Annotated in this window: 59 protein-coding genes and 1 pseudogene (1 of these 60 only partly in view); 32 read left to right on the top strand and 28 right to left on the bottom strand. The window is 64.3% G+C overall.

The window, feature by feature from the left end; translation table 11 throughout:
- The 7 genes from DN387_RS10045 to DN387_RS10015 form a co-directional block, all read left to right on the top strand.
- A protein-coding gene (locus DN387_RS10045; protein ID WP_043861541.1) for a phosphate ABC transporter substrate-binding protein PstS crosses the window boundary here: on the top strand, window positions 1-103 show its final stretch. 899 nt of this gene lie to the left of the window's left edge; 103 of the gene's 1,002 nt are visible here — the last part of the coding sequence; the start codon falls outside the window, past its left edge; its stop codon occupies window positions 101-103.
- A gap of 138 nt (window positions 104-241) precedes the next feature.
- Entirely contained in the window at window positions 242-2,530 is a 2,289-nt protein-coding gene (locus DN387_RS10040; RefSeq protein ID WP_254506053.1) for an ABC transporter permease subunit, read from the top strand.
- 17 nt (window positions 2,531-2,547) lie between these two features.
- Window positions 2,548-4,218 (top strand): phosphate ABC transporter permease PstA, encoded by a 1,671-nt coding sequence (pstA, locus tag DN387_RS10035; RefSeq protein WP_043861543.1) that lies wholly within the window; start codon window positions 2,548-2,550, stop codon window positions 4,216-4,218.
- Window positions 4,219-4,298: 80 nt separating this feature from the next.
- Window positions 4,299-5,132 carry a phosphate ABC transporter ATP-binding protein PstB gene (gene pstB / locus DN387_RS10030; RefSeq protein ID WP_043861544.1) on the top strand — a complete coding sequence of 278 codons (834 nt, stop codon included), beginning with the start codon at window positions 4,299-4,301 and terminating at the stop codon, window positions 5,130-5,132.
- A gap of 56 nt (window positions 5,133-5,188) precedes the next feature.
- Window positions 5,189-5,953, top strand: a complete 765-nt coding sequence (gene phoU / locus DN387_RS10025; RefSeq protein ID WP_043861545.1) for a phosphate signaling complex protein PhoU — start codon at window positions 5,189-5,191, stop codon at window positions 5,951-5,953.
- Between the two features lie 162 nt (window positions 5,954-6,115).
- The gene (locus DN387_RS10020) at window positions 6,116-7,027 is read left to right on the top strand and encodes a response regulator (protein ID WP_054916462.1); all 912 of its coding nucleotides are present in this window, start codon (window positions 6,116-6,118) and stop codon (window positions 7,025-7,027) included.
- A 185-nt stretch (window positions 7,028-7,212) separates the two neighbouring features.
- A complete protein-coding gene (locus tag DN387_RS10015; protein WP_054916463.1) occupies window positions 7,213-8,109 on the top strand; it encodes a M23 family metallopeptidase in 897 nt (298 codons plus the stop codon).
- Between the two features lie 6 nt (window positions 8,110-8,115).
- Here the strand turns inward: DN387_RS10015 and DN387_RS10010 are convergent, their stop codons facing one another.
- From DN387_RS10010 to phoB, 3 genes are all read right to left on the bottom strand, one after another.
- Window positions 8,116-9,456 (bottom strand): hemolysin family protein, encoded by a 1,341-nt coding sequence (locus DN387_RS10010; protein WP_043861548.1) that lies wholly within the window; start codon window positions 9,454-9,456, stop codon window positions 8,116-8,118.
- Between the two features lie 114 nt (window positions 9,457-9,570).
- Window positions 9,571-10,845 (bottom strand): phosphate regulon sensor histidine kinase PhoR, encoded by a 1,275-nt coding sequence (gene phoR / locus DN387_RS10005; RefSeq protein ID WP_213085772.1) that lies wholly within the window; start codon window positions 10,843-10,845, stop codon window positions 9,571-9,573.
- A gap of 142 nt (window positions 10,846-10,987) precedes the next feature.
- Window positions 10,988-11,677 (bottom strand): phosphate regulon transcriptional regulator PhoB, encoded by a 690-nt coding sequence (gene phoB, locus DN387_RS10000; protein ID WP_028942483.1) that lies wholly within the window; start codon window positions 11,675-11,677, stop codon window positions 10,988-10,990.
- A gap of 147 nt (window positions 11,678-11,824) precedes the next feature.
- Here phoB and DN387_RS09995 point away from each other — a divergent pair, with 147 nt between their 5' ends.
- Window positions 11,825-12,199 (top strand): hypothetical protein, encoded by a 375-nt coding sequence (locus DN387_RS09995; protein WP_043861550.1) that lies wholly within the window; start codon window positions 11,825-11,827, stop codon window positions 12,197-12,199.
- Window positions 12,200-12,231: 32 nt separating this feature from the next.
- Here the strand turns inward: DN387_RS09995 and ubiA are convergent, their stop codons facing one another.
- Both ubiA and DN387_RS09985 read right to left on the bottom strand, forming a co-directional pair.
- Window positions 12,232-13,122 (bottom strand): 4-hydroxybenzoate octaprenyltransferase, encoded by an 891-nt coding sequence (gene ubiA, locus DN387_RS09990; RefSeq protein WP_054916464.1) that lies wholly within the window; start codon window positions 13,120-13,122, stop codon window positions 12,232-12,234.
- Window positions 13,122-13,649 carry a chorismate lyase gene (locus tag DN387_RS09985; protein ID WP_235384226.1) on the bottom strand — a complete coding sequence of 176 codons (528 nt, stop codon included), beginning with the start codon at window positions 13,647-13,649 and terminating at the stop codon, window positions 13,122-13,124. The genes ubiA and DN387_RS09985 overlap by 1 nt, the downstream gene beginning before the upstream one ends.
- Window positions 13,650-13,856: 207 nt before the next feature.
- Here DN387_RS09985 and DN387_RS09980 point away from each other — a divergent pair, with 207 nt between their 5' ends.
- From DN387_RS09980 to DN387_RS09925, 12 genes are all read left to right on the top strand, one after another.
- The gene (locus DN387_RS09980) at window positions 13,857-14,024 is read left to right on the top strand and encodes a rubredoxin (RefSeq protein WP_007954349.1); all 168 of its coding nucleotides are present in this window, start codon (window positions 13,857-13,859) and stop codon (window positions 14,022-14,024) included.
- 30 nt (window positions 14,025-14,054) lie between these two features.
- Window positions 14,055-15,203, top strand: coding sequence for an NAD(P)/FAD-dependent oxidoreductase (locus DN387_RS09975; RefSeq protein WP_054916465.1), 1,149 nt, complete (start codon window positions 14,055-14,057; stop codon window positions 15,201-15,203).
- Between the two features lie 186 nt (window positions 15,204-15,389).
- A complete protein-coding gene (locus tag DN387_RS09970) occupies window positions 15,390-15,665 on the top strand; it encodes an HU family DNA-binding protein (protein WP_008366879.1) in 276 nt (91 codons plus the stop codon).
- Window positions 15,666-15,892: 227 nt separating this feature from the next.
- Window positions 15,893-16,318, top strand: coding sequence for a hypothetical protein (locus DN387_RS09965; RefSeq protein ID WP_054916466.1), 426 nt, complete (start codon window positions 15,893-15,895; stop codon window positions 16,316-16,318).
- Complete coding sequence (locus DN387_RS09960; protein WP_043861554.1) at window positions 16,308-16,520, top strand: hypothetical protein; 213 nt, start codon at window positions 16,308-16,310, stop codon at window positions 16,518-16,520. The genes DN387_RS09965 and DN387_RS09960 overlap by 11 nt, the downstream gene beginning before the upstream one ends.
- Window positions 16,520-16,846 carry a hypothetical protein gene (locus DN387_RS09955; RefSeq protein WP_054916467.1) on the top strand — a complete coding sequence of 109 codons (327 nt, stop codon included), beginning with the start codon at window positions 16,520-16,522 and terminating at the stop codon, window positions 16,844-16,846. The genes DN387_RS09960 and DN387_RS09955 overlap by 1 nt, the downstream gene beginning before the upstream one ends.
- Window positions 16,843-17,199: a hypothetical protein gene (locus DN387_RS09950; protein WP_043861556.1), complete on the top strand. Its 357-nt coding sequence runs from the start codon at window positions 16,843-16,845 to the stop codon at window positions 17,197-17,199. Before DN387_RS09955 ends, DN387_RS09950 begins: the two co-directional genes overlap by 4 nt.
- Window positions 17,196-17,747, top strand: a complete 552-nt coding sequence (locus tag DN387_RS09945; RefSeq protein ID WP_054916468.1) for a hypothetical protein — start codon at window positions 17,196-17,198, stop codon at window positions 17,745-17,747. The genes DN387_RS09950 and DN387_RS09945 overlap by 4 nt, the downstream gene beginning before the upstream one ends.
- Window positions 17,744-18,724, top strand: a complete 981-nt coding sequence (locus DN387_RS09940; protein ID WP_147303848.1) for a sel1 repeat family protein — start codon at window positions 17,744-17,746, stop codon at window positions 18,722-18,724. Before DN387_RS09945 ends, DN387_RS09940 begins: the two co-directional genes overlap by 4 nt.
- On the top strand, window positions 18,715-19,416 hold the full coding sequence (locus DN387_RS09935) for a hypothetical protein (RefSeq protein WP_054916470.1): 702 nt from the start codon (window positions 18,715-18,717) through the stop codon (window positions 19,414-19,416). The genes DN387_RS09940 and DN387_RS09935 overlap by 10 nt, the downstream gene beginning before the upstream one ends.
- Window positions 19,413-20,270 (top strand): hypothetical protein, encoded by an 858-nt coding sequence (locus DN387_RS09930; protein WP_147303847.1) that lies wholly within the window; start codon window positions 19,413-19,415, stop codon window positions 20,268-20,270. Before DN387_RS09935 ends, DN387_RS09930 begins: the two co-directional genes overlap by 4 nt.
- Before the next feature lie 110 nt (window positions 20,271-20,380).
- A complete protein-coding gene (locus DN387_RS09925; protein WP_043861558.1) occupies window positions 20,381-20,758 on the top strand; it encodes a helicase in 378 nt (125 codons plus the stop codon).
- Between the two features lie 24 nt (window positions 20,759-20,782).
- Here DN387_RS09925 and DN387_RS09920 read toward each other — a convergent pair whose 3' ends face one another.
- The 6 genes from DN387_RS09920 to exbB all read right to left on the bottom strand — a co-directional run bounded on the left by DN387_RS09920 (window position 20,783) and on the right by exbB (window position 27,519).
- Window positions 20,783-22,183: an aminoacyl-tRNA deacylase and HDOD domain-containing protein gene (locus tag DN387_RS09920; protein WP_054916472.1), complete on the bottom strand. Its 1,401-nt coding sequence runs from the start codon at window positions 22,181-22,183 to the stop codon at window positions 20,783-20,785.
- Between the two features lie 77 nt (window positions 22,184-22,260).
- Window positions 22,261-24,336: an ATP-dependent DNA helicase RecG gene (gene recG, locus DN387_RS09915; protein ID WP_043861560.1), complete on the bottom strand. Its 2,076-nt coding sequence runs from the start codon at window positions 24,334-24,336 to the stop codon at window positions 22,261-22,263.
- 9 nt (window positions 24,337-24,345) lie between these two features.
- A complete protein-coding gene (locus tag DN387_RS09910; protein WP_054916473.1) occupies window positions 24,346-25,266 on the bottom strand; it encodes a hydrogen peroxide-inducible genes activator in 921 nt (306 codons plus the stop codon).
- A 94-nt stretch (window positions 25,267-25,360) separates the two neighbouring features.
- Window positions 25,361-26,104, bottom strand: coding sequence for an energy transducer TonB (locus DN387_RS09905; RefSeq protein WP_054916474.1), 744 nt, complete (start codon window positions 26,102-26,104; stop codon window positions 25,361-25,363).
- On the bottom strand, window positions 26,101-26,526 hold the full coding sequence (exbD, locus tag DN387_RS09900; RefSeq protein ID WP_043861563.1) for a TonB system transport protein ExbD: 426 nt from the start codon (window positions 26,524-26,526) through the stop codon (window positions 26,101-26,103). Before exbD ends, DN387_RS09905 begins: the two co-directional genes overlap by 4 nt.
- Window positions 26,527-26,529: 3 nt before the next feature.
- Window positions 26,530-27,519, bottom strand: a complete 990-nt coding sequence (gene exbB, locus DN387_RS09895) for a tonB-system energizer ExbB (protein ID WP_054916475.1) — start codon at window positions 27,517-27,519, stop codon at window positions 26,530-26,532.
- A gap of 196 nt (window positions 27,520-27,715) precedes the next feature.
- Between exbB and DN387_RS09890 the strand changes: the two genes are divergently transcribed.
- Entirely contained in the window at window positions 27,716-28,573 is an 858-nt protein-coding gene (locus DN387_RS09890; RefSeq protein ID WP_054916476.1) for an SDR family oxidoreductase, read from the top strand.
- Between the two features lie 12 nt (window positions 28,574-28,585).
- Here DN387_RS09890 and DN387_RS09885 read toward each other — a convergent pair whose 3' ends face one another.
- The 5 genes from DN387_RS09885 to DN387_RS09865 form a co-directional block, all read right to left on the bottom strand.
- Window positions 28,586-29,320, bottom strand: coding sequence for a hypothetical protein (locus DN387_RS09885; protein ID WP_043861566.1), 735 nt, complete (start codon window positions 29,318-29,320; stop codon window positions 28,586-28,588).
- A 57-nt stretch (window positions 29,321-29,377) separates the two neighbouring features.
- On the bottom strand, window positions 29,378-29,758 hold the full coding sequence (locus tag DN387_RS09880) for a RidA family protein (RefSeq protein ID WP_043861567.1): 381 nt from the start codon (window positions 29,756-29,758) through the stop codon (window positions 29,378-29,380).
- 23 nt (window positions 29,759-29,781) lie between these two features.
- The gene (gene spoT, locus DN387_RS09875) at window positions 29,782-31,890 is read right to left on the bottom strand and encodes a bifunctional GTP diphosphokinase/guanosine-3',5'-bis pyrophosphate 3'-pyrophosphohydrolase (protein WP_054916477.1); all 2,109 of its coding nucleotides are present in this window, start codon (window positions 31,888-31,890) and stop codon (window positions 29,782-29,784) included.
- A gap of 60 nt (window positions 31,891-31,950) precedes the next feature.
- A complete protein-coding gene (gene rpoZ / locus DN387_RS09870; RefSeq protein WP_043861569.1) occupies window positions 31,951-32,217 on the bottom strand; it encodes a DNA-directed RNA polymerase subunit omega in 267 nt (88 codons plus the stop codon).
- A gap of 253 nt (window positions 32,218-32,470) precedes the next feature.
- Window positions 32,471-33,361 (bottom strand): LysR family transcriptional regulator, encoded by an 891-nt coding sequence (locus DN387_RS09865; RefSeq protein ID WP_054916676.1) that lies wholly within the window; start codon window positions 33,359-33,361, stop codon window positions 32,471-32,473.
- A gap of 243 nt (window positions 33,362-33,604) precedes the next feature.
- On the opposite strand from DN387_RS09865, the gene DN387_RS09860 reads away from it, so the two are divergent.
- From DN387_RS09860 to DN387_RS09850, 3 genes are all read left to right on the top strand, one after another.
- A complete protein-coding gene (locus tag DN387_RS09860; RefSeq protein ID WP_043861571.1) occupies window positions 33,605-34,987 on the top strand; it encodes a glutamine synthetase family protein in 1,383 nt (460 codons plus the stop codon).
- Window positions 34,988-35,020: 33 nt separating this feature from the next.
- Window positions 35,021-35,791, top strand: coding sequence for a gamma-glutamyl-gamma-aminobutyrate hydrolase family protein (locus DN387_RS09855; RefSeq protein WP_054916675.1), 771 nt, complete (start codon window positions 35,021-35,023; stop codon window positions 35,789-35,791).
- Window positions 35,792-35,897: 106 nt separating this feature from the next.
- Window positions 35,898-37,418 (top strand): APC family permease, encoded by a 1,521-nt coding sequence (locus DN387_RS09850; protein ID WP_043861573.1) that lies wholly within the window; start codon window positions 35,898-35,900, stop codon window positions 37,416-37,418.
- 18 nt (window positions 37,419-37,436) lie between these two features.
- On the opposite strand, the gene gmk is transcribed toward DN387_RS09850, so the two are convergent.
- Both gmk and DN387_RS09840 read right to left on the bottom strand, forming a co-directional pair.
- On the bottom strand, window positions 37,437-38,057 hold the full coding sequence (gmk, locus tag DN387_RS09845) for a guanylate kinase (RefSeq protein WP_043861574.1): 621 nt from the start codon (window positions 38,055-38,057) through the stop codon (window positions 37,437-37,439).
- Between the two features lie 13 nt (window positions 38,058-38,070).
- On the bottom strand, window positions 38,071-38,934 hold the full coding sequence (locus tag DN387_RS09840) for a YicC/YloC family endoribonuclease (RefSeq protein WP_043861575.1): 864 nt from the start codon (window positions 38,932-38,934) through the stop codon (window positions 38,071-38,073).
- Window positions 38,935-39,198: 264 nt separating this feature from the next.
- Between DN387_RS09840 and rph the strand changes: the two genes are divergently transcribed.
- Together rph and DN387_RS09830 are read left to right on the top strand one after the other, a co-directional pair.
- On the top strand, window positions 39,199-39,921 hold the full coding sequence (rph, locus tag DN387_RS09835) for a ribonuclease PH (RefSeq protein ID WP_043861576.1): 723 nt from the start codon (window positions 39,199-39,201) through the stop codon (window positions 39,919-39,921).
- Window positions 39,922-39,933: 12 nt separating this feature from the next.
- Window positions 39,934-40,299: a DUF4870 domain-containing protein gene (locus DN387_RS09830; RefSeq protein WP_043861577.1), complete on the top strand. Its 366-nt coding sequence runs from the start codon at window positions 39,934-39,936 to the stop codon at window positions 40,297-40,299.
- Window positions 40,300-40,431: 132 nt separating this feature from the next.
- Here DN387_RS09830 and DN387_RS09825 read toward each other — a convergent pair whose 3' ends face one another.
- Window positions 40,432-41,211: an exodeoxyribonuclease III gene (locus DN387_RS09825; protein WP_043859862.1), complete on the bottom strand. Its 780-nt coding sequence runs from the start codon at window positions 41,209-41,211 to the stop codon at window positions 40,432-40,434.
- Between the two features lie 80 nt (window positions 41,212-41,291).
- On the opposite strand from DN387_RS09825, the gene pyrE reads away from it, so the two are divergent.
- Complete coding sequence (pyrE, locus tag DN387_RS09820) at window positions 41,292-41,933, top strand: orotate phosphoribosyltransferase (RefSeq protein WP_043859861.1); 642 nt, start codon at window positions 41,292-41,294, stop codon at window positions 41,931-41,933.
- 86 nt (window positions 41,934-42,019) lie between these two features.
- Here pyrE and argB read toward each other — a convergent pair whose 3' ends face one another.
- From argB to coaBC, 5 genes and pseudogenes are all read right to left on the bottom strand, one after another.
- Window positions 42,020-42,925, bottom strand: a complete 906-nt coding sequence (gene argB, locus DN387_RS09815) for an acetylglutamate kinase (protein WP_043859860.1) — start codon at window positions 42,923-42,925, stop codon at window positions 42,020-42,022.
- Window positions 42,926-42,954: 29 nt separating this feature from the next.
- Window positions 42,955-44,325 (bottom strand): annotated as a pseudogene (locus DN387_RS09810) (phosphomannomutase/phosphoglucomutase); the annotation flags it as partial.
- 175 nt (window positions 44,326-44,500) lie between these two features.
- Entirely contained in the window at window positions 44,501-45,214 is a 714-nt protein-coding gene (locus tag DN387_RS09805) for a hypothetical protein (RefSeq protein WP_043859858.1), read from the bottom strand.
- Window positions 45,211-45,666 (bottom strand): dUTP diphosphatase, encoded by a 456-nt coding sequence (gene dut, locus DN387_RS09800; RefSeq protein WP_043859857.1) that lies wholly within the window; start codon window positions 45,664-45,666, stop codon window positions 45,211-45,213. Before dut ends, DN387_RS09805 begins: the two co-directional genes overlap by 4 nt.
- 6 nt (window positions 45,667-45,672) lie before the next feature.
- Window positions 45,673-46,881 (bottom strand): bifunctional phosphopantothenoylcysteine decarboxylase/phosphopantothenate--cysteine ligase CoaBC, encoded by a 1,209-nt coding sequence (gene coaBC, locus DN387_RS09795; protein ID WP_043859856.1) that lies wholly within the window; start codon window positions 46,879-46,881, stop codon window positions 45,673-45,675.
- Between the two features lie 135 nt (window positions 46,882-47,016).
- On the opposite strand from coaBC, the gene radC reads away from it, so the two are divergent.
- Window positions 47,017-47,697: a DNA repair protein RadC gene (radC, locus tag DN387_RS09790; RefSeq protein ID WP_054916674.1), complete on the top strand. Its 681-nt coding sequence runs from the start codon at window positions 47,017-47,019 to the stop codon at window positions 47,695-47,697.
- 21 nt (window positions 47,698-47,718) lie between these two features.
- Here radC and DN387_RS09785 read toward each other — a convergent pair whose 3' ends face one another.
- Window positions 47,719-48,525: a hypothetical protein gene (locus tag DN387_RS09785; protein WP_054916673.1), complete on the bottom strand. Its 807-nt coding sequence runs from the start codon at window positions 48,523-48,525 to the stop codon at window positions 47,719-47,721.
- A gap of 148 nt (window positions 48,526-48,673) precedes the next feature.
- Window positions 48,674-50,263 (bottom strand): ABC transporter substrate-binding protein, encoded by a 1,590-nt coding sequence (locus DN387_RS09780; RefSeq protein WP_054916672.1) that lies wholly within the window; start codon window positions 50,261-50,263, stop codon window positions 48,674-48,676.
- 362 nt (window positions 50,264-50,625) lie between these two features.
- On the opposite strand from DN387_RS09780, the gene rpmB reads away from it, so the two are divergent.
- Both rpmB and rpmG read left to right on the top strand, forming a co-directional pair.
- Window positions 50,626-50,862 (top strand): 50S ribosomal protein L28, encoded by a 237-nt coding sequence (gene rpmB / locus DN387_RS09775; protein WP_043859852.1) that lies wholly within the window; start codon window positions 50,626-50,628, stop codon window positions 50,860-50,862.
- Window positions 50,863-50,873: 11 nt separating this feature from the next.
- Window positions 50,874-51,029: a 50S ribosomal protein L33 gene (gene rpmG, locus DN387_RS09770; protein WP_010225867.1), complete on the top strand. Its 156-nt coding sequence runs from the start codon at window positions 50,874-50,876 to the stop codon at window positions 51,027-51,029.
- Between the two features lie 68 nt (window positions 51,030-51,097).
- Here rpmG and DN387_RS09765 read toward each other — a convergent pair whose 3' ends face one another.
- Both DN387_RS09765 and DN387_RS09760 read right to left on the bottom strand, forming a co-directional pair.
- A complete protein-coding gene (locus DN387_RS09765; protein WP_054916677.1) occupies window positions 51,098-51,301 on the bottom strand; it encodes a hypothetical protein in 204 nt (67 codons plus the stop codon).
- Between the two features lie 135 nt (window positions 51,302-51,436).
- On the bottom strand, window positions 51,437-51,799 hold the full coding sequence (locus DN387_RS09760) for a cupin domain-containing protein (RefSeq protein WP_043859851.1): 363 nt from the start codon (window positions 51,797-51,799) through the stop codon (window positions 51,437-51,439).
- 193 nt (window positions 51,800-51,992) lie between these two features.
- Between DN387_RS09760 and DN387_RS09755 the strand changes: the two genes are divergently transcribed.
- Together DN387_RS09755 and DN387_RS09750 are read left to right on the top strand one after the other, a co-directional pair.
- The gene (locus DN387_RS09755; RefSeq protein ID WP_043859850.1) at window positions 51,993-53,486 is read left to right on the top strand and encodes an aldehyde dehydrogenase; all 1,494 of its coding nucleotides are present in this window, start codon (window positions 51,993-51,995) and stop codon (window positions 53,484-53,486) included.
- Between the two features lie 118 nt (window positions 53,487-53,604).
- Window positions 53,605-54,744 carry an MFS transporter gene (locus tag DN387_RS09750; protein ID WP_043859849.1) on the top strand — a complete coding sequence of 380 codons (1,140 nt, stop codon included), beginning with the start codon at window positions 53,605-53,607 and terminating at the stop codon, window positions 54,742-54,744.
- The last annotated feature ends 132 nt before the right edge of the window (window positions 54,745-54,876 follow it).

Here is a 54,876-nt window from a genome sequence, read left to right as displayed (position 1 = left end):
CGTGGTGAAAGACGGTTACATCCCGCTGCCCGCCAAAGTGGCCGAGAAAGCGCTGGCCGACCTGGGCCTGAACCACGCCGCCAAAGGCGTCGCTGCAAACTGAGTGTGAACGGGCGCGCCCTGCATCTGTGCGGGCCGCGCTGCAAATTGCGAGTCCGCTGCCAGGCATGCCTGAGCGGCGGGCTTTTTTGCGTCACTGCATTGTCATGTTTTTGTCATACGGGACCGCTAGGGTGAGCGCATGAATGATCTGGCCAACTCCACCATGACCCAAAATTCTCCCCCCGTGCGGATTGATTTCAATACGCCCGAGCTGCAACGCAAGCGTCGCCTGCGTGCATTCAAGGACCGCCTGACCCGCTGGTATGTACTGGTGGGCGGGCTCGCCGTGCTGGCGGCGATCACCTTGATCTTCTTCTACCTGGCCTACGTGGTGGTGCCGCTGTTTCAAGGCGCCGAACTGACCACCAAGAAGGCCATGACCCCGGCCTGGCTGACCCAGGACGCCGGCAAGCCGCTGATGATCGCGCTCGAAGAGCAGAACCTGGTCGGCATGCGCGTCTCGGACAAGGGGCAGGCGCTGTTCTTCGACACCAAGACCGGTGCCGAGCTCAAGCGTGTCGACCTGCCGGTACCGGCCGGCACCCAGGTGACCTCGATCGGCGCCGACCAGCCGGGCAACCCGCTGGTGGTGCTGGGCCTGTCCAACGGCCAGGCACTGGTGTTCAGCCACAGCTACAAGATCACCTACCCGGACTACCACAAGACCATCACCCCGGCCATCGACTACCCCTATGGCCAGCAACCGTTCGCCCTCGGCGATTCGGGCCGTGCGCTGGAGCACGTGAGCCTGAACGTCAATGGCGACACCCTGGTGGTGGCCGGCTCCAGCGGTGCGCAGTTGCAGGTACTGCAACTGAGCCGCGAAGAAAACATGATGACCGGCGAAGTCACCAGCGAGCAGAACCACATCGAACTGCCGCAGATGACCGAGGCGGTCAAGGCGATCTTCATCGACCCGCGCCAGCAGTGGTTGTACGTGATCAACGGGCGGGCCCAGGCCGATGTGTTCAGCCTGCGCGACAAGAGCCTCAACGGTCGTTACAAGCTGCTCGACGACGCCGATGCCGAAGTCACCGCCAGCGCCCAGCTGGTGGGCGGCATCTCGCTGATCATCGGTGACTCCAAGGGTGGCCTGGCCCAGTGGTTCATGGCCCGCGACCCGGACGGCGAACAGCGCTTCAAGCAGATCCGTACCTTCCAGATGGGCAAGGCGCCGATCGTGCAGATCGATGCCGAAGAGCGCCGCAAGGGCTTCGTGGCACTGGATGCCAGCGGCAAGCTCGGCGTGTTCCACAGCACCGCGCACCGCACCCTGCTGGTGGAGCCGATGGCCGAAGGCGCCGGCGTGCTGGCACTGTCGCCACGGGCCAACCGCCTGTTCGTCGAAGAGGGCGGCAAGCTGATCCCGGCCAGCCTGCGCAACCCGCACCCGGAAGTGTCCTGGAGTGCGCTGTGGAGCAAGGTCTGGTACGAGAACTACGACGAGCCCAAGTACGTCTGGCAGTCCACCGCGTCGAACACCGACTTCGAGCCCAAGCTGAGCCTGTCGCCACTGACCTTCGGTACGCTCAAGGCCGCGTTCTACGCGATGATCCTGGCCGCACCGCTGGCGATTGCCGCAGCGATCTACACCGCCTACTTCATGGCCCCGGGCATGCGCCGCAAGGTCAAGCCGGTGATCGAGCTGATGGAGGCGATGCCCACGGTGATCCTCGGCTTCTTCGCGGGGCTGTTCCTGGCGCCTTACCTGGAAGGGCATCTGCCCGGTGTGTTCAGCCTGTTCGTGGTGATGCCGTTCGGCATCCTGCTGGCCGGCTTCATCTGGAGCCGCCTGCCGGAGTCGATCCGCCTGCGTGTGCCGGATGGCTGGGAAGCGGCGATCCTGATCCCGGTGATCCTGTTCACCGGCTGGGGTGCGCTGACCCTGAGCCCGTTCCTCGAAACCTGGTTCTTCGGCGGCGACATGCGCCTGTGGATCACCAATGACCTGGGCATCACCTACGACCAGCGCAACGCCCTGGTGGTCGGTATCGCCATGGGCTTTGCGGTCATCCCGAACATCTACTCGATTGCCGAGGACGCCGTGTTCAGCGTGCCGCGCAGCCTGACCCTGGGCTCGCTGGCACTCGGCGCCACGCCGTGGCAGACCCTGACCCGCGTGGTCATCCTGACCGCCAGCCCGGGCATCTTCTCGGCGCTGATGATCGGCATGGGCCGCGCGGTGGGTGAAACCATGATCGTGCTGATGGCCACGGGCAACACCCCGGTCATGGAAATGAACCTGTTCGAAGGTATGCGCACCCTGGCGGCCAACGTCGCGGTGGAGATGCCCGAATCGGAAGTCGGTGGCAGCCACTACCGCGTGCTGTTCCTCGCCGCGCTGGTGCTGCTGATGTTCACCTTCGTGATGAACACCTTGGCCGAGCTGATTCGCCAGCGTCTGCGCAAGAAATACTCGTCGCTTTGATAGAAAGGTAGAGATCCGTGAAAAAGGATTCCCTCAAGAGCTGGTTCAAGAGCGGCGCCCCCGGCGTCTGGATAAGCGGTGGCGCGGTGTCCATCGCGGTGATCATGACCATCGGTCTGCTCTCCGTGATCGCCGTGCGCGGCCTGGCGCACTTCTGGCCGGCCGACCTGATTCAGGCCAGCTACAACGTGCCGGGCCAGGCCAACCACATCGTCATCGGCGAAGTGGTGCAAAAGGAAGAGGTGCCGCTGGCACGCCTCAAGGGGGCCGGCCTGCCGGTACCCGACAACGGCCCGGAGTTCATGACCCGTGAGCTGATCAAGGTCGGCAACCGCGACCTCAACGGCAGTGACTTCACCTGGGTGGTCGGCGACTGGCTGGTGGACCAGCAGAAGCCGGTCGACCTGATCGCCCTGGAGCGCCGCGAGTGGGGCAACTTCTACGGCTACCTGGTCAGCGTCAAGGAAAACGGCAAGGTGGTTGCCGAAGGGCAGGCCGCCTGGAACGAGCTGCAGGCACGCCTCAAGCGTGCTGCCGGCCTGGCCGGCGAGCTGCAGAAGCTCGAGAAGAAGGACATCGGTGCGATCAACCATGGCCTTGAGCGCCTGCGCCTGCAAGCCCGCAAGCTGGAACTGCAAGGCAAGCTGACCCCTGTAGCGCAGGCCGACATGGATGCCGAGCGCGCCGAGCTGAACAACCGCTACAAGGCCATCGAGGACCGCCTGGGCAAGCTGCACCAGGACTTCAGCCGCGACAGCCTGGTGGCCCGTGACGGCAATGGCCGCGAAGTCGAGATCAACCTCGACAAGGTGGTGCACGCCTACCAGCCCAACGCCATGAACAACTTCACCAAGCTGGGCACCTACTTCGCCAAGGTGTGGGAGTTCCTCAGCGACGACCCGCGTGAAGCCAACACCGAGGGCGGGATCTTCCCGGCGATCTTCGGCACCGTGATGATGACCCTGATCATGGCCGTGATCGTCACCCCGTTCGGCGTGCTGGCGGCGGTGTACCTGCGTGAATATGCCCGCCAGGGCCCGGTGACCCGGCTGATCCGCATCGCGGTGAACAACCTGGCCGGCGTGCCGGCGATCGTCTACGGCGTGTTCGGCCTGGGCTTCTTCGTGTACGTGCTGGGCGGCTCGCTCGACCACCTGTTCTTCCCCGAAGCACTGCCGGCGCCGACCCTGGGTACCCCGGGCCTGCTGTGGGCCTCGCTGACCCTGGCGCTGCTGGCGGTACCGGTGGTGATCGTGGCCACCGAAGAAGGCCTGGCGCGGATCCCGCGGACCGTGCGCGAGGGCTCGCTGGCCCTGGGTGCGACCAAGGCCGAGACGCTGTGGAAGATCGTGCTGCCGATGGCCAGCCCGGCGATGATGACCGGCATGATCCTGGCCGTGGCCCGTGCCGCGGGCGAGGTGGCGCCGCTGATGCTGGTGGGTGTGGTGAAGCTGGCGCCGTCGCTGCCGGTGGACGGCAACTACCCGTACCTGCACCTGGACCAGAAGATCATGCATCTGGGCTTCCACATCTACGACGTCGGCTTCCAGAGCCCCAACGTCGAGGCCGCGCGGCCGCTGGTGTACGCCACGGCGCTGCTGCTGGTGATGGTGATCGCCACGCTCAACCTCTCGGCGGTATGGATACGCAACCACCTGCGCGAGAAGTACAAGGCGCTGGACAGCTGATACCCCTTATTGCAAGCGCCGCCCGTGTGTTGTGCCGGGCGGTACGATGAAACGAAATTGATAGCGTATGGAGTCTTACCATGCAGCATGAATCCCACACCCACGGCATCGACATGTCCGCCCTGGGTCGCACCAAGCAGAGCCTGCAGCTGGCCGACGAGACCGTGGCCATCGAAGTGCCGGGCCTGAGCCTGTTCTACGGCGAGAAGCAGGCGCTGTTCGATGTCAGCCTGAACATTCCCAAGCAGCGCGTGACCGCCTTCATCGGCCCCTCGGGCTGCGGCAAGTCGACCCTGCTGCGCACCTTCAACCGCATGAACGACCTGGTCGACGGCTGCCGGGTGGAAGGCGCGATCAACCTCGACGGCAACAACATCTACCGCAAGGGCGAGGACGTGGCCGAGCTGCGCCGCCGCGTGGGCATGGTGTTCCAGAAGCCCAACCCGTTCCCCAAGACCATCTACGAAAACGTGGTGTACGGCCTGCGCATCCAGGGCATCAACAAGAAGCGTGTACTGGATGAAGCCGTGGAGTGGGCACTCAAGGGTGCCGCCCTGTGGGAGGAGGTCAAGGACCGCCTGCACGACTCTGCCCTGGGCCTGTCCGGCGGCCAGCAGCAGCGCCTGGTGATCGCCCGTACCATCGCGGTGGAGCCAGAGGTGCTGCTGCTCGACGAACCGTGCTCGGCGCTGGACCCGATTTCCACGCTCAAGGTCGAAGAGCTGATCTACGAACTCAAGTCCAAGTACACCATCGTCATCGTGACCCACAACATGCAGCAGGCCGCGCGGGTTTCGGACTACACCGCGTTCATGTACATGGGCAAGCTGGTGGAATACGGTGACACCGACACCCTGTTCACCAACCCGGCGAAGAAGCAGACCGAAGACTACATCACCGGTCGGTATGGCTAGGATTCAACGATTGAACGCCGCCTGACAGCACTTACCGGACGCGCCAAGGATTTCTCATGATCGACAAAGACAGCCTTACCCATCACATCTCCCAGCAGTTCAACGCCGAACTTGAAGAGGTTCGCAGCCATCTTCTGGCAATGGGCGGCCTGGTCGAGAAACAGGTCAACGACGCCGTCACCGCGCTGATCGAGGCCGATTCGGGCCTGGCCCAGCAGGTGCGCGAAGTCGATGAGCAGATCAACCAGATGGAACGCAACATCGACGAGGAGTGCGTGCGCATCCTGGCCCGGCGCCAGCCGGCGGCGTCGGACCTGCGCCTGATCATCAGCATCTCCAAGTCGGTGATCGACCTGGAGCGTATCGGCGACGAATCGACCAAGATCGCCCGCCGCGCCATCCAGTTGTGCGAAGAAGGCGAGTCGCCGCGCGGCTACGTGGAGGTGCGTCACATCGGCGACCAGGTACGCAACATGGTGCGCGACGCGCTCGACGCCTTTGCCCGCTTCGATGCCGAGCTGGCGCTGTCGGTGGCGCAGTACGACAAGACCATCGACCGCGAGTACAAGACCGCCCTGCGCGAGCTGGTGACCTACATGATGGAAGACCCGCGCTCGATCTCGCGGGTACTGAGCGTGATCTGGGCGCTGCGTTCGCTGGAGCGCATCGGCGACCACGCGCGCAACATCGCCGAGCTGGTGATCTACCTAGTGCGCGGTACCGACGTGCGTCACCTGGGCCTGAAGCGAATGAAGGAAGAAGTCGAGGGCAACGGCAACGGCGAAAAAGCTAATGTTCCGGGCAAACCTGACGATAAATAGGACTGCCCCGAGAATGAACGCCCGGCCTTGGCCGGGCGTTTTCGTTTGCGGCAGCGCAACAGCACGCACCCGCGAATGATTTGACGGAGCCCCGGCATGAGCGAAGTCTTGGCAAATGGCCATCAGTCAACGTTATGCTAGCCGGGTCTTGAAGGAGTGGCGATGAGTAAAGTCAGTGTTCTGGTCGTGGATGACGCGCCGTTTATCCGTGACCTGGTGAAAAAGTGTCTGCGCAATTACTTCCCCGGCATGGTCATCGAGGACGCGGTCAACGGTCGCAAGGCCCAGGTGCTGCTGGAGCGCGAGCGTTTCGACCTGGTGCTGTGCGACTGGGAGATGCCCGAGATGTCGGGCCTGGAGCTGCTGACCTGGTGCCGCCAGCACGAAGCGCTCAAGGCCATGCCGTTCATCATGGTGACCAGCCGTGGCGACAAGGAAAACGTGGTGCAGGCGATCCAGGCCGGTGTGTCGGACTTTGTCGGCAAGCCGTTCACCAACGAGCAGTTGCTGACCAAGGTGAAGAAGGCGCTGACCAAGCTGGGCAAGCTCGATACCCTGATGGCCAGTGCGCCCACCCGCGCCACCTCCGCGTTTGCCAATGATTCGCTGTCGGCCCTGACCGGCGGCAAGGCCGAGACCGTGCGCCCGGCCGCCCCTGCAGCCGCGGCCCCGGTGTCGGCGGCCAAGCCACTGATCAATGCGCCGCAACCCGGCGCGGCCAAGGCGGCGGCGCCGGCGGGCCGTGGACAGGGCCAGCTGCGCCTGTCCAGCGGCAACCAGGCCTGCGTGATCAAGGCCCTGAGCCTGAAGGAAGCCTTGCTGGTGGTACGCCGTGGCGAAGTGCTGCCGCAGATCCTGGAAGGCGCGGTGCTGGACCTGGAGCAGGGCGACAATGCCGAGATCGCGCGGCTCAACGGGTACCTGCATGCGGTGGTGGCGGTGGAATCCAAGCCGGACAGCGACTGGCTGCAGCTGACCTTCCGCTTTGTCGATCAGGATGCGCAGAAGCTCGACTACCTGTCGCGGCTGATTGCCCGCGGTACGGCGCTCAAGCACTTCGTGCCGGGGGCCTGACAGGCCCTTTGCTGCTTGCAGCCTCTTCGCCGGCAAGGCCGGCTCCTACAGCCGTAGGAGCCGGCCTTGCCGGCGAAGGACACACCACTGATCGCCTGCCATACCCCGCATCACTCCCCGCAACACGCCCTCCATATTCCCCTGCTAGGCTTGCTCACAGCTAACCTGTCAGATGGCCACTACCGATGCCGCCACACCTGCTGCTGTTCTGCGCCCTGTTGCTGGCTGCCGGCCCGAGCTGGGCCATGACCATCTACAAGAACACCGACGCCGACGGCGTGGTGTCCTATTCCGATCGCCCCAGCCCCGGCGCCCGCGCATTGGTGTTCCGTGATCGCATGGTCGAGCAGCTGGGCCAGCAGGTGCAGTTGCAGGTCAGCAAGTACGCCGACGGCGTGCGTTTCAGTGCCCGCAACGAGCTGCACGCCCCGGTCGAAGTGGAACTGCGCCTGGAGCGCCTGGGCAACGTGCAGAACCTGGCGCCGCGCATCGTCCGGCGGGTGGTACCGGCCCGTTCCACACTGCTGCTCACTGCCCTCGGTGCGCGCAAGCCCGGTACCCCGGTCAGCTACCGCGAGCAGTTCAACTACACGTTGGGCAACCCCGCCCAGCGCACCCAGGCCTATCGCTACCCGTTCCCCTGGCGCGGCGGCCCGTTCCGCCTCTCCCAGGGCCCCAATGGCACCTACAGCCACTTCGGCCCCAAGGGCCGCTATGCCATGGACATCGCCATGCCCGAAGGCACGCCGATCATTGCGGCGCGGGCAGGGGTGGTGATCAAGACGGAAAACACCCAGAGCGGGCGCGGTACCAACCCGGCAGGCAATTTCGTGCGGATTCTGCATGCCGACGGCACCATGGGCGTGTACCTGCACCTGATGCGCGGGTCGGTGGTGGTCAGCGAAGGCCAGCGGGTGGCCTATGGCACGCCGCTGGCAAGGTCCGGCAACACCGGCAACAGCAGCGGGCCGCACCTGCATTTCGTGGTGCAGCGCAACGTGGGGCTGGCGCTGGAGTCGATCCCGTACCAGTTCAACCAGCCCATCGGCGGGCTGCCGAGCTTTACCGCCGGCAACCCGTAAGGCGTGTCAATCGAGCTTGAGCACCTTGGCCAGCACGATCTTGGGCCCTTTCATCTTCTTGATGATGATGCGCAGGCCGTCGACCTCCAGCACCTCTTCTTCTTCCGGTACGCGCTTGAGCGTCTCGTAGACCAGGCCAGCAAGGGTTTCGGCCTCGATATGGTCCAGGTCCACGCCCAGCAGGCGCTCGACCTTGAACAGCGGGGTGTCGCCGCGCACCAGCAGCTTGCCGGGCTGGTAGGCGAGGATACCGCGCTCGGTCTTGCGGTGTTCGTCCTGGATGTCGCCCACCAGCACTTCGAGCACGTCTTCCATGGTCAGGTAGCCGATCACCTTGCCATCGGCCTCTTCGACCAGGGCAAAGTGCGCGCCGCCCTTGCGGAACTGCTCCAGCAGCTGCGACAGCGGCATGTGCCGCGATACGCGTTCCAGCGGGCGGGTCAGCTCGGCCAGGTTGAACGACTCGGGCAGGTGGTCCAGCGCAGCCAGTTCCAGCAGCAGGTCCTTGATGTGCAGCAGGCCGACGAATTCGCCGCTTTCGGCGTCGAGCACCGGGTAGCGGCTGAACTTGTGCCGGCGGAACATCGCGAGGATCTCCTTGAGCGGCGCATGGGCGTCGAGGCTGACCATGTCTTCACGGGAATTGGCCCAGTCGACTACTTCCAGTTCGCCCATCTCCACCGCCGAGGCCAGTACGCGCATGCCCTGGTCGCTGGGGTCCTGGCCCCGGCTGGAGTGCAGGATCAGCTTGAGCTCCTCGCGGCTGTAATGGTGCTCGTGGTGCGGGCCGGGCTCGCCCTGGCCGGCGATGCGCAGGATGGCGTTGGCACTGGCGTTGAGCAGGTAGATGGCCGGGTACATCATCCAGTAGAACAGGTACAGCGGTACCGCCGTCCACAGCGACAGCAGTTCGGGCTTGCGAATGGCCCAGGACTTGGGCGCCAGCTCGCCGACCACGATGTGCAGGTAGGAGATCACGAAGAAGGCGCTGAAGAACGATACGCCCTTGATGACTTCGGGCGATTGCACGCCCACCGCCGCCAGCAGCGGCTCGAGCAGGTGCGCGAAGGCCGGCTCGCCGACCCAGCCCAGGCCCAGCGAGGCCAGTGTGATGCCCAGCTGGCAGGCCGACAGGTAGGCGTCCAGCTGGCTGTGTACGGTACGCAGGATATGCCCGCGCCAGCCGTTCTTGCCGGCAATCGCCTCGACCCGGGTCGAGCGCAGCTTGACCATGGCGAACTCGGCCGCAACGAAGAATCCGTTGAGCAGAACCAGCAGCAGAGCAAAAAGAATCATGCCGAAATCGGCGAACAGTGAAGCGAGGGTGATACCAGGGGAAGGGTCCATGATGGAGTTTTACGGGGTCCGTCTTCTGAAATAAGGGAGTGTGGCAATGCCAGCAGGTACTGGCGCGAGTCAGCCAATGTAGCGGCTGACTGCGCAAATTTAAAGGGCGGTCGCTCAGGAAACGGTGCGGGTTGCCACCTGAACGGGGGCGAAATGGCAGGTAAAGGTACTGCCGTGGCCCGGTACGCTGCTGATCTCCAGCCGGCCGCGGTGGCGCAGCAGTACGTGCTTGACGATCGCCAGGCCAAGGCCGGTGCCGCCGGTGGTGGAGTTGCGGCTGGAGTCGACGCGGTAGAAACGCTCGGTCAGGCGTGGCAGGTGCTTGGGGTCGATGCCGATGCCCGAGTCCTGCACGCTCAGGTGCGCACCCTGGGCGTCGGCCCACCAGCGGATGCGGATCTGGCCTTCATCCTGGGTGTACTTGACGGCATTGAACACCAGGTTGGAGAACGCGCTGCGCAGTTCCGCCTCGCTGCCCTTGAGGCGCACGCCCGGCTCGGCGTCCAGGGTGATGCGCTGGTTGCGCTGGCCGGACAGGGCCTGGGCATCGCCCTTGATCGACTGCAGCAGGCTGTCGATGGCCACCGGCTGGTTGTCGGAGGGGTAGTCGGTGGCCTCCAGCTTGGCCAGCAGCAACAGGTCGTTGAGCAGCGTCTGCATGCGCACGCCTTGCTGCTGCATCTGGGTCAGGGCCCGTACCCAGCGCGGGTTCACCTCCTCGACGTTGTCGAGCAGGGTCTCCAGGTACCCGGCAATCACCGTCAGTGGCGTGCGCAGCTCGTGGGAGACGTTGGCGACGAAGTCCTTGCGCATCTGTTCGAGCTGGTGGATGCGGGTCACATCGCGCACCAGCATCAGGTGTTCGTTGTTGCCGTAGCGGGTGATGTGCAGCTGGATGCGCAGGCGGTCGCTGATGGGCGAGGGGATTTCCAGCGGTTCGAGGTAGTTCTCCTGTTCGAAGTACTCCTTGAAGCGCGGGTGGCGCACCAGGTTGGTGACCGGCTGGCCGCTGTCCTGTGGGGTCTTGAGCCCCAGCAGGGTCTCGGCGGCGCGGTTCCACCACTCCAGGTTGCCGTCGCTGTCGAGCATGATCACCGCGTCCTTGAGGGCGGCGGTGGACTCCTGCACGCGGTCGATCACTGCCTGCAGGCGCCCGCGCACGCGTTGGTCGCGGCGTTGCAGGTGGTAGATGCTGTCGAACACCTCGCCCCACAGGCCATAGCCGTCGGGCGGGGCCTCGTCGGGTTTGTGCTGGCGCAGCCAGTCGTGCAGGCGCAGCAGCTGCTTGAGGGTCCAGCCCAGATACACGCCAAGGCCCAGGGCCAGGCTCCAGCCGTAATGGCCGCTGATCAGCCCTGCCAGCAGGCAGACGGTGGTCAGCAGCAGCATGTGGCGAATCAGGGTGCCATGCCAGTTTTGGTTCACGGTGGGTCCTTAGGACCCGCTGCAAGCTGCAAGCGGCAAGCTGCAAGATTGAAGCGGATCTGCGTTTGCTTTTGCTCTTACTTGAGGCTTGTAGCTTGCCGTGTTCTCAACTCTTGGTTGAGAACCGGTATCCCGTGCCGCGCACGGTTTGTACCAGATTTTCGTAGGCTTCACCCAGCGCCTTGCGCAGACGGCGGATATGCACGTCGACGGTGCGCTCCTCCACATACACATTGCCGCCCCATACCTGGTCGAGCAGCTGGCCACGGGTGTAGGCGCGCTCCTGGTGGGTCATGAAGAACTGCAGCAGGCGGTATTCGGTAGGGCCCATCTCGGCAGGCTTGCCGTCGATGGTCACGCGGTGGCTGATCGGGTCGAGCAGCAGGCCGCCGACCTCGATCGGGGCCTCGCCATCACTGGGGCCGGCACGGCGCAGCACGGCCTTGAGGCGGGCCACCAGTTCGCGCGGGGAGAACGGCTTGGTGATGTAGTCGTCGGCGCCGACTTCCAGGCCCTGGATCTTGTTGTCTTCCTCACCCTTGGCGGTGAGCATGATGATCGGGATGTCGCCGGTCAGCTCGTCGCGCTTGAGGCGCCGCGCCAGTTCGATGCCCGAAGTGCCCGGCAGCATCCAGTCGAGCAGGATCAGGTCGGGCTTACGGTCGACGATGATGGCATGGGCCTGCTGCGAGTTTTCCGCCTCCAGGCAGTCGTAGCCGGCCATTTCCAATGCAACGGCGATCATCTCGCGAATCGGCGCCTCGTCGTCAACGATCAGAATGTTCCTGCCAACCATGCTCAAACCTCTTCCCATTAAGGTGTCTTGGCCCGCATTAGATAACGGAATTATTGCAGTCGTGTGACAGGTCGTGTGGCCTGGCGGCAACATTCCTTGGCTGAGCTAGGCTTTAGCTCCCACCCATCACCAAAAACGGTGAATCCAATGACACGACATACGCTGAACTGGATGGCTCTCTTTGCTGTTGCAGCACTGGCCCTGCCGGGGGTGGCAGCGGCCGCGCCGGGGATGGAGAAGAACGGCGTGCTGGTCGATTCTGCCGGCATGACGCTGTACACCTTCGACAAGGATGCCGGCGGCAAATCCATGTGCAATGACGACTGCGCCAAGAACTGGCCGCCCCTCAAGGCCATGGCGGGCGACGCCGCCGAGGGCAAGTGGACGCAGATCAAGCGCGAAGACGGCTCGATGCAGTGGGCCTACGATGGCAAGCCGCTGTACACCTTCGTCAAGGACAAGAAGGGCGGTGACATGACCGGCGACGGCATGAAGGACGTCTGGCACGCCGCCAAGCCATGAGGCCGGCCTTGCGCGGCCGCCCCCGGGGGCGGCTAGCGCAGGGCGTAGTCCAGTACCACGCCGATGAACACCAGCAGCCCGGCCCAGTGGTTGTGCAGGAAGGCCTTGAAGCAGGCGTCGCGATCCAGGCTGCGGGTCGACCAGTATTCCCACGCGAAGCACAGCGCCGCGCCTACCAGCCCCAGGTGGAACCAGCCACCCAGCTCGAAGCGGTTGCCGGCCATCAGCAGGCAGCCCAGCGACAGCAGCTGCAAGGTCAGGATGATGGCACGATCGGCTTCGCCGAACAGGATCGCGGTGGACTTGACCCCGATCTTCAGGTCGTCGTCGCGGTCGACCATCGCGTAGTAGGTGTCGTAGCCCACGGTCCACAGCAGGTTGGCGATGTACAGCAGCCAGGCGATGGCCGGCAGCTCGCCGGTGGCGGCGGTGAAGGCCATGGGGATGCCCCAGGAATAGGCCGCGCCCAGCACCACCTGCGGGTAATAGGTGTAGCGCTTCATGAACGGGTAGCAGGCTGCCAGCGCCACGGCGCCGAACGACAGCCATACTGTCTGCGCATTGGTGCACAGCACCAGCACGAAACTCAGCCCCACCAGGGTCGCGAACAGGACCAGCGCCTCGCGCCCGCTGATGCGTCCGGCCGCCAGCGGGCGTTCGGCGGTGCGCTTGACGTGACCGTCGACCTTGCGGTCGGCAAAATCGTTGATCGCGCAGCCCGCGGCGCGCATCAGCACCACGCCGAACAGGAAGATCAGCACGTTGGCCACGGTGGGCGTGCCCTTGGCCGCGATCCATACCGCCGTGAGGGTGGGCCACAGCAGCAGGTAGATGCCGATCGGCTTGTCCATGCGGCTGAGCTGGATGAAGTCCCACGCCCGGGGGTGCAGGCGATTGAGCGACTTGAGCAGGCTCAGGTACATCAGCGGTCCTCCAGGCGGGTATCGGTGGCCTGCCACAGGGCGGGCAGGAAGATCTCGGCCACCAGGATGCTCAGTTCACCCTGGTCGAACCGCGAACGGCGTGCCCACAGGCCGTCATGGCGCTGCTCGCGGGGCAACCAGGCGGCAGGGTAGTGGCACACCTCGATGGCCTGGCGGGCAAACCCGGGGCTGCAGAACAGCAACTCGCCCAGCGAACGGCTGCCCAGCGCTTCCATGTCCAGGCCGCCCTGCTGCAGGGCGCTGCGCGCGGCCACACTGCGTGCGTACACCCACGGCTGGCCATGCCCGCGCAGGTACACCTCGCGCACCCAGCCTTCGCTGCCCGGGGCCAGGCCGAGGCTGGTGCACTCGTCGGCGCGCAGCGGCTGCCAGCCCTCGTACAGGGGGGTCACGCTGAAGTGATCGGCGGATAATCGGGTCAGGCGGCGGGTCAACGAGCCCTGGTCGAACAGCCAGTCGGCGGTAAGGGGGTCGGCGCTTGCGGCCAGCGGCGTTTGCTGCTGCAGCCAGTGTGGCGCGGGCACTTGCGAGGTTTCGTACGGCACGGTAGGTATGCGGTTACAAGCCAGTGAGGCGCCGAGCTTAGCATGTTTGCCGGTTGCGCTTGCATCGCGCCACCAGCCTCAGTACAAAGCCCCCTGACGATCCATGCAGCGCCAAGACTGTAATGATCACAACCGATGTGCGTCTGGATTACTGGAGGGAGAGCGATCATGAAGAAGTGGCAATGCGTGGTATGCGGGCTTATCTACAACGAGGCCGATGGCTGGCCGGATGACGGCATTGCGCCGGGCACCTTGTGGCAGGACGTGCCGGAAGACTGGCTGTGCCCGGACTGCGGTGTGGGCAAGATGGATTTCGAGATGATCGAAATCAACTGATCATTTTTTATACAGGGAAGGGATGAAGGCATGAGCGATCCGGTGGTGATTGTCGGTACGGGGCTGGCGGGCTACAACCTCGCCCGCGAATTTCGCAAGCTCGACGGCGAGACGCCGTTGCTGCTGATCAGCGCCGATGATGGTCGCTCGTATTCCAAGCCGATGCTGTCCACCGGCTTTGCCAAGGACAAGGACGCCGACGGCCTGAGCATGGCCGAGCCGGGGGCCATGGCCGAGCAGCTCAAGGCCCAGGTGCGTACCCATACACGCATCAGCGGCATCGACCCGGGCCACAAGCGCCTGTGGATCGGCGAGGAGCAGGTGCCGTACCGCGACCTGGTGCTGGCGCTGGGCGCGCAGACCATCCAGGTGCCGGTGCAGGGCGACGCAGCCGATGCGATCTTCCCGATCAACGACCTCGAAGACTACGCGCGCTTTCGCGCCGCGGCGGCCGGCAAGCGCCGGGTACTGATTCTGGGGGCCGGGCTGATCGGCTGCGAGTTCGCCAACGACATGCACCTGGGTGGCTTCGAGATCGACATCGTCGCCCCCTGCGAGCAGGTCATGCCGACCCTGCTGCACCCGGCCGCCGCGGCTGCGGTGCAGGCTGGGCTGCAAGGGCTTGGTGTGCGCTTTCACCTGGGCCCGGTGCTGACCCGCCTGGAACGTTCGGCCGATGCCCTGCAAGCGCATCTGTCCGATGGCAGTGTGATCGTCTGCGACCTGGTGGTATCGGCCATCGGCCTGCGCCCCCGTATCGACCTGGCTGCCGCCGCTGGCCTGCAGGTCAATCGCGGGGTGGTGGTCGACCGCCACCTGCGCACCTCGCACGCCAATATCCATGCCCTGGGCGACTGTGCCGAGGTCGACGGCATCAACCTGCTGTACGTGATGCCGCTGATGGCCTGCGCGCGCGCGCTGGCGCAGACCCTGGCGGGCAATCCGACGGTGGTCAGCTATGGGCCTATGCCCATCACGGTGAAGACCCCGGTATGCCCGCTGGTCGTTTCACCGCCGCCACGCGCCCGCGAAGGCCAGTGGCAGGTCGAAGGGCAGGGCAGCGACATCAAGGTGCTCTGCCGGGATGCCGATGGCCAACTGCTGGGCTATGTATTGACCGGTACGGCAGTGATGGAAAAGCTGGCGCTGAACCGTCAACTTCCGCCGTTGCTGGCATAAATAGCTGTCGTTCTGTCGGATATACCCTGCTATTGCCTGAACAATGGCCGCCCAGAGACTGGCGCGGCCACTGGCGGCGTGCCATTCTCACACCCGTCTGCCGCAGTTTAGAGCCTGCGGTGCCTTAGGCGCTGCCTGCAAGGCAGCACGGCATAACAACAAAAAATCCGTCAGAGGGGCTTCACCATGCGTAAACCAGAACTCGCCGCAGCCATTGCCGAGAAAGCCGACCTTACCAAGGAGCAGGCCAACCGCGTGCTCAATGCCGTACTGGAAGAAATCACCAACGCGCTGCACAAGAAAGACAGCGTCACCCTGGTAGGCTTCGGCACGTTCCTGCAGCGCCACCGTGGCGCGCGCACCGGCAAGAACCCTCAGACGGGCGAGCCGGTGAAGATCAAGGCCAGCAACACCGTGGCGTTCAAGCCAGGCAAGTTCCTCAAGGACAGCGTCAATCCGTAAGGCCGTGGGCTACTGATTGCATTGAAGAGCGGGCACCTCTACAAGGTGCCCGTTCTTGTTTGTGTGGCGGCTCTTCGCCGGCAATGCCGGCGAGGAACCCACCGTGCAGTGCGCTATTGCCGTGCCCCGTGCTTGTGACTAGCATACGCCGCCGCCCACACCCGCGCGGCGGTGTTCCAGGGAGGGAGCGGCATGGGCAACTCATCATTCATCGAATCGTTCGGCTCATGCCTGTGAGCTGTGCGCCCCCCTATCGCTTCTACGTCTGGTTACCCTGGGTATGCCTGGTTTCGCTGCTGTGTCTGGATGTCTACCAGTACGGCCTGCGCGTGACCGGTTTCGAGCCGTTCCTGCAAATCTACCTGCTGGGCTTCGGCCTGCTTGGCTACCCCCTGTTCGCGCTGTGGGCCAGCCGCCGCCTGCACCTGGCGCCTCGGCACCTGTGGTGGGCGCCGTTGTGGTGCGTCCCTTTCTACGCACTGCCCTGGGTGCTGTATGGCCTGGTCTACCTGCTCACCGGCCGTATCGCCGGGTTGGGCCTGATGCTGATGTGGGTGGTCTTTGTGCCCTACCTGCTGGGCGCCGGCTATTTTTTCGTCACCCTGACCGCGCTGCTGCTGGCGGCGCAAAGGCGCCTGTGCAATGGATCTTGAGCTGAAGAATTACCTGGCAGGTCTCGCCGACAGCAACCTGTTCGGCAGCCTGGCCATCCTGTGCCTGTTCGCCTTGCTGCTGAACCTCGGCGAGCGCCAACGCAACACGCGCTGGGTTAGGCTGCTGACGTTTGGCTGCCTGTTGGCGGTGGTGCTGCTGCACGGTGTGGGCACCTACTGCATGAATACCCAGGTACCGTGATGAAGGCAGTAATCGGGGTGATACTGGTGGCCGTGCTGGCGCTGGGGGTGGGCACGCCGCTGTTCGGCAACCTGCTGATGCTGCTGATGGACCGCGACAACTTCATCCCCGCCGAATCGTCGCTGCTGAGTTTCGAGCCGTATCAGGTGTCCCAGGGCTCATCGAACTACTGGCTGTACGGCGAGGACGACCGTTACTACTACCACTTCACCCATGAGCCCGCTCACCCCTATCGCTATATCGCCAAGGACAATCACTGCCCGGCGTTCGACCGTGACGATGTGCGCAGCTGGTGCAATGCGCTGCAAGGAACGCTGCCCAAATGAAGCGACAACTGCTGATCAATGTCGCCCTGCATGCTCTGGCCATCGTGCTCTACGGGGTGCTCAACGATATTGCCGTGGACTGGTACAAGGGCCACTACGGCGGCTTTACCGCCCGTGGCGTGTCCTCCGGCAGCATTGTGTTCCTGGTGATGTGGGTGTTCGTGCCGCTCAATGTGGTGCTGCCCCTGTTGACCAACTGGAAGCTCAAGTACTGGCTGGTGGCCGCGCAAATCGTGTTGATCCTCTGGTGGCTGTTGCCCGAGCACCCGGTGCGGGCGTACTTCTTCAGTTGCTTGGCGGGCGGCCTCAGCCTGTCGGCGGTGCTGATCTCGCACTGGCTGAGGCGTAAATGAGCAGCCCGACCGTAAAGCAGCAACTGTGGCGCTGGCTGGTGGTGCTGGGCGTGCTGGCGTGGGTGGGCTATCAGATTCACGCGCTGATCGAGGCACCCGGACAGACCTCGTTCGTCAGCGAGTCGGGGCGCTACCGTTTCCAGAACGTGCCGGCGCGCAGTTGGCTGATACCTTTCGGCGGCATGGGCTACATGCGCGTGACCGATCGCGAGCGCCCGGGTGAGGTCTGGCGCACGCCGCTGTACGACCTGCAGTCGCTGGACATGCGCGACTTCGAGGATGAAGCCGAAGTGGGCATCTACTGGATCAATTTCAACAAGCGCGACCGCCATTTCGACATCGCCATGCCGCAATGGGAGCCGCACTGGCTCAACAGCTTCATCGCCAATACCGACTACACCGTGGCCGAAGAACAGGCCTGCTGCCGCAAACCCGAGCACCTGGTGCGCTACTTCTGGGACCTGTGGCTGTGGCTGGTGTGGGTCAGCGACTACCCCTGCACGCAAACCGAGTACTACATCAACCCGCCCCCGGTGTATCAGCCATGAAGTCGAGTATCCCGATGCTGCTGGCCGGCCTGCTGGCAAGTGCGCTGGCGCAGGCCGCGCCGGTTTGCCCCAGCCGCGACTTCGCGATGTTTTTCAAGGCGTTTGCCGAGGATGCGCAGCTGCAGGCCGACTTTACCGCCCATACCCTGGTCGAGCAGCGCCTCCAGGCCGGGCCCGAGGGGCCGCAACCGGTGGTACGCAAGCTCGAGCCAGCCCTGCGTCCTGATCTTTCGCAGCTGTCGTCGGAGCGGGTGGCGGCCAACGGTCTGATCCGTGAAATCGCGCTGCCCGACCGGGTTTACCTTCGCGACCAGCGCGGCGAGGTGTTGCAGGCATTCATCTTCGAGCAGGCCGACTGCTGGGCGCTGGCGCGGGTCGAGGACTGGTCGCCGAGCGACGCGCTCAAGAGCGTGAAAACCCGCGATGATGCCGCCCCCGGCGTGCGTGCGCTGCTGCGCGGCGATGCCTACGAGCAACTGGGCCAGGGTGAAATCAAGCCCATCGACAAGCAGCTGTTCATCGCTGCGCTCAACAGCTACCTCGATGCCGTGGACCAGGGCTCTGCCTACGCTGCCTACAGCGCTGCGGCAATCAGCCTGTCGGGCATGGCGCCGCGCCTGAGCAACCAGCGCCTGGAGCAGTTGCTGCGCCTGTCGTCGGCCACTGTCCCTGAAGGGGCACTGATGCTGGCGAGCTTCTATTGCGACGAGGGCCAGTACCGCCCCGACGACAACACCTGCAAACACCCGCAGAAGGCCCTCGACGCCTTGCGTCAGTCCGCCGCGATGGGCTCGGGCAATGCCTTCAACGAGCTGGGCAGCGTGTATGCGCGCGGTGAAATCGTGCCCGCTCAACCGGCACGCTCGCTGGCCTGCTACACCGAGGCGGTGGCGCACGGTGCAGACTGGGCGGACTTCAATGCCCAGGAGATGATCAAACGCGGCGCTCGCGCCGACAAGGACCAGCCATGCCTGTAGCCCACAACTGGCGCGAATGCCTGCAAGACCCGACGCTGAGCCCGCCCGCGCCCTGGGTCAGCTTTCCCGAGCTCGACCCGCAGGGGCTGGGCAGCCTGCAGGGCGATTTCGAACACTACTGGCATTACTGCTGGTGGCCGTTCTGGTCGCGTCTGGGCAAGGCCCGCCAGCAGGCCTACCTGCTGCGCCACAACGCACCGCGTGGCTGGGCAGAGTATCTGGCGCACATCGACAACCAGCCTCCGTCGCCCGGGCTGGCGCCACTGCCCGAACACTGGCGTGGCGACAGCCCGGTCACCCACCGCCAGTTGCTGCGCTGGGTGCTGCCGATAGTGGTGCACCTGTTTGCGGTGGTGGCCTACGTGGCGCTCAACGGCACGCTGGTGAGCTGGTACAAGCAGTACGCCGGCGGGCTGACGTCGCGCGGTGTAGCCGTTGGCATAGCGATGTACATGGTGTTCTGGTTCTTCGTCGGCATGAACCTGCTGATCGCCCTGCTGCCACGGGTGTGGGGCAAGGTACAGGCCACGGTGTTCATGGCGGCGATCATCGGCTTCTACCTGTGGCCCGAGCATCCGCTGCGGGCGCTGTTCTACAGCACACTGTCTGCCAGTGTGACCCTGGTGGCCATCGGCGCGAATGCGCAGCTGCACCGTCACTTTCTCAACCTCATCTTCAAGGGTTCGAAATGAAGCGTACCCCTCACGCCGTTGCCTTGGCGTTGTCACTGGCAGGCACTGCCCATGCCGCAGTACCTGCCGAAAAAACCATCGAGGGCGCAGGCGGGGCGAAGCTTTCGTTCTCCAAATGGAGCGCCGAGGAGAACGGCTGGCATGCGGTGCAGTGGCAAGGCGCCAATGGCAAGAGCTTCACCTTGTACCCGCACGAGTTTGCGCGGGATGCGATCGATGGCGACGCTTCGGCAGTGTCGCCTGACGGGCGCTTCGTGATGCTCTACCGCCTGCGCCAGTCGGGGCGGCAGTTCACGCCCCCCACGCTGCGCTGCGACATGGTGGCGATGGACACCGGTTGTGTGATGGCCACGCGGCTGGCTCAGTACTGCGTGGGCCGTTGGCAGAACGGCGCCTGGCAGCCGGAGAACAAGCTGCCCTGGGCTACCAAGCTGGAAACCATCAAGCCGGCCAAGGTCGCAGGCCTGCTGCACAGCAGCGAGAACCGCGAGATACCCGCGCGTCACGCCGTACTGGCCGAAGAGGTGTACATGGGCCTGGATTCCTACATGGCCTGCCATGCGCCCCAGGACAACGTGCCCGGCTACAACGACATGGGCTACCTGATCGGCGACGACTGGAACCCCAACCTGATGCTGCGCATCTATCGCGCCATCGAGCCCTTTGCCCAGGGGCGTCGGGCGCTGCAGCTGAACATTGCCGACATTCTCTGGGGCTACGGCAACTCGCGCGAAGCCGGCCCTTACTACGCGCGCTATCGCCAGCAGATGCTGGAGGCCGGCGCGGCGCAGAAGATTCCGTCACGGGTGCAACTGCGCCTGGATGCGGTACCGGCTGCCGACCCCAACCGGTAGGCCGCACACCCTGACATACAGTCGCCTTCAACAAAGCGAAGTCGGCTGTAGCCTTTGGTCGCAAAAAAGCTAAACTGCGCCCCTCAGTCACTTTTCGCCTAGGGGCGCATATGAAGTTTCGTTTTCTGCTCTGGGCCATGGGTTTGCTGATGGCCCGGGCCAGCCGCAACAACCCGGCGTTCCAGCAGCAACTGAAGGACAAGGACCTGGTGTTCCAGTTGCAGACCCTCGACGGCAAGGTCGCCCGGCACTTCATCGTCAGCAACCAGCGCATCCGCAGCAAGGGTGGCACCCATGCCGAGCCTGCGTTCGCCATTGCCTTCAAGGATGCCGCCTACGGCTTCGCCACGCTGCAGGCCAAGAACAAGCAGCTGGCGTTCATGCAGGGGATTCAGGACAAGTCGATCCAGATCAAGGGCAACCCGGCCCTGGTGATCTGGTTCCAGGGCCTGATGAAGTACCTGATGCCGCGCAAGAAGAAAGCCTGAGCGCAGCGCCCAGGCTTCAGGTTGTCAGTGCGGGGTGAACTGTGACGCCAGTTCACGCAGCAGCGATTCGGCTTCAAGCACCTTGTGCACCACGTCCTCGGCCTTCTCGCGGCTGATGTTCAGGCGCTCCAGCAACGCGTCGGGGATGCGGTCGTCCGGCCCCGAGCCGATGCCGCGCGCGCGCAGCAGGCGTACCGCCACGCACACCAGGTTGGGGAAGGCGGCATGGTCGCCCGCGTAATGCGGGTCGTGCTGAAAGCGCAGGGCGGTGGCCAGCTCTTCGGGCATGTCCCAGAAGCGCATCAGCCAGGCACCGATCTGCTCGCGGCTGATGCCCAGCAGGTGCTGCTCGACATAGCTGTGGCACAGATGCGGGTTGACCTCCAGGTGGCGGCAGATCAGCGAGAAATGCGGCGGGAACACATGCGCCAGCAGCAGGTAGCCGAAGTTGTGCAGCAGCCCGGCCAGGTAGGTCAGGCCCGACTCAGGACGCTCGGCGCGGGGCATGGCGCGGGTCAGGCCCTCGATCACGGCGGCGGTGTAGATCGATTGCTGCCAGTAGGGGGTGGTCTGCTGCGGGTGATCCTTGGGCAGGCTCAGGGTCTTGCCCAGGGCCAGGCCCAGCGCCAGGTTGATCACCAGGTCGAAGCCCAGCACCCGCACGATGGCGTCTTCCACCGAGCGGATCTTGCCGGGGGAGGCGTAGTAGGGCGAGGCGGCCCAGCTGACCACCTGCGCGGCCAGCGCCGGATCGGTCTCGACCACACCGGTGATGTCGTCGATGGTGGCGTTGGGGTCGACCCGCAGCTTGATGATCTTCTGTGCGGTCTCGGCCAGCGGCGGGATCTCGATGGTCGATTCCAGGCGCTGCTGGATGCGTCGTGCGGTAAATGCCTGCACCGCCTCGGTGATCTCCTTGCTGTCATCGGCCGGACGGTCGAGGTTGGGGCGGATCTCGCTGAGCAGTACACCGAAATGCCCGGCACTGGCCTTGGCCAGCATCTTCCTGAAGTGCTCGCTGTGGATTTCCAGCAGCAGGCCGGGGGTTCCGGAATGAATCAGCAGGGCCGGCTGCTTGAGCAGGCGCTCCTCGTACAGGCACGGTGAGCTGGTCAGCGCCGGAATGGCGGGCAGGATCGTCAGGCCGTGCTTCTTGAGCATCAGTTCGAGCCGCTCGAGCGGCACGGCGGTGAGCTTGCGGCCGGTCAGCTCGGTCAGGTGGCTGAGGTCCAGCAGCTGGTTCTGCGGGAACAGCACCATCAGCGCACCGACCGCGTCGTCGAGCAGCACGGCCTGGACCTTGGCCTCGGGCGCCAGCTGCGGGTGGTCAATGACCTCGCGGTAGGCGATGCCGAGCTTGTCGAGCAGCAACCGGATAACAGACGGTGTGTGGGGGGTTGCGGTATCCAGGGCAACTTCAGTCATGGTCTGTATCCAGTATTTTTTCAGCGGCCAGTATAGCCGGCTCGATGGGGGCGGCCCGCGTCGACATGGGAGGTACGTCACACCTGGCCATATTGCTGCCCGTGGCGTAACCAGCGGTCGAGCAACGGGCTGACGTGGTCCGGCCAGCGTGCCAGCAGGGCCTGTGCAGCATCGCGCACCGCCGGCAGCAGGTCGGCGTCGCGCATCAGGTCGGCGACCTTGAACTGCAACAGGCCGGTCTGGCGGGTCCCGAGCATTTCGCCCGGGCCACGCAGTTGCAGGTCTTTCTCCGCAATGACAAAGCCGTCATTGGTTTCGCGCATGATCCCCAGGCGTTCACGCCCGATCTGCGACAGGGGCGGATGATACAACAGTACGCAATGGCTGGCGGCACTGCCGCGTCCGACTCGCCCGCGCAACTGGTGCAGTTGGGCAAGACCAAGGCGTTCGGGGTTCTCGATGATCATCAGGCTGGCGTTGGGTACGTCCACGCCCACCTCGATCACGGTGGTGGCCACCAGCAGTTGCAGGTTGCCCTGCTTGAACTCGGCCATCACCGCAGCCTTCTCGGCCGGCTTCATGCGCCCGTGGATTAGCCCCACGCGCAACTCGCCCAGGGCACTGGTGAGCTCTTCGAAGGTGGTTTCGGCGGCCTGGCAGGTCAGCTCTTCGGATTCTTCGATCAGGGTGCATACCCAATAGGCCTGGCGCCCTTCGGCACAGGCGGCGCGCACGCGCTCGACCACTTCGATGCGGCGGCTGTCGGCCACCAGTACAGTGTTGACCGGGGTACGCCCCGGCGGGAGCTCGTCGAGCACCGAGGTGTCGAGGTCGGCATAGGCGCTCATGGCCAGGGTGCGCGGGATCGGCGTGGCAGTCATGATCAGCTGGTGCGGGCACAACTGGCCGCCCACGCCTTTCTGGCGCAGGGCCAGGCGCTGCTGTACGCCAAAGCGGTGCTGTTCGTCGATGATCGCCAGCGCTAGGTTGTGAAACTTCACCTCTTCCTGGAACAGCGCATGGGTACCCACCACCATTGGCGCGCCGGCGGCGATCTGCTCCAGCGCGGCGGTGCGCGCCTTGCCCTTGAGCTTGCCGGCCAGCCAGGCGACTTCGATGCCCAGCGGTTCGAGCCAGCGCTTGAAGGTGACGAAGTGCTGCTCGGCAAGAATCTCGGTGGGGGCCATCAGCGCCACCTGGTAGCCGGCTTCCAGCGCCTGCAGGGCAGCGAGCGCGGCGACCACGGTCTTGCCGGCACCCACATCGCCCTGCACCAGGCGCAGCATCGGCTCGGGCTGGCTGAGATCGTAGGCGATCTCGTTGCCCACGCGCTGCTGTGCGCCGGTTGGAGCGAAGCCCAGGTTGGCCAGGTATTGGGCCGCCAGCCTGCTCGCCCTGGGCAACACCGGGGCCCGCTGGGCGCGCAGGCTCTCGCGCAGGCGCTGCTGAGACAGCTGGTGGGTCAGCAGCTCTTCGAAGGCCAGGCGGTGCTGGGCCCAGTGGTGGCCCACGGCAAGCTCTTCGACATCGGCATCGGCCGGCGGGTGGTGCAGGTAGCGGATAGCATCGGCCAACGGTGCCAGCTGGTAGTCGCGTGCCAGTTCCAGCGGCAGCCAGTCGGGCAGGCTGCGCGGGCCGAGCAGGCCCAGGCTCTGCTGGCACAGCTGGCGCAGGCGCTGCTGGGTGAGGCCTTCGGTGGTCGGGTAGATCGGGGTCAGGGTGGTATCGACCGGGGGCGGCTCGTCGCCGGTCAGGGCGCGGTACTCGGGGTGGTAGATCTCCAGGCCCGAGGCGCCGGGGCGCGCTTCACCGTAGCAGCGCAGGTGGGTGCCGCGCTTGAGCGCTTCTTTCTGGGCGTTGCTGAAGTGGTAGAAGCGCAGGCTCAGCGAACCTGTGCCATCGCCCAGGCGCACCAGCAGGCTGCGGCGCCTGCCCATGGTCACGTCGGTGCCACTGACCACGCCTTCGATCACTGCATCCTGGCCCGGGCGCAGGGCGCCGATCGGCACCACGCGGGTGCGGTCCTGATAGCGCAGGGGCAGGTGGAACAACACGTCCTGGATGTTCTCCAGGCCAACCTTGGCCAGCTTCTCGGCCAAGGCTTCGCCAACGCCCTTCAGTGCCGTGACCGACACCTTCGACAACTCGGTCATGCTCGGGCCCTAAGGTGCGGCGGGTGGCTTGGCCACCGAACACAGGCGGATCGAGTCGGCCAGAATCTCGATGGCCTTGGGCCGCGGGAAGCTCGCGCGCCAGGCGATCGCCACGGTGCGAAACGGTGCCGGCGGGCTCAATGGGCGGACTTCGATGATGCCCGGCGCGTAGTGATGGCTGTGCACGGCCGACAGCGGCAGGATCGACACGCCCAGCCCCGAGGCGACCATGTGGCGGATGGTTTCCAGCGAGCTGGACTCCACCGTGGTGTGCTTGGCGCCGTCGTTGCCCTTGGCCAGGGTCGGGCAGGCCTCCAGCACCTGGTCGCGGAAGCAGTGGCCTTCGCCGAGCAACAGCAGGCTCTTGTCGTTGAGCAGGCTGGCGTCGATGGTCTCTTTCTTCGTCCAGGGATGCTCGCTGGGCATCAGCACGTAGAATGGCTCGTCGTACAGCGGCAGCGTCAGCACGTCGGCTTCATTGAACGGCAGGGCGATGATCACCGCGTCCAGCTCGCCGTTGCGCAGCTTGTCACGCAGGATATGGGTGAAGTTTTCTTCGATGTACAACGGCATCTGCGGGGCAACCCGGTGCAGTTGCGGAATCAGGTGCGGGAACAGGTACGGGCCGACGGTATAGATGGCCCCGACCTTGAGCGGCGCGGTCAGCTGGTTCTTGCCGGCCTGGGCCAGTTCACGGATGCCCTGGGCCTGCTCCAGTACCTTCTGCGCCTGGGCCACGATGCCTTCGCCGACCGGGGTCAGGCGCACCGCGCTCTTGCTGCGCTCGAAGATCAGCACGCCCAGCTCGTCCTCCAGCTTCTTCACGCCCACCGACAGGGTCGGCTGGCTGACGTGGCAACGCTCGGCCGCGTGGCCGAAGTGCTGTTCCTGAGCGAGGGTGACGATGTAGCGCAATTCTGTGAGGGTCATAACGTGCGTCCATGAAGTTGCGAGCCCAGCATAGCGGCTGCAATCGATAGACGCACGTTATCAGACTTGCGTGCGTGTGACAGAAACAAACAACTCAGCGTTTCTTGTCCAGCGAGTACACGAACGGCGCGACCACTTCGATACTGCCGTTGTTGAGCAGTTCCTGAGGCGGCTTGGGCACGGGTTGAGCCTTGCGGATCATTTCCAGGGTTGCCCGGTCCAGTGCCGCGCTGCCTGAACCACCAGCCAGCGAGTACGATAGGATCTTGCCTTCGGCGTCGACCACGAAGCGCAGCCGGTTGATACCCTGCAGGCCCCGCCGACGCGCGTCTTCCGGGTAGCGCTTGTACTTGCCAAGGTGACGCAACAGGTCGCTCTGCCAGGTAGGCAGGGCATTGCTGTTGGCGGCGATGCTTGGCGCCGGTGCTGCGGATTTCTGCGCCGGAGCGTTGCTTGGCGGGGAATCCACGGTTTCCTGGTCGACCGGTTTGTCCTGCGGCGGCTCCGGTTTTTTCTCCGGTTTCGGAGGCTGGGGCTTGGCCTTGGGCTTGGGCGGTGGCTTGGGTATCGCGATTTTCGGCTTGGGCGCTTCTGCCACCTTGGGCAGTGGTGGCTCCTCGACCGGCGTCGGCGGCTGTGGCGGGGCCACGACCTTCGGCGGCGGTGGTGGGGCCGGCTCGGGCATCGGCGCCATCTCGATCATCATCGCCGCAGGCGGCAGTTCGATTGCCTGGGGCACCGACCAGTTGAGCATCAGCACCACGGCAACGGCATGCACGGCCAGCACAATCGCCAGGCTGATGCAGTAGCGCGCCAGTTTATGCCGCGTATTGGTCATTTCTTGGCTGCCGTCTCAAGTCCCACCAGGCCGACCTTCAAGTAGCCGGCTGCGCGCAGGGTGTTCATGACTTCCATCAGGTCGCCGTAATCGACGCCCTTGTCAGCTTGGAAGAAGATGGTGGTGTCCTTGTCGCCCTTGGTCTTGGCGTCCAGTACCGCGCCCAGCTGGTCGCGTTGCACCTGATCGTCGCCGACGTACAGGTTCTGGTCGGCCTTGACGCTGAGGAACACCGGCTTCTCCGGCCTGGGCACGGGCTTGGCGGTCGAGGCCGGCAGGTCGACCTTGATGTCGACCGTGGCCAGGGGCGCCGCCACCATGAAGATGATCAGCAGTACCAGCATTACGTCGATGAACGGCGTGACGTTGATTTCGTGGTTCTCGGCGAGATCGTCGCCGCCCTCGTTAAGATGCAGGCCCATGGTTTACCCCACTTTCACCATGTGTGGCGCAGCGGAACGCTCGCCTGGCTGGTGGTCCAGGTCGCGGCTGACCAGCAGCAGCACGTGCGCCGAGGCGTCGGAAACCTGTGCCTTGTAACCGGCGATGGAACGGGCGAAGACGTTGTAGATGACCACTGCGGGGATCGCGGCAACCAGGCCCAGGGCGGTGGCGAGCAGGGCCTCGGCGATACCGGGTGCAACCACCGCGAGGTTGGTGGTCTGGGTCTTGGCGATGCCGATGAAGCTGTTCATGATGCCCCACACGGTACCGAACAGACCGACGAACGGAGCGGTGGAGCCGATGGTGGCAAGCACGCCGGTACCGCTGCTCATGTTGCGACCGCTGGCCGCGACCAGGCGCTCGAGGCGGAAGCTCACGCGCTCCTTGATACCTTCTTTTTCACGGGCATTGGCCGACAGGTGCATTTCCTCGAGGGCATCGTGCACCAGCAGGTGTGCCAGGGTGCCGGGCTTGTCGGCGGTTTCGCTGGCGTCCTTGATGCTGGTGGCCTTCTTCAGCAGGGCGATTTCAGAACGCAGGCGGCGCTTGGCGCCCATCAGTTCGAAGCCCTTGGCAATCCAGATGGTCCAGGTGATCAGCGAGGCGATGGCCAGGCCGATCATCACGATCTTCACCACGATGTCGGCGTTCTGGTACATGCCCCATGGCGACAGGTCGTGGGCCATGCCCAGGCTGGTGTCTTCGACCAGCGCTTGGGTGGCGTCGTCGGCCTGGCCTTCGACAGGGGCAGCGCCCGGCGCGGCGGCGGCATCCGCAGGCTCGGTGCCCGGGGCAGCAGGTGCGGCCGGGGTAGCATCGGCAGGGGCAACGGCGGCGGCCGGTGTGGCGTTCTGTGCGGCGGGCTCATCGGCCATGGCGGCGGGGGCCAGTACCAGGCTGAACATCAGCGCGGCAATGGCGCGCCAGGCGCGCGACAGGGTTGGCGAAGCGGAAGGTTGAATACGTGTCATGCTGGCCGGACCTGATGAAGAAGAAATGGGTAGTTGTCCTTCCAGGCCTCGAGTCGGGCCGAGAACAAAATTTGGGCGGCCATTATTGCAAGTAATTCTTGTTAACAGAAGATACACAGTATCTTTTTTTGCATATTAACTAGCCGCCTATCGATTTCCACAGATAGGCTGTGGCTTTGTCTGACGGAGTGTGCGGATGTCTTCGCCTTCAGTTCTGATCGTCGGTTGCGGCGATGTGGGTGGCCGTCTGGCCCAGCAATTGCTGGGCCTTGGCTGGTCGGTAAGCGGTTTGCGCAGAAATGTGGCGGCCTTGCCCGCAGGGGTTGCCGGCATCGCGGCAGACCTGGAAAACCCGCAGTGCCCGACCGATTGGCCTTTGGTCGCACCCGACTACCTGGTGTACTGCGTGGCCGCCAGCCAGCATGACGAGGCGGGCTATCAGGCGGCTTATGTACAGGGCCTCAAGCATGTACTGGGCTGGCTGGCCGAGCGTGGCCAACGACCGCAGCGCCTGCTGTTCGTGTCCAGCAGCAGTGTGTTCGCCCAGCAGGACGGCGAGTGGATCGATGAAACCGCCGCCACCTTGCCGTCAGGTTACTCGGGGCAGGTCATGCTCCAGGCCGAACAGCTGGCACTGGCCAGCGGCATCCCGGCCAGCATCGTGCGCCTTACCGGTATCTACGGGCCGGGCCGCGAATGGCTGCTCAGCCAGGTGCGCCAGGGGTATCGGGTGACCGAAGAGCCGCCGCTGTACGGCAACCGCATCCATGCCGAGGACGCGGCAGGGCTGCTGGCCTTCCTGCTCAAGGCCGATGCGGCGGGGCGTGCGCTGGAGGACTGCTACATCGGGGTGGACGATGCACCGGCGCCATTGGCCGACGTGGTGGCCTGGTTGCGCGAGTACATGGGCGTCACGCATTGGTCGGAGCAGCAGCGTGTGCGGCGCACCGGCAGCAAGCGCTGCAGCAATGCGCGTGCCCGGGCACTGGGCTGGGTGCCACAGTACCCGAGCTACAAGGAAGGCTACGCGACGATTCTGGCGGCGCAACCCTGAGGGCTCACCCGATCAGTCGCGCTCGAGCAGCCATTGCCGGGCGCCGGGATACAGCTGCGGCATCTCGTCTGGCTGGGCGCTGTTGAGGGCACGCAGGATTTCCAGCGTCTTGCCATCACGCTTGAAGATCCACGGGTTGCCCTGCTGGTTGCGCTCCAGCCACAGGCTGTCGTACTCGCCGCTCATGCTGGCGCAGTCGCCGGCCAGGCACAGTGCGTAGCGGTCCAGATTGGGCAGGCCCTCGACACTGCCCGTGTCGCCGAAGCGTACGACATTGCCCTGACCAGGGCCCTCGATCACCTTCCAGTCACCCTTCAGGTAGGCGCCGTACAGCGCCTGCTCGAAGGTGGTCCCGGTGCGGGCTTCCATTGGGGCGGGAGAGCTGGCCTTCTGGAAGCTGTGCTGCGGCGCCATCGGGGTGGCGTGCTGCACCAGTTCGTCGCCATCCAGGCTCAGCGTCTGTATCTCATTCCCCGGGAATACCACGTCCCGTTGTTTTTCGCCGGCCTTGAGCTGGCCTTCGACGATCTCGAAACCGTTGGTGTAGCTGGCCTGTTCGGCCGCGACGTTGACCTTCCATTCCAGGTTGCCGCCGCTGTCCTGCAGCGCCTTGCGCAGGCTCACGCCTTTGGCGGCAGCATCGATGGCCTGCTGGTTGATCCAGATGCCGTTGTAGTCTTCGGGTTTGTGGCTGGCGCAGCCGCTCAACAGTGCGGCGGCCAGAGCCAGGGCAAGCGCGTGGCGCATGGCGGGGTCCTTCCAGAACAGTGCGGCGGCGAGCCGGCCGGCCCGCCGCGCGAGGTATTACTCGAGGACCAGGATTGCGTCCATTTCAACCTGCGAGCCGCGTGGCAGCGCAGCGACGCCGATGGCGGCGCGGGCAGGGTAGGGCTGTTCGAAGTAGCGGCCCATGACCTCGTTGACCTTGGCGAAGTGGCTCAGGTCGGTCAGGAAGATGTTCAGCTTGACGATGTCCTTGAACGAGCCGCCGGCAGCTTCGGCCACGGCTTTGAGGTTTTCGAACACCTGTACGGTCTGGGCTTCGAAGCCTTCGACCAGTTCCATGGTTTTCGGGTCCAGCGGGATCTGGCCCGACATGTATACGGTATTGCCGGCCTTGATCGCCTGGGAGTAGGTGCCGATGGCCGCTGGGGCCTTGTCGCTGGTGATGACGGTCTTGGTCATGGTGACTCCTTGCAGGGGGAGGGCTACGTGCGCATGCGGGTGATGCGAATCACCCCGGTCAGGGCACGCAGTTTCTTGATCACGCGGGCCAGGTGCACACGGTCGTGCACGCTGACCACCAGCTGGACCACGCTGATGCGGCCATCACGTTCGTCCATGCTGATCTTCTCGATGTTGCCGTCGGCGGCGTTGACGCTGCTGGCCAGCAGGGCAATCAGGCCGCGCTGGTGTTCCAGCTCGACGCGCAGCTCGACATTGAATTCGCCGGTGACATCCTTGGCCCAGGACAGCTGGATGCATTTTTCCGGGTTGTGGCGAATTTCGCTGATGTTGCGGCAGTTCTCCAGGTGCACCACCATGCCCTTGCCCGCCGACAGGTGCCCGACGATCGGGTCGCCCGGAATCGGCGTGCAGCACTTGGCGTAGCTGAGCACCAGGCCCTCGGTGCCGCGAATGGCCAGCGGACCCTCGGGGCTGGGCAACTGCTCGCCTTCGCTGGAGAGCAGGCGGCGGGCCACTACGTAGGCCATGCGGTTGCCCAGGCCGATATCTTCGAGCAGGTCTTCGATCACTTCGAGGCGATACTCGGCCAGCATGGCCTGGATGCGCTCCTGGGGGATCTTGTCCAGCGCGCTGTCGAAACCGTTGAGCACCTTGTTGAGCAGGCGCTCGCCCAGGTTGATCGATTCGGAGCGGCGCTGCAGCTTCAGGGCATGGCGAATATGGGTGCGCGCCTTGCCGGTGACCACGAAGTTCAGCCAGGCCGGGTTCGGTCGGGCGCCCGGGGCGCTGACGATCTCGACCGTCGAGCCGCTCTGCAGCGGTTCGGACAGCGGTGCCAGGCGGCGGTTGATGCGGCACGCGATGCAGCTGTTGCCGACGTCGGTATGCACCGCGTAGGCAAAGTCGACCGCCGTGGAGCCCTTTGGCAGCTCCATGATGCGGCCTTTGGGCGTGAACACGTAGACCTCGTCCGGGAACAGGTCGATCTTCACGCTTTCGATGAATTCGAGCGAGTTGCCCGCGCGCTGCTGCATTTCCAGCACGCCCTTGACCCACTGGCGCGCCCGGGCATGGGTGCCCTTGGGCTGCTCGTCGTCGCTGGACTTGTACAGCCAGTGCGCCGCGATGCCGTTGTTGGCCATCTCTTCCATCTCGCGGGTGCGGATCTGGATCTCGATGGGCACGCCGTGCATGCCGAACAGGGTGGTATGCAGCGACTGGTAGCCGTTGGCCTTGGGGATCGCGATGTAGTCCTTGAAGCGCCCCGGCAGCGGCTTGTAGAGGTTGTGCACGGCGCCGAGCACGCGATAGCAGGTGTCGACCTTGTCGACCACGATGCGGAAGGCGTACACGTCCATGATCTCGTTGAAGGCGCGGCGCTTGCCGCGCATCTTCTTGTAGATGCCGTAGATGTGCTTCTGCCGCCCGCTGACCTCGCCTTCGATACCGTCCACGGCCAGGCAGTGGCTGAGCGATTCCTCGATCTTGTTGACCAGCTCCTTGCGGTTGCCGCGGGCACGCTTGACTGCCTGGTAGATACGCGCCGAGCGCATCGGGTACATTGCCTTGAAGCCCAGGTCCTCGAACTCCACGCGCACAGTGTGCATGCCCAGGCGGTTGGCGATGGGGGCGTAGATCTCGAGGGTTTCCTTGGCGATGCGCCGGCGTTTTTCGCCCGACAGCACTTCCAGGGTGCGCATGTTGTGCAGGCGGTCGGCCAGCTTGACCAGGATCACGCGAATGTCGCGGGCCATGGCCATGGCCATCTTCTGGAAGTTTTCGGCCTGGGCTTCGGCCTTGGTCTCGAAGTTCATCTGGGTCAGCTTGCTGACGCCATCGACCAGTTCGGCGACGGTTTCGCCGAATTGGGAACTGAGGGCTTCCTTGGCGATGCCGGTGTCTTCGATCACGTCATGCAGCATGGCGGCCATCAGGCTCTGATGGTCCATGTGCATGTCGGCAAGAATGCTTGCCACCGCCAGCGGGTGCGTGACGTATGGCTCGCCGCTGCGACGGCGCTGGCCGTCGTGGGCTTGTTCGGCGTAGAAATACGCCCGGCGTACCAGGTTGACCTGGTCGGCGCCGAGGTAGGTCGAGAGGCGATCGGCGAGGGCGTCTATGCTCGGCACGATGTTAGCTCCTGCCGAGAAAGTGGGCCCTGCGCCGTACAACGTCGACCAGGCATGGACTTAGACGGCCTCGTTGGCCTCGTCCTCACCGAATGCAGCGAAGACCGGGTCTTCGTGGACGATGTCCTGTTCGGCCATGAATTCTGGGGTGCAGATGCCTTCGGCGATTTCGCGCAGGGCGACGACGGTCGGCTTGTCGTTTTCCCACGCCACTTTCGGCTCTTTGCCGCCGGTGGCCAGTTGGCGGGCACGCTTGGTAGACAGCATGACCAGCTCAAAGCGGTTATCCACGTGTTCTAGACAATCTTCAACGGTTACGCGGGCCATGGTCTTCCTCAGTAGCAAATGCGGTGTTCAGCCCGAATGGGCGAGCGGACTCGATAGTTTAAAAAATCACCAGCCTTTAGGGAAGCGCTGATTTCACGTCGAGACCTGTGTAAGCCGACAATAACCAGTTGTGAGGCTCTAGCACAACTGTCTTGTGGGGGTGGATTCAAATGCTTGGCCGGCAAGGTCGGCGCCTGCAGAACTGCGCACCTGCCCCGTGGGAGCCGGCCTTGCCGGCGAAGGGGCCCGAAAGTCAGGCCTGACCCTCCTGGCGCCCCAGCATCCCGCGCAAACGCGGGGTCAATTCGTCGAACAGGGTCTGCACCGAACGCAGCGCACGGCAATCGGGGCGGGTCAGCAGCCACAGCTCGGTATTGCACCCGGGCAGGGCACCGCTCAACTGTTCCACCCCCGGCAAGGTATCGGCCATGTAGTCGGGCAGGGCAGCCACCCCCAGCCCGGCCGCCACCAGCTGTGCAATCGCCGCGATTCCGCTGCAGCGATAGCGCGGCATCACCCCCGGCAACTGCTGGCTGCGCCACACCACTGTGGCGTGGTCCTGCATGGAGTCGTCGGGGGCAATCCAGGGCACGCTGGCCGGGGCCTCGGCCAGCCGCTCGCGGTACTCCTCGCGCCCGCACACCACATACGAGGCCGCCCCCAGGCAGCGCCCCACAAGGTGCTCGGGTGGCGAATTGGTCAGGCGCAGCGCCAGGTCGGCGTCGCGCCGGCTGAGGTTGGCGAAGGTGTTGGAGGTCGCCAGTTCCAGTGACAGGGCCGGGTATGCCGGCATGAAGTCGGCCAGGGCCGGCAGCAGCAGGCTGTGCAGCACCGCATCGGTACAGGTCAGGCGCACCGTGCCGCTGACCACCTGTTCGCCGTGCTCCAGCGCCACCCGCGCCGCATCCAGCGCCTGCTCGGCACGTTCGGCCTGCTCGGCCAGGGCCTGGGCGGTGCCGGTAGGGATGTAGCCCTTGCGGCTCTTCACGAACAGCGCGGTGCCCAGTGCGGCCTCCATGCGCCGGATCGAGCGGAACACCGTCGACACATCGACCCGCAGCAGGTCTGCAGCCTTGGCCAGGGAGCGTCCGCGTACCAGCGCGAGCACCAGGGAAAGGTCGGCGTGACTGATCTGATATTGCATGGGTGCACTCTTTGCTTGCCTAAATGCCAATGTCTGTTGCGTGGGGGCCATTCTATAGTGAGGCGGCAGTCGTGAATCAACCCGCGACGTTGTCAGAACCTGGAACGACCGTGCAATGCCGCGGCGTTCGGCATTCCCCACGATGGGAACCTTAAAAAGAACAAATGAAACCATCGCCGCTCCCGATAGCGCAGTAACACCTCCTCCATTGCCGCCCGATAAAAAATCAAAGGATGCCTAGCCATGACGTCGGTCTCCCCGTGCGCCATCCCTCTCGACGAGATGGGTGAATTTCTCAAGGCCCACCCTGAGGTGCAATTTGTCGATCTGCTGATTGCAGACATGAACGGCGTGGTGCGTGGCAAGCGCATCGAGCGTGCGAGCCTGGTCAAGGTCTACGAAAAAGGCATCAACCTGCCGGCTTCGCTGTTTGCCCTGGACATCAACGGTTCCACCGTCGAAAGCACCGGCCTGGGCCTGGACATCGGCGACGCCGACCGTATCTGCTACCCGATCCCCGGCACCTTGAGCTTCGAGCCCTGGCAGAAGCGCCCCACCGCGCAACTGCTGATGACCATGCATGAACTGGACGGCACGCCATTCTTCGCCGACCCGCGCGAAGTGCTGCGCGGCGTGGTGGAGAAGTTCGACGCGCTGGGCCTGGATATCTGCGCCGCGTTCGAGCTGGAGTTCTACCTGATCGACCAGGACAACCTGAACGGTCGCCCGCAGCCGCCGCGCTCGCCGATCTCGGGCAAACGCCCGCAATCGACCCAGGTGTACCTGATCGATGACCTGGACGAGTATGTCGACTGCCTGCAGGACATGCTCGAAGCGGCCAAGGAGCAAGGCATCCCGGCCGATGCCATCGTCAAGGAAAGCGCCCCGGCGCAGTTCGAGGTCAACCTGCACCACGTGGCTGACGCGATGAAGGCCTGCGACTACGCAGTGCTGCTCAAGCGCCTGATCAAGAACATCGCCTACGACCATGAGATGGACTCCACCTTCATGGCCAAGCCGTACCCTGGCCAGGCAGGCAACGGCCTGCACGTACACATCTCGCTGCTGGACAAGAAGACCGGCAAGAACATCTTCGCAACCGACGACCCCGAAAACAGCGAAACCCTGCGCCACGCCATCGGCGGCGTGCTCGAAACCATGCCGGCATCGATGGCCTTCCTGTGCCCCAACGTGAACTCCTACCGCCGTTTCGGCGCGCAGTTCTACGTGCCCAACGCCCCGAGCTGGGGCCTGGACAACCGTACCGTGGCCGTGCGCGTGCCTACCGGCAGCAGCGATGCCGTACGTATCGAGCACCGCGTGGCCGGCGCCGATGCCAACCCGTACCTGATGATGGCTTCGATCCTGGCCGGCATTCACCACGGGCTGACCAACAAGGTCGACCCGGGCGAGCCGGTCGAGGGCAACTCCTACGAGCAACTGGAGCAGAGCCTGCCGAACAACCTGCGCGATGCGCTGCGCGAGCTCGATGACAGCGAGGTGCTGAACCAGTACATCAGCCCCGACTACATCGACATCTTCGTGGCCTGCAAGGAAAGCGAGATGGCGGAGTTCGAAGTGTCGATCTCCGACCTCGAGTACAACTGGTACCTGCATACGGTGTGATGGCTGGATAAAGCTGCAACGGAGGCTTAACCGATGAACGAGCGCGCAGGGCGGCTGCCCCTGATTGGTGTGAGTGCTTGCCGCCAGCAACTGGGCAAGAACTCGTCGCATACCGTGGGCGACAAGTATGTCGAGGCGGCCGGTTTTGCCGGATTGCCGCTGATTCTCCCGGCCCGGGACGTCGCAAGCGACCCGAACCTTGTGCTGGAGCATCTGGATGGCATTCTTTTTACCGGTTCGCCTTCTAATGTCGAGCCGCATCATTACAATGGCGCCCCCAGCGTGGAAGGCACCCGCCACGACGTGTTTCGTGACCGGCTGACCCTGCCGCTGCTGCAGGCCGCGATTGCCAGGGGTGTGCCGGTGTTCTGCGTGTGCCGGGGCTTCCAGGAACTCAACGTCAGCCTGGGCGGCACCTTGCACCAGCGTGTGCAGGAGCTGCCAGGCTACCTGGACCATCGCGAGTCGCAGGATGCGCCGCTGGAAGAGCAATACAGCCCCCGCCACCTGGTGACATGCCAGCCCGGGGGGAAATTCGAGCAGATGGGGCTGCCTGCCCGCTTCATGGTCAACTCGCTGCACAGCCAGGGCATCGATCGCCTGGCCGCCGGCCTGCGCGCCGAAGCCCTGGCTCCCGATGGGCTGATCGAAGCCGTGTCCATGGATGACGCCCCAGGCTTTGTGGTCGGTGTGCAATGGCACCCGGAATACCGCTTTGCCGAAAACCCGGTGTCGCTGCGCCTGTTCGAGGCGTTTCGCGAAGCCTGCATCGCCCATGCGCTACGCCGGGAGAAGGCCCTATGAGGTCACCCGGCTGAGCCGGCGATGCACTGCAACAAGTTTCATTGAGTGATAGCGGGCACCCCACGGGGGGCCCGGAAAATAATACCAATAGTGACGGCAACTACTCATGAGCGAACACAAAGCAGGCCTGTCCCCAGGTGTGGGCGGGCGATCCAAAGGGCTGGCCAAGGGCCGGCTCGGACTGCTGGCCAGCATCGTGCTGGGCATTTCCACTATTGCGCCGGTGTATACCCTCACCGGCGCCCTCGGCCCGACCGTACGCGAAGTCGGCGCCCACCTGCCGGCGGTGTTCATCGTCGGTTTCCTGCCCATGTTGCTGGTGGCGCTGGGTTATCGCGAGCTGAATGCCGCCGAACCCGACAGCGGCACCTCGTTCACCTGGTCGGTACGTGCCTTCGGCCCGATGATCGGCTGGATCGGTGGCTGGGGGCTGGTCACCGCCACCACCATCGTGCTGTCGAACCTCGCCGGTGTGGCGGTGGACTTCTTCTATCTGTTCCTCGGGCAGATCACCGGCAAACACGAGGTGGCGGCGCTGGCCGACAACCTGCTGGTCAATGTGACCACCTGTTGCGTGTTCATCGCCATGGCCGTGTGGATCTGCTGTCGCGGCATCGCCACCACCATGACCGTGCAGTACGGCCTGGTGGCGCTGCAACTGATCGTGCTGCTGGGTTTTGCCATGGCCGCATTCGGCGGGTCGTCGGAGGCGCCGCCGCTGACCTTCGAGATGGACTGGTTCAACCCGTTCGGGGTGGAGTCGTTCTCGGCCTTCACCGCCGGCCTGTCGCTGTCGATCTTCATCTTCTGGGGCTGGGACGTGTGCCTGAGCATCAGCGAAGAATCGGTGGGCAGCGATGACGTACCGGGCAAGGCAGCGACCCTGACCGTGCTGCTGATTCTGGGCCTGTACCTGGTGACCGCAATTGCCACCCTGCAGTTTGCCGGCATCAGCGATATCGGCCTGGGCCTGGGCAACCCGCGTATCCAGGAAAACGTCTTCGCCCACCTGGCCGGCCCGGTGATGGGGCCGCTGGCGATCCTGATGTCGATCGCGGTACTGGCCAGCACCGCGGCCTCGTTGCAGTCGACCTTCGTTTCGCCGGCGCGCACGCTGCTGGCGATGGGGTACTACGGCGCAGTGCCGGAGCGCTTCGCGAGCGTCTGCCCGCGTTCGAAAACCCCGCGTTATGCCACCATCTGTGCCGGCGTGGCCGCAGGCGTGTTCTACGTGACCATGCGTACCCTGAGCGAGAACGTGCTGGCCGACACCATCACTGCCCTGGGCATGATGATCTGCTTCTACTACTCGCTGACCGCGTTCGCCTGCGTGTGGTACTTCCGCCACAGCCTCACCGACAGCCTGCGTCACTTCCTGATGCGCGGCCTGTGCCCGTTACTGGGCGGCGGCATTCTTTCGGTGATCTTCCTGCAGACAGCCTATGACAGTGCTTCGCCGTCGTTCGGCAGCGGTTCGCATGTAGGCGGGTTGGGGCTGGTGTTCGTGATCGCGATGATCATCACCCTGCTGGGCCTGGTGCTGATGATGCTGTCGCGCCTGCGTGCGCCGGCGTTCTTCCTGGGCATGACCCTGCGCCGTCACGCAACGGTGCCCGGCCGCGGTTAAGCGGCCGAGGCACGCTGCTCAGGCAAGCAGTTGCCTGAGCAGTTCGCTGTGACGTTGCTGCTGCTGGCCGCGCTGCAGGCGGTTGGCACGGAACACCGCCTTGAGGTCGTCCAGTGCCGTGGCGAAGTCGTCGTTGATGATGACGAACTCGTATTCGTCGTAATGCACCATCTCGCTGACCGCCTCGCGCATGCGCCCTTCGATGATCTCGTCACTGTCGGTGCCGCGGTTGGTCAGGCGCTGGCGCAGGGCCTGCTGGCTGGGCGGCAGGATGAAGATCGAACGCGCCTCGGGCATCAGCTTGCGCACCTGCTGCGCACCCTGCCAGTCGATTTCCAGGATCAGGTCATGGCCCTGGTCAAGGGTCTGTTGCAGTGCGCTGCGCGAGGTGCCGTAGCAGTTGCCGAAGACTTCGGCCTGCTCCAGGAAGTCGCCCTGGGCGATCATGCGGTCGAACTCGGCGCGGTCGACGAAGTGGTAGTTCACCCCGTCATGCTCGCCCGGACGCATGGCCCGCGTGGTGTGCGAGACCGACACGCGAATGTGGTTGAGGTCGTCGGTGAGCGCCTTGACCAGGCTGGTCTTGCCGGCGCCCGAAGGGGCCGAGACGATGAAAAGGGTGCCGCTGCTGTGGGTCATGGTAGGGGTGGCCTTACTCGATGTTCTGTACTTGTTCACGCATCTGCTCGATCAGAACCTTGAGGTTGACCGCCGCTTGGGTGCTGCGTGTGTCAAAGGCTTTGGAGCCCAGGGTGTTGGCTTCGCGGTTGAGTTCCTGCATCAGGAAATCCAGGCGCCGGCCGGCGGCGCCGCCCGACGTGAGCACGCGGCGCACTTCGGTGACATGCGTGCTGAGGCGGTCGAGTTCTTCGGCCACATCGCTCTTCTGCGCCAGCATCACCATCTCCTGCTCCAGACGCTGCGGGTCGAGTTCGGCCTGCATGTCGGCAAAGCGGTCCAGCACCTTCTGGCGCTGGGCGGCGAGCATCTGCGGCACCAGGGCGCGCAGGGTGGTGACTTCCTCGCTCATGCTGTCGAGGCGCTCGTTGATCAGTCGGGCGAGTTCCGCGCCTTCGCGGTTGCGGCCGTTCTTGAGCTCCTTGAGGGCCTGTTCGAACAGGCCCATGGCCTCGGCATTGAGCGCCTGCGGGTCGCTGGCATCGGCCACCAGCACGCCCGGCCAGGCCAGCACCTCGAGCGGGTTGAGGGGGCCGGGCTGCTTGATCAGGCCGGCCACGGTCTCGGCGGCGGCGACCAGCTGAGCGGCACGCTCGCGGTCGACCTGCAGCGGCTTGCCGGCGTTCTCTTCATTGAAGCGCAGGGTACATTCGACCTTGCCGCGCGACAGACCCTGGCGCAGGGACTCGCGCACCGCGCCTTCGAGGTCGCGCAGGGCTTCGGGCAGGCGCAGGTGCGGCTCGAGGTAGCGATGATTGACCGAGCGCAGTTCCCAGATCAGTGTGCCCTGGGTCCCGGCCTGCTCGACGCGGGCGAAGGCGGTCATGCTGTGCACCATGGGAAGTACCTCGCAGATTAGGGAGCAAGCCGACAGCCTGCAAAGGCGCAGGATTGTAACGCAGTGCGGCGCCGGCTCCCAATGCGCTGATGCTACAAAGCAGCGGGCAGGGCGCCGCAAATACCGGGCGGCGCGGCCAGATCGGGGCTTGTGGCGTGGTGCGCCGATGATCGGCTGGCCGTGCATTTGGCCGCAGGCATGTCCACCGAGGGCCCTGTAGCCCTATAATGCCGGGCAGATTCATATCCAGTACAGGTAGCCCAAATGAAACGTCCAAGTGGTCGCGTTGCCGATCAGCTGCGCTCGATCCGCATCACCCGCAACTACACCAAACACGCCGAGGGGTCTGTACTGGTCGAGTTCGGAGACACCAAAGTCATCTGCACGGTCAGCGTCGAGAACGGCGTACCGCGCTTCCTCAAGGGCCAGGGCCAGGGCTGGCTGACCGCCGAGTACGGCATGCTGCCGCGCGCCACCGGCGAGCGCAACCAGCGCGAAGCCAGCCGCGGCAAGCAGGGTGGTCGTACCCTCGAAATCCAGCGCCTGATCGGCCGCTCGCTGCGCGCCGCGCTGGACATGAGCAAGCTGGGCGACATCACCCTGTACGTCGACTGCGACGTGATCCAGGCCGATGGCGGTACCCGTACCGCGTCGATCACCGGTGCCATGGTTGCGCTGGTCGATGCCCTGCGCGTGGTCAAGAAGCGTGGCGGCCTGAAGGGCGGCGACCCGGTCAAGCACATGATTGCGGCCGTATCGGTCGGCATGTACCAGGGCGTGCCGGTGCTCGACCTGGACTACCCGGAAGATTCGGCGGCCGAAACCGACCTGAACGTGGTGATGACCAGCGCCGGTGGTTTCATCGAAGTCCAGGGCACCGCCGAAGGGGCTCCGTTCCAGCCTGAAGAGCTCAACGCCATGCTGGCGCTGGCGCAGAAGGGCATGACCGACCTGTTCCAACTGCAGCAGGCCGCGCTGGCGGACTGATCGGGAGTCGACATGGCCGAGCCGTCCAACGCGCCGATGCCCGGTGATGCAGCCCGTCATTGGGGCATGTTGTGCCACCTGGCGGCGGCTGCCGGCATGGTGGTGCCGTTCGCCAACCTGATCGCGCCGCTGGCCTTGTGGTGGTTCAAGCGCGGCATCGACCCGTACGTCGACGCCCAGGGCAAGGAGGCGGTGAACTTCCAGCTGACCATGACCCTGCTGGGCATGGTGTGCGTGGTGGGGTTTACCGTACCGATGGCCAAGCTGGCGCTGACCATCATCTCGCTGGGGGTGGCGGTACTGATCGTCATTGCGGCGGTCAAGGTCAAGCAGGGCAAGGCCTTTCGTTATCCGTGGGCCTGGCGTGTGCTGACCTGACATGCTTCGTCGGCAAGGCCGGCTCCTACGGCGGTTGCGTTGACCCGGTAGGAGCCGGCCTTGCTGGCGAAAGGGCCCAAAGGCCAGATACGAAAAAGCCGACACGCAGTCGGCTTTTTTGTGGCTGAGCGATCAGATCGTCAGCGTCCAGTCATAGTCCACGATCAGTGGCGCATGCTGGGAGAAGCGTGGCTGACGCGGCAGGCGAGCGCTTCGTACGAAGCGGCGCAGGCCCGGGGTCAGCAACTGGTAGTCGAAACGCCAGCCCAGGTTGAGCATCTCGGCCTGCTCGTTGTCCGGCCACCAGCTGTACTGGTCGCCCTCACGGCTGACTTCGCGCAACGCATCCACATAGCCCATGTTGCCGACGATCTCGTCCATCCAGGCCCGCTCTGGCGCCAGGAAACCCGGCGACTGCTGGCCGTCGCGCCAGTTCTTCACGTCGAGCTTCTGCTGCGCCACATACAGTGAGCCGCAGTAGATGTACTCGCGACGCTTGCGGCGCTGCTTGTCCAGGTATTTGCCGAAGTCGTCCATCAACTTGAATTTCTGGTTGAGGTCTTCGTCACCGTTCATGCCCGAAGGCAACAGCAAGGTGGCAATACTGACTTTGTCGAAATCTGCCTGCAGGTAACGCCCGTAGCGATCGGCTGTCTCGAAGCCCAGGCCGCTGATGACTGCCTTGGGCTGCAAACGCGAGTAGAGTGCCACGCCGCCTTGGGCTGGAACTTCTGCATCGCAGGCATAAAGGAAGTAGCCATCGAGCTGGAAAGCTGGGTCGTCGAGTTCAAAGGCCGAGGCGCGGGTATCCTGAAGGCAGATGACGTCGGCATTCTGGGCTTGTAGCCAGCTGAGCAAACCACGCTCGACTGCAGCCTGAATGCCATTAACGTTCACACTGATGATCCGCATAAATGGCCCCAAAAATCTCGTGCGTGTATGATACCCGAGCTGTACTCATTTAGCTAAATCTGTGGTAGCCGGGACTCTTCATGCAGCCGTATCAGCGCGAATTCATTCGTTTTGCCATCGATCGTGGGGTTCTGCGCTTCGGTGAGTTCACCCTCAAGTCGGGCCGCATCAGCCCGTATTTCTTCAACGCCGGCCTGTTCAACAGTGGCGCTGCCCTGGCTCAGCTCGGTCGGTTCTATGCGGCGGCGATCGTCGACAGCAAGATCCCGTTCGACGTGCTGTTCGGCCCGGCCTACAAGGGCATCCCCCTGGCTGCCGCGACGGCGGTGCAACTGGCCGAGCACCATGGGCTGGATGTGCCGTGGTGCTTCAACCGCAAGGAAGCCAAGGCGCACGGCGAGGGTGGCAGCCTGGTGGGCTCGCCACTGGCAGGCGACGTGCTGATCATCGACGACGTGATCACTGCCGGCACGGCCATCCGCGAGGTGATGCAGATCATCCAGGGCCAGCAGGCCAGGGCGGCGGGCGTACTGATCGCGATGAATCGCCAGGAGCGTGGCAACGGCGACCTGTCGGCGATCCAGGAAGTGGAGCGTGACTTCGGCATTCCGGTGGTCAGCATCGTATCGCTGACCCAGGTGCTGCAGTTCCTCGCCGATGACCCGGCGCTCAAGCAGCACTTGCCGGCCGTCGAGGCCTACCGGGCCCAGTACGGTATCTGAGGCAAACAAAAAGGCGACCCGCGGGTCGCCTTTTTTGTACCTGTGGTGGCCCGCTCCTGTAGGAGCCGGCCTTGCCGGCGGATTCCTCAGCGGGGTTCGTGATTGGTAATCAGGGTACCCACGCCGCTGTCGGTGAAGATCTCCAGCAGCACCGCATTCGGCACGCGGCCGTCGATGATGTGCGAGCTGTGCACGCCGCCCTGTACTGCTTCCAGTGCGCAACGGATCTTGGGCAGCATGCCGCCGTAGATGGTGCCGTCCGCGATCAGTTCGTCAACCTGCTCGGTGGTCAGGCCGGTGAGCACGGTGCCCTGCTTGTCCATCAGGCCGGCGATGTTGGTCAGCAGCATCAGCTTCTCGGCCTTGAGCGCTTCGGCCACCTTGCCTGCCACCAGGTCCGCGTTGATGTTGTACGACTCGCCGTTGGCACCCACGCCGATTGGCGCGATCACCGGGATGAAGTCGCCCTTGACCAGCATGTTCAGCAGGTCGGTGTTCACCCCGACCACTTCGCCCACATGACCGATGTCGATGATTTCAGGGCTGGTCATCTCTGGCGTCTGGCGGGTGACGGTGAGCTTCCTGGCGCGAATCAGCTCGGCGTCCTTGCCGGTCAGACCGATGGCGCTGCCGCCATGACGGTTGATCAGGTTGACGATGTCCTTGTTCACCTGGCCGCCGAGCACCATCTCCACCACGTCCATGGTCTGCGCATCAGTGACGCGCATGCCATCGACAAACCGGCTTTCGATGGACAGGCGCTTGAGCAGGTCGCCGATCTGCGGGCCGCCGCCGTGCACCACCACCGGGTTGATGCCGACTGCCTTCATCAGCACCACGTCGCGGGCGAAGCCGGTCTTGAGCTCTTCGCTCTCCATCGCGTTGCCGCCGTACTTGATCACCAGCGTCTTGCCGACAAAGCGGCGGATGTAGGGCAGCGCTTCGGACAGTACCTGGGCGACATGGGTGGCGGCATCACGATCAAGGGTCATGCAGGGCTCCAGTTGGAACAAGGGGTCGGTCAGAACGTTGGTTGCAGATCAGGGGCTGCGCGCTTGAGCTGGGCAAGGAACACGTCCTTGATTCGCTGCAGCTCGGCTTCGCTGTCGGCCTCGAAGCGCAGTACCAGCACCGGCGTGGTGTTGGAGGCGCGAACCAGGCCCCAGCCGTTGGGGTAGTCGACCCGTACACCATCGATGGTGGTCAGGTTGGCGTCTTGGCCCCAGTCGGCGTCGCGTTGCAGTGCCTCAATGATGCTGAATTTACCCTCGTCCGTCACATCAATGTTGATTTCAGGGGTACAAATATCGTTCGGGAACGCCGCGAACAGCGTTTCGGCATCGCTATCGGCCTTGCTCAGGATCTCCAGCAGGCGCGCGGCGCTGTAGATGCCGTCGTCGAAACCGTACCAGCGCTCCTTGATGAAGATATGCCCGCTCATCTCGCCGGCCAGCAGGGCGCCAGTCTGCTTCATCTTCTTCTTGATCAACGAGTGACCTGTCTTCCACATCAGCGCGCGGCCGCCGTACTGTTCGATCAGCGGGGTCAGGCGGCGGGTGCATTTGACGTCGAAGATGATCTCGGCGCCCGGGTTGCGCGCCAGCACGTCCTGGGCGAACAGCATCAGCAGGCGATCGGGGTAGACGATGTTGCCGGTGTTGGTCACTACGCCGACACGGTCGCCGTCACCGTCGAAGGCCAGGCCCAGGTCGGCGCCGCTTTCCTTGACCTTGGCGATCAGGTCCACCAGGTTTTCCGGCTTGCCCGGGTCGGGGTGGTGGTTGGGGAAGTTGCCGTCGACCTCGCAGAACAGCGGGATCATCTCGCAGCCCAGCGCCTCGATCAGCTGCGGGGCGATCACCCCGGCGGCGCCGTTGCCGCAGTCCACCGCCACCTTGAGCTTCTTCGCCAGCTTGATGTCGCCGGTGATCTGGGTGAAGTAGCGGTCCAGGATCTCGACCTTCTCGACGCTGCCTTCGCCGCGGGTGAGGTCGTTGGTCTGCAGGCGGATCAGGAGGGCCTGGATCTGCTCATTGGCCAGGGTGTCGCCAGCGATGACGATCTTGAAGCCGTTGTAGTTCGGCGGGTTGTGGCTGCCGGTGAGCATCACCCCGGACTTGCCGGCCAGCACGTTGGCGGCGTAGTACAGGGCTGGCGTGGGCACCAGGCCGACGTCGCTGACCTTGCACCCGGCCTCGACCAGGCCCTTGATCAGTTGCTCGACCAGCATCGGGCCGGACAGGCGACCGTCGCGGCCAACCGATACATGCGGCTCGCCCTGGGCCAGGCTCTGTGCACCGATGGCGCGGCCGATCCAGTAGGCGGTTTCGGCGGTGAGGCCTTCGCCGACCACACCTCGGATATCGTAGGCGCGGAAGATGCTGGCGGGGAGGTTCGGGGTCATGCGTTCCATGTTGCTCACCTGGGGAAACTCCAATTGGAAGGGGCTATGTTGGGTCGACGGTCGCATGCGCTGCAGGCACCCGGCGCGCCGCGCGGCTAAAAGATGTCCGGCTTTGACGGCATTTTCGACATAGAGTTCTTGAGCCGGGCGATTCATCCGTCGATCACCTCTGGAAGATCGCCCCGGGCTGAAAGTGCAGGCTCCATGCATCGTTGAAGGTCCCTATCGGGGTTATTGCCGGGCTATCACTTTCGCCTGCGCTGGCCAGTACGGCCTGAGGGTCGTCGAACACGCCTTGCACGAGGCTGGCCTTGCCGATTTCCGGCATGTCTATTTTCAGAGCAGCACTTACACGTTGCAGCTCGAAAGTCATGAGCAGCACGGCCTGCACCGGGCCTGTCGCACTGCCTCGAATGGGCGTGACACTGTGGATATGCAGTTGCCCGTTGGTCGGGTGGGCCTCCAGGTTCGGTGGTACCCCGCGTTCGGCTCGTCCGATCATGTCCAGCAATGGCGGGCTGAGTGAGCGGTCGTGGAGGCTCTCGCGCCTGGCCTGGCCGGGCGTGAGCAACCGACTGCTGACCAACCCTTCGAGGTAGCTGAAGTCGTCCAGCACCTGGCGCGCCTGGCGGGCGTCAGCCGCCTTGGCAGCGGCAAGCAGGGCCGGATGGCGGGCCACGGTGTCGACCTCGGACACCAGACGGGCGATCTGCTGGTCGAGCGCAATGACCAGCCCGAAGGCCGGAAAATACGTCTGCAGGTTACGTTGCTCGCGTTGCAGAGGGATTACCAGCGTCAGCCACACCGCGAGCCCGGCGACGAGCATGCCGGCCAGGCCCCAATACAGGCCTGGCAGCAGGGCTCGCGCGTTGTTCAATGGCTGCCCGAATGGCCGAAGCCGCCAGCGCCACGCTGGGTTTCGTCGAAGGTTTCGACGATGTCGAAGTGCGCCTGTACCACCGGTACCAGCACCAGTTGCGCAATGCGCTCGCCGATGGCGATGGTGAAAGGGGTCTGGCCGCGGTTCCAGCACGACACCATCAGCTCGCCCTGGTAGTCCGAATCGATCAGGCCGACCAGATTGCCCAGCACGATGCCGTGCTTGTGGCCCAGGCCCGAGCGCGGAAGGATCAGCGCGGCCAGGCCCGGGTCGCCGACGTAGATCGACAGGCCGGTAGGGATCAGTATGGTCTGGCCCGGCTCCAGGACGGTCTCTTCCTTGAGCATGGCGCGCAGGTCGAGGCCGGCAGAACCGGGGGTGGCGTATTGCGGCAGCGGGAATTCGCTGCCAAGGCGCGGATCGAGAATCTTGGCTTGTAAGGCGTGCATGCAGAGTTAAACCTGGCTGAGACGTTCGGCGATGAAGGCTACCAGCTGACGGGCGATCTTGCCCTTGCTGGTCTGTGCAAAGAGTGTTGCTTGAAGTTGGCGATCGATCACGCTGCAGGCGTTCTCCTCGCTGTTGAAGCCGATGCTGGGGTTGGCCACGTCATTGGCGACGATCAGGTCGAGGTTCTTGTCCTTGAGCTTGCGCGCGGCGTAATCGAGCAGGTGTTCGGTCTCGGCGGCAAAGCCGACGCTGAACGGGCGGTCGGGGCGGGTGGCGATGGTGGCCAGAATGTCCGGGTTGCGCACCATCTGCAGCAGCAGGCCGTCACCTGTCGTAGGGTCTTTCTTGAGCTTTTGCGGGGCGACGACTTCGGGGCGGTAGTCCGCAACCGCAGCCGATGCGATGAACACATCGCACGGGATCGCCGCTTCGCACGCGGCGAGCATGTCCCGCGCGCTCACCACGTCGATACGGGTCACCCGGTCGGGTGTGGGCAGGTGCACCGGCCCTGTCACCAGGGTTACCCGAGCACCGGCTTCCACCGCCGCTTCGGCCAGGGCAAAGCCCATCTTCCCCGAGCTATGATTGGTGATGTAGCGCACCGGGTCGATGTTTTCCTGGGTCGGGCCTGCGGTAATCAGCACGTGCTTGCCGGTCAGCGACTGGCGCTTGAAGGTTTCGGCGGCGCACCAGGCCAGGTCGGTGGCTTCGAGCATGCGGCCAAGGCCCACGTCGCCACAGGCCTGGCTGCCGGAGGCCGGGCCGAACACCTGGATGTCGCGGCTTTGCAGCAGCTGCAAGTTGGCCTGGGTGGCCGGGTCGCGCCACATGGCCTGGTTCATGGCCGGTGCCAACGCCACGGTGGCGTCGGTAGCCAGTACCAGGGTGGTCAGCAGATCGTTGGCAACGCCTTGCGCCAGGCGCGCGATCAGGTCGGCGGTGGCAGGTGCGATCAGCACCAGGTCGGCCCACTTGGCCAGTTCGATATGGCCCATCGCCGCTTCGGCGGCAGGGTCGAGCAGGTCCATGTGCACGGGGTGCCCGGACAGGGCCTGCATGGTCAGCGGGGTGATGAATTCGGCCCCGCCGTGGGTCATGACGACGCGCACTTGCGCGCCGTGCTCCAGGAGTCGGCGAACCAGCTCGGCGCTCTTGTAGGCAGCAATGCCGCCGCCGACGCCAAGAACGATGCGTTTCCGATACAGCCGCTGCATAGGCTTGCCTTTCTTTGATCAGTGTTTGCACGCGGCGACGACGCCTCCCCAGGCCGAATCGTCGCGTAAAAAGAGGGGGCTACGATAGCACAGGGCTGAAATGGGGAGCAGCCACACACAGACAGAGGGACAGCTATGGGTATCAGGGATTGGCCGTCGGCGGAACGCCCGCGGGAGAAGTTGCTGGAGCGAGGGGCCGCGAGCCTGTCGGACGCCGAGTTGCTGGCGGTGTTCCTGCGCACCGGTGTGGCAGGCAAGAGCGCGGTGGACCTGGCGCGCCACCTGTTGCAGCAGTTTGGCGGCTTGCGGCAACTGCTGGAGGCCGATCAGCCGACGTTTCAGCGTGAGCTGGGGCTGGGCCCGGCGAAGTATGCGCAACTGCAGGCGGTGATGGAAATTGGGCGCCGGCACTTGGCCGAAACCATCATCCGCGACCCGGCGTTGCAGAGCCCGGGGGCGGTCCGGCGTTACCTGAAATCGATGCTGCGTCATGAAGAAAGCGAGGTGTTCGGCTGTCTGTACCTGGACAACAAGCACCGTCCTCTAGGGTTCGAGGCGTTGTTCCGCGGGTCCATCAGCAGTGCCAACGTCTACCCTCGGGAAGTCGTCAAGCGGGCGTTGGCCAGAAATGCCGCAGCATTGATCCTTTGCCACAATCATCCGTCAGGTGTTTCCGAGCCAAGCCAGGCAGATATCAATCTGACCCTGCGCTTGCAGAAAGCCCTGGGCCTGATCGAGGTGCGGGTGCTGGATCACATCATCATCGGCGATGGGGAGCCATTGTCGATGGTGGAGCGGGGCTTGTTCGCTGCCTGACGCTGCTGTGCGTGGGCGGTACTAGTCGATCAGCTTTGTTGCAACAAACGACGCAGCCAGCCCGACAACCGAAGCCAGCAGCAGGTAGTGACGCACCACAAGCTCGGTTCTGATCGTGGCTGGAAAGGACTCCACGTCTGCGGCCTGCAGCGATCCTGTTCTGATGAAGAGCTTCGCATGAGCCAGAAGCGCAGCGATGCATACGGTAAACACGATTCTGCCAAACACGGTGTTGTACATCACCGGGCGCTGTCGATTCACCACCGCCTTGCAGTTGGCAAGGTACCGGGATGCACTGGTCATGTAGCGCATGCCAGCCTGTGCGTACTGGGTGGCGACCCACCCCAGGCCGGCGATGCAAGGCAGTTGCAGTGCAAGGGGCAGCCAATAGGGTGAATACCCGCCGAGCCCGAACTCCGTCGGCTCGCCCTGGTGCTGAACGGCTTTGAGCACCTGCAGGGCAAGGGCCAGCAGCACCAGAACGGCCAGCATTGCCAGCCTGAGGTGGTGGCTAAGAACCAGCAGCGTTCTGAGGTTGCCGGGGAAGCGCTTGATGTCCTCTGCGCTCAGGCCCCCGAACTCGACCGGGCAATCGGGGTAGGCCAACAGGCCGGCGATGTCGCCCACTGCCCTGAATCGTTGGCGCAGGCCCAGGTTGAGGCTGTACCGATGAGCGTCAACCAGCGGCGAGTTGTGAAGGTGCTCGAGTGCTTCGGCCAATCGCTGGGTAGCAATGTAGAGAAGCAGTGCGCCGAAGACCACCGGGCCGAGTATCAGTGCCACGGTGAGGCCGGCGATAGCCGCTTCGATCCAGTATTCAATATCCAATGCGGCTATCCGTACGGTGCGGTTCGCTGGGCAACCATCGTAAGTCGATGGCGAGAGTCACCTGGCGGCCTGAACACGCGCTGCAGGCTGCTGCAGTGTCCTTCGGGCTACCAGAGGACGCTGTCAGGAGCCTGCAGGCGCGAGTCGTTCAGCGTGCGGTCTTCACCGTGGCAAAGTCCTGCCGGCCGAACGGGCTGACCGTGTAGCCCTCCACATCCTTGCGCATCAGCACCGCTGCCGTGGGGTGCGCCAGTGGCAGCCACAGTGCCTGCTGCTGGATCAGCCCCTGGGCCTGCTGGTACAGGCGGCTGCGCACGCTCTGGTCGTTGGTGGTCTTGCCGGCACTGATCAACTGGTCCAGGCGCTTGTCGCAGTACCGCGCGAAGTTGGTCCCCGACTCGACTGCCGGGCAGGCAAACTGCGGGCTGAGGAAGTTGTCGGGGTCGCCGTTGTCGCCGGCCCAGCCCATGAACAGCAAATCGTGCTCACCGGCCTTGGCACGGCGGATCAGCTCGCCCCATTCGATCACGCGAATCTCGGCCTTGATGCCGACCTTCGCCAGGTCTGCCTGCAGCAGTTGTGCCCCCAGGCTCGGGTTGGGGTTGAGCAGGCTTCCCGAAGGGCGCGTCCAGATTGTGGTGCTGAAGCCGTCCGGCAACCCGGCCTTGACCAGCAGCGCCTTGGCTTTGGTCGCGTCGGTCGGGTAACCCGGCAAGTCCTTGGCGTAGCTCCAGGTGTTGGGCGGCAGGGGGCCTTCAGCGGCGACTGCGGTGCCTTCGAACACGGCCTTGAGGTAGCTGGTCTTGTCGAACGCCAGGTTGATCGCCTGCCGTACCTCGACCTTGTCCAGCGGCGGGTGCTGGCTGTTGATCGCGACGAACGCGGTCATGAACGCCTCGGTCTTCTCGACCTTCAGGTTTGCGTCTTCGGCGGCTGCCGCAACGTCCAGCGGCTTGGGCGACAGGGCGATCTGGCACTCGTTGCGCCGCAGTTTCTGCAGGCGCACGTTGGCGTCGGGGGTGATCGCGAAAATCAGCGGGTCGACGCTCGGCTTGCCGGCAAAATAGTCGGCATTGGCGCGGTAGCGGATCACCGCGTCCTTCTGGAAACGCTGGAACACGAACGGGCCGGTGCCGATCGGCTGGCTGTTGAGCTTCTCCGGGGTGCCGGCCTTGAGCAACTGGTCGGCGTATTCGGCCGAATAGATCGAGGCGAAGCCCATGCTCAGGGTGGCGAGGAAGGTCGCGTCCGGATGGTCGAGGGTAAAGCGCACGCTCAGCGGATCGGGTGCCTCCACCTGCTTGATCAGGCTAGGCAGCTGCAACGACTGGGCATGCGGGTAGCCGCTCTGGGTGATCTTGTGCCAGGAGTGGGCGGGGTAGAGCATGCGCTGGAAGCTGAACAGCACGTCGTCGGCGTTCAGCACGCGGCTGGGCTTGAAGTACGGCGTACTGTGAAACTTTACCCCCGGGCGCAGCTTGAAGTCGTAGACCAGGCCGTCGGCCGATACCGTCCAGCTTTCGGCCAGGCTCGGCACCACCTTGCCGCTGGTGGCGTCGAATTCCACCAGCCGGTTCATGAGCACATCGGCAGAAGCATTGGTGGTGGTCAGCGCGTTGTACTGCACCACGTCAAAGCCTTCGGGGCTGGCCTCGGTACATACGCTCAAGGCGCCTGCCTGGGCCAGTGCGGGGCTTAGCAGCGCTGCGAGCAACAGGGGTAAAGCGGCACGACGCATGGTGACTCCTTGGCTGATCAATGGCCCATCTGCCCGTGCAGTCTGGAAAACTCCTACCCTAGTGCGCAAGGCCGTAAATGGCCAACTCCTTTTTCAAGGAATATTGCGACGAGCGGTTTTGTCGCTGGAAGCCCTGCATCCGGGCGGCCTGGGTTGATTCATGCATCGTGCGATCACATCAAATGTTGTTGTACCCCGGCCTTTCTGGTATAAAGCAGCGCTCTTTTCTAGGGGCTCGGTTTGTCGCATCTGCAGATCTTGCCGATAAGACCCTGAAGAAACACGGCGCCTGGCGCCAAAGACTGAGAGATTAAGCGGCCAACCCATGCCGGGTTGGGCATGTGGTTTTAGAGGGCTGAGGCATGTCGAGAGTCTGTCAAGTTACCGGTAAGGGTCCGGTAACCGGGAATAACATTTCCCACGCGAATAACAAAACCCGTCGTCGTTTCCTGCCGAACCTGCAGCATCACCGCTTCTGGGTCGAGTCGGAGAAGCGTTTCGTGCGTCTGCGCGTTTCTGCCAAAGGCATGCGTATCATCGACAAGCGCGGCATCGATGCCGTTCTGGTCGAAATTCGCCGTAACGGCGCCAAGGTCTAAGGGAGAAAATCATGCGTGAATTGATCCGTCTGGTGTCGACCGCTAATACCGGCCACTTCTACACCACCGACAAGAACAAGCGCACCACTCCGGACAAAATCGAAATCAAAAAATTCGATCCGGTTGTTCGCAAGCACGTGATCTACAAGGAAGCCAAGATCAAGTAATTGATCCCGGCTTACGAAAAAAGGCCCGCATCTCACGATGCGGGCCTTTTTTTATGGCGATTTTCTGTTCAGCCGAAATGGAAACCGCTGATCAGGCCCGCCTCGTTGCCGCTGATGTTCACGCGTTGCGGGTCCATTTCGCGGGTCGACATCTCGCCGATGCCGACCACGCGCTGGCGCCCGGTCAGTTCGCTGATGTAGGCCTTCACGGTCGGCACGTAGCGGGTGCCGACCAGGCGGCCGATGCAGGTGAGCACTTCGTCGTTGCTCAGCTGCAACGCTTCGATGGGGCAGACGACAGGTTGATCCTTTTGCATGGTGAGGCTCCTTGAGTTCAGGTGGGTCCGGATAAGGACCTCGCCATGCTCGCGCCAGGGAGGGCTGGCGCGGCGGTATCTATCTATGGCCTATGCCTTGGGCTCGAACATCACGTAGATCTTGCGGCAGGTCTCCAGCACCTCCCAGGTGCCCTTGAAGCCGGCCGGGATCACGAAGCGGTCACCGGTGCGCAGGGTCTTGGCGTTGCCTTCTTCGTCGCGCAGCACCGATACGCCGTGCACGATCTCGCAGTATTCGTGTTCAGTGTAATTGACGGTCCATTGCCCGGGCGCTCCCTCCCACACGCCAGCGGCGAATTGCCCGCAAGGGCTGGCGTAATGGTTGTAGACCGCCTGCTCCGGGTCGCCCTTGAGCACTTTTTCGGCAGCCGGGCGGTAGCGCTCGGCCTCGGTCAGAACCTGTGCGAAATCGACAATCTGCTGGATATTCATGTTTGGGTCCCCTGATTGTTAAATAAAGTGCACATCACTAGGCATTTGGCCATGTATTGTCAAATATATTGATAATTCAGGTGCCAGAGTTTAGGGTGTCGAGTGCCGTAGAGCGACAATCGCTCCGGCCGTATTCTGACAGCGCCCTGGCCCCTCGTGCGGCGCTGCATTTCAACAACAGGAGGAGTTTCGTATGACCACCCTGACTCGTGCGGACTGGGAACAGCGTGCCCAGCAACTCAAGATCGAAGGCCGTGCTTTCATCAATGGTGAATACACCGCCGCCGTTTCCAACGCCACGTTCGAGTGCCTGAGCCCGGTTGACGGACGCCTTCTGGCGCAGGTCGCCAGCTGCGACGAGGCCGACGCCCAGCGCGCCGTGGAAAACGCCCGCGCCACCTTCGAGTCCGGCGTGTGGTCACGCCTGGCCCCGGCCAAGCGCAAGGCTACCCTGATCCGTTTCGCCGCGCTGCTCAAGCAGAACGTCGAGGAGCTGGCCCTGCTCGAAACCCTCGACATGGGCAAGCCGATCAACGACTCGCTGAACATCGACGTGCCGGGCGCTGCCCAGGCACTGAGCTGGAACGGCGAAGCCATCGACAAGATCTACGACGAAGTCGCGGCCACCCCGCACGACCAGCTAGGCCTGGTAACCCGCGAGCCTGTGGGTGTGGTGGCGGCCATCGTGCCGTGGAACTTCCCCCTGCTGATGGCCAGCTGGAAACTCGGCCCGGCGCTGGCCACCGGTAACTCGGTGGTGCTCAAGCCGTCCGAGAAGTCCCCGCTGACCGCCATCCGCATCGCCCAGCTGGCCATCGAGGCCGGTATCCCGGCCGGCGTGCTGAACGTGCTGCCTGGCTACGGCCACACCGTCGGCAAGGCTCTGGCCCTGCACATGGACGTCGATACCCTGGTGTTCACCGGCTCGACCAAGATCGCCAAGCAGCTGATGATCTACGCCGGCGAATCGAACATGAAGCGCGTGTGGCTGGAAGCCGGCGGCAAGAGCCCGAACATCGTGTTCGCCGATGCCCCGGACCTGAACGCCGCTGCCGCCGCCGCGGCAAGTGCCATCGCCTTCAACCAGGGCGAAGTGTGCACCGCAGGTTCGCGTCTGCTGGTCGAGCGCTCGATCAAGGACAAATTCCTGCCGCTGGTACTGGAGGCCCTCAAGGCCTGGAAGCCTGGCAACCCGCTGGACCCGGCCACCACCGTTGGTGCCCTGGTCGACACCCAGCAGATGAACACCGTGCTGTCCTACATCGAGGCTGGCCACACCGATGGCGCCAAGCTGCTGGTGGGCGGCAAGCGCATCCTCGAAGAAACCGGCGGCACCTATGTCGAACCGACCATCTTCGACGGCGTGAGCAACGCCATGCGTATTGCCAAGGAAGAGATCTTCGGCCCGGTACTGTCGGTGATCACCTTCGACAGCGTCGAAGAAGCCATCCAGATCGCCAACGACACCCCTTACGGCCTGGCCGCAGGTGTATGGACCGCCGACATCAGCAAGGCGCACAAGACCGCCAAGGCCTTGCGTGCCGGCAGCGTGTGGGTCAACCAGTACGACGGTGGCGACATGACTGCGCCGTTCGGTGGCTTCAAGCAGTCGGGCAACGGCCGTGACAAGTCGCTGCACGCACTGGACAAGTACACCGAGCTCAAGGCCACCTGGATCAAGCTGTAAGGTCATGGGCGCGGCCTGGTGCCGCGCCCCGAGCGATCCGCGCCACAGCCGGGCCCTGCGTTAGCGCAGGCCCGGCTGTGTTGCTTGTGGCGATCCATCATTCTGCGAGGAAGTACACATGCGTTGGGCTACCTACTTCGCCGTGCTGTCGTCGGTTCTGAGCGTCGGCCTTGCCCTGGGCGTGAGCATGCCGTTGGTATCGCTGCGTCTGGAGAGCTGGGGCTATGGCAGCTTTGCCATTGGCGTGATGGCGGCGATGCCGGCAATTGGCGTGCTGGTTGGCGCCAGCCTGTCCAGCCGCCTGGCGGCGTATTTCGGCACCGCCACGCTGATGCGCCTGTGCCTGCTGGCCGGTGCGTTGTCCATCGGCCTGCTGGCGCTGCTGCCCAGCTATCCGGTGTGGCTGGCGTTGCGCCTGCTGATCGGGGTGATCCTGACCATCGTGTTCATCCTTGGCGAAAGCTGGATCAACCAGCTGGTGGTCGAGCAATGGCGTGGCCGCCTGGTGGCGCTGTATGGCAGCAGCTATGCCCTCAGCCAGCTGGCCGGGCCGCTGCTGCTGGGCGTGCTGGGTTCGGAGGATGACCTGGGCTTCTGGATCGGGGCCGGGTTGCTGGTGGTGGCACCGCTGGTGCTGATCGGCCGCAGCGGGGCGCCCAGCGCTGAAGCCTGTGGTGTGGGCCTGCGTGACCTGGTGGGCTTCTGCCGGCGCTTGCCGGTAATCGCCTGGGCCATTGCGCTGTTCGCCGCGTTCGAGGCGATGATCCTCACCCTGTTGCCGGTGTACTGCCTGCAGCAGGGCTTCACCACCGAGCTGGCGCTGTTCATGGTCAGTACCGTGGTGGTGGGCGATGCGGTGCTGCAACTGCCGATCGGGGCGCTGGCCGACTACATGTCTCGCCGTACGCTGTTCACCGGATGCGCCATGACCCTGCTGGTGTCGAGCCTGGCCATTCCGGTGCTGATGCACACGCCGGCGATCTGGCCATTGTGGGTGCTGTTCGGCGCCAGTGCCGGTGGCCTGTTCACCCTGTCGCTGATCCTGATCGGCGAACGCTATCGCGATGATGCGCTGGTGCGCGCCAACGCCCACGTGGCGCAGCTGTGGGGCATCGGCTGCCTGATCGGGCCATTGGCTGCTGGGGCCGGTAGCCAGTGGGTGAGCGGGCATGCGTTGCCGCTGCTGATGGCGGCGGGCGCGTTCGGGCTGGTGCTGTTGGCGATGCGGCCGAATGCCTTCGAGCCTGCCACGGCCTAGGGCCGCTTTGTACCGGTTGAATCCCCTCGAGGAGTGCTCTTCTCAGGGGATTTCATCTTTTACCCAGCTGCGCAACTTCTTGCGCACCAAAATGTGGATAAACCTGTGCATACATTGCTGCGGGCCATACTC

The organism is Pseudomonas sp. FBF18 (genome assembly GCF_024261405.1).
GTDB classification, from domain to species: domain Bacteria; phylum Pseudomonadota; class Gammaproteobacteria; order Pseudomonadales; family Pseudomonadaceae; genus Aquipseudomonas; species Aquipseudomonas palmensis.
The sequence above is the reverse complement of the archived record's forward strand: the minus strand, read 5'-3'. Positions and strand labels throughout refer to the sequence as shown.

Coding starts and splice junctions, on each gene's coding strand:
- DN387_RS10040 (WP_254506053.1), top strand. CDS start 242: ATGAATGATCTGGCCAACTCCACCATGACCCAAAATTCTCCCCCCGTG.
- pstB (WP_043861544.1), top strand. CDS start 4,299: ATGCAGCATGAATCCCACACCCACGGCATCGACATGTCCGCCCTGGGT.
- phoU (WP_043861545.1), top strand. CDS start 5,189: ATGATCGACAAAGACAGCCTTACCCATCACATCTCCCAGCAGTTCAAC.
- DN387_RS10020 (WP_054916462.1), top strand. CDS start 6,116: ATGAGTAAAGTCAGTGTTCTGGTCGTGGATGACGCGCCGTTTATCCGT.
- DN387_RS10015 (WP_054916463.1), top strand. CDS start 7,213: ATGCCGCCACACCTGCTGCTGTTCTGCGCCCTGTTGCTGGCTGCCGGC.
- DN387_RS10010 (WP_043861548.1), bottom strand. CDS start 9,456: ATGGACCCTTCCCCTGGTATCACCCTCGCTTCACTGTTCGCCGATTTC.
- phoR (WP_213085772.1), bottom strand. CDS start 10,845: ATGCTGCTGCTGACCACCGTCTGCCTGCTGGCAGGGCTGATCAGCGGC.
- phoB (WP_028942483.1), bottom strand. CDS start 11,677: ATGGTTGGCAGGAACATTCTGATCGTTGACGACGAGGCGCCGATTCGC.
- DN387_RS09995 (WP_043861550.1), top strand. CDS start 11,825: ATGACACGACATACGCTGAACTGGATGGCTCTCTTTGCTGTTGCAGCA.
- ubiA (WP_054916464.1), bottom strand. CDS start 13,122: ATGTACCTGAGCCTGCTCAAGTCGCTCAATCGCCTGCACCCCCGGGCG.
- DN387_RS09980 (WP_007954349.1), top strand. CDS start 13,857: ATGAAGAAGTGGCAATGCGTGGTATGCGGGCTTATCTACAACGAGGCC.
- DN387_RS09975 (WP_054916465.1), top strand. CDS start 14,055: ATGAGCGATCCGGTGGTGATTGTCGGTACGGGGCTGGCGGGCTACAAC.
- DN387_RS09970 (WP_008366879.1), top strand. CDS start 15,390: ATGCGTAAACCAGAACTCGCCGCAGCCATTGCCGAGAAAGCCGACCTT.
- DN387_RS09965 (WP_054916466.1), top strand. CDS start 15,893: ATGCCTGTGAGCTGTGCGCCCCCCTATCGCTTCTACGTCTGGTTACCC.
- DN387_RS09960 (WP_043861554.1), top strand. CDS start 16,308: ATGGATCTTGAGCTGAAGAATTACCTGGCAGGTCTCGCCGACAGCAAC.
- DN387_RS09955 (WP_054916467.1), top strand. CDS start 16,520: ATGAAGGCAGTAATCGGGGTGATACTGGTGGCCGTGCTGGCGCTGGGG.
- DN387_RS09950 (WP_043861556.1), top strand. CDS start 16,843: ATGAAGCGACAACTGCTGATCAATGTCGCCCTGCATGCTCTGGCCATC.
- DN387_RS09945 (WP_054916468.1), top strand. CDS start 17,196: ATGAGCAGCCCGACCGTAAAGCAGCAACTGTGGCGCTGGCTGGTGGTG.
- DN387_RS09940 (WP_147303848.1), top strand. CDS start 17,744: ATGAAGTCGAGTATCCCGATGCTGCTGGCCGGCCTGCTGGCAAGTGCG.
- DN387_RS09935 (WP_054916470.1), top strand. CDS start 18,715: ATGCCTGTAGCCCACAACTGGCGCGAATGCCTGCAAGACCCGACGCTG.
- DN387_RS09930 (WP_147303847.1), top strand. CDS start 19,413: ATGAAGCGTACCCCTCACGCCGTTGCCTTGGCGTTGTCACTGGCAGGC.
- DN387_RS09925 (WP_043861558.1), top strand. CDS start 20,381: ATGAAGTTTCGTTTTCTGCTCTGGGCCATGGGTTTGCTGATGGCCCGG.
- DN387_RS09920 (WP_054916472.1), bottom strand. CDS start 22,183: ATGACTGAAGTTGCCCTGGATACCGCAACCCCCCACACACCGTCTGTT.
- recG (WP_043861560.1), bottom strand. CDS start 24,336: ATGACCGAGTTGTCGAAGGTGTCGGTCACGGCACTGAAGGGCGTTGGC.
- DN387_RS09910 (WP_054916473.1), bottom strand. CDS start 25,266: ATGACCCTCACAGAATTGCGCTACATCGTCACCCTCGCTCAGGAACAG.
- DN387_RS09905 (WP_054916474.1), bottom strand. CDS start 26,104: ATGACCAATACGCGGCATAAACTGGCGCGCTACTGCATCAGCCTGGCG.
- exbD (WP_043861563.1), bottom strand. CDS start 26,526: ATGGGCCTGCATCTTAACGAGGGCGGCGACGATCTCGCCGAGAACCAC.
- exbB (WP_054916475.1), bottom strand. CDS start 27,519: ATGACACGTATTCAACCTTCCGCTTCGCCAACCCTGTCGCGCGCCTGG.
- DN387_RS09890 (WP_054916476.1), top strand. CDS start 27,716: ATGTCTTCGCCTTCAGTTCTGATCGTCGGTTGCGGCGATGTGGGTGGC.
- DN387_RS09885 (WP_043861566.1), bottom strand. CDS start 29,320: ATGCGCCACGCGCTTGCCCTGGCTCTGGCCGCCGCACTGTTGAGCGGC.
- DN387_RS09880 (WP_043861567.1), bottom strand. CDS start 29,758: ATGACCAAGACCGTCATCACCAGCGACAAGGCCCCAGCGGCCATCGGC.
- rpoZ (WP_043861569.1), bottom strand. CDS start 32,217: ATGGCCCGCGTAACCGTTGAAGATTGTCTAGAACACGTGGATAACCGC.
- DN387_RS09865 (WP_054916676.1), bottom strand. CDS start 33,361: ATGCAATATCAGATCAGTCACGCCGACCTTTCCCTGGTGCTCGCGCTG.
- DN387_RS09860 (WP_043861571.1), top strand. CDS start 33,605: ATGACGTCGGTCTCCCCGTGCGCCATCCCTCTCGACGAGATGGGTGAA.
- DN387_RS09855 (WP_054916675.1), top strand. CDS start 35,021: ATGAACGAGCGCGCAGGGCGGCTGCCCCTGATTGGTGTGAGTGCTTGC.
- DN387_RS09850 (WP_043861573.1), top strand. CDS start 35,898: ATGAGCGAACACAAAGCAGGCCTGTCCCCAGGTGTGGGCGGGCGATCC.
- gmk (WP_043861574.1), bottom strand. CDS start 38,057: ATGACCCACAGCAGCGGCACCCTTTTCATCGTCTCGGCCCCTTCGGGC.
- DN387_RS09840 (WP_043861575.1), bottom strand. CDS start 38,934: ATGGTGCACAGCATGACCGCCTTCGCCCGCGTCGAGCAGGCCGGGACC.
- rph (WP_043861576.1), top strand. CDS start 39,199: ATGAAACGTCCAAGTGGTCGCGTTGCCGATCAGCTGCGCTCGATCCGC.
- DN387_RS09830 (WP_043861577.1), top strand. CDS start 39,934: ATGGCCGAGCCGTCCAACGCGCCGATGCCCGGTGATGCAGCCCGTCAT.
- DN387_RS09825 (WP_043859862.1), bottom strand. CDS start 41,211: ATGCGGATCATCAGTGTGAACGTTAATGGCATTCAGGCTGCAGTCGAG.
- pyrE (WP_043859861.1), top strand. CDS start 41,292: ATGCAGCCGTATCAGCGCGAATTCATTCGTTTTGCCATCGATCGTGGG.
- argB (WP_043859860.1), bottom strand. CDS start 42,925: ATGACCCTTGATCGTGATGCCGCCACCCATGTCGCCCAGGTACTGTCC.
- dut (WP_043859857.1), bottom strand. CDS start 45,666: ATGCACGCCTTACAAGCCAAGATTCTCGATCCGCGCCTTGGCAGCGAA.
- coaBC (WP_043859856.1), bottom strand. CDS start 46,881: ATGCAGCGGCTGTATCGGAAACGCATCGTTCTTGGCGTCGGCGGCGGC.
- radC (WP_054916674.1), top strand. CDS start 47,017: ATGGGTATCAGGGATTGGCCGTCGGCGGAACGCCCGCGGGAGAAGTTG.
- DN387_RS09780 (WP_054916672.1), bottom strand. CDS start 50,263: ATGCGTCGTGCCGCTTTACCCCTGTTGCTCGCAGCGCTGCTAAGCCCC.
- rpmB (WP_043859852.1), top strand. CDS start 50,626: ATGTCGAGAGTCTGTCAAGTTACCGGTAAGGGTCCGGTAACCGGGAAT.
- rpmG (WP_010225867.1), top strand. CDS start 50,874: ATGCGTGAATTGATCCGTCTGGTGTCGACCGCTAATACCGGCCACTTC.
- DN387_RS09760 (WP_043859851.1), bottom strand. CDS start 51,799: ATGAATATCCAGCAGATTGTCGATTTCGCACAGGTTCTGACCGAGGCC.
- DN387_RS09755 (WP_043859850.1), top strand. CDS start 51,993: ATGACCACCCTGACTCGTGCGGACTGGGAACAGCGTGCCCAGCAACTC.
- DN387_RS09750 (WP_043859849.1), top strand. CDS start 53,605: ATGCGTTGGGCTACCTACTTCGCCGTGCTGTCGTCGGTTCTGAGCGTC.